At 65.4% G+C, this 52,566-nt stretch carries 57 protein-coding genes, 1 pseudogene and 1 other annotated feature; of the genes and pseudogenes, 47 read left to right on the top strand and 11 right to left on the bottom strand.

Going from position 1 to position 52,566, the window contains the following annotated elements:
* Nucleotides 1-152: 152 nt before the first annotated feature.
* From EZJ19_RS15255 to EZJ19_RS15195, 12 genes are all read left to right on the top strand, one after another.
* Nucleotides 153-647 (top strand): TlpA family protein disulfide reductase, encoded by a 495-nt coding sequence (locus tag EZJ19_RS15255; protein WP_131449104.1) that lies wholly within the window; start codon nucleotides 153-155, stop codon nucleotides 645-647.
* Nucleotides 644-841: a heavy metal translocating P-type ATPase metal-binding domain-containing protein gene (locus EZJ19_RS15250; protein WP_131449102.1), complete on the top strand. Its 198-nt coding sequence runs from the start codon at nucleotides 644-646 to the stop codon at nucleotides 839-841. The genes EZJ19_RS15255 and EZJ19_RS15250 overlap by 4 nt, the downstream gene beginning before the upstream one ends.
* A gap of 47 nt (nucleotides 842-888) precedes the next feature.
* Nucleotides 889-1,227, top strand: coding sequence for a hypothetical protein (locus EZJ19_RS15245; RefSeq protein WP_206199452.1), 339 nt, complete (start codon nucleotides 889-891; stop codon nucleotides 1,225-1,227).
* Between the two features lie 31 nt (nucleotides 1,228-1,258).
* The gene (locus EZJ19_RS15240; protein ID WP_131449100.1) at nucleotides 1,259-1,882 is read left to right on the top strand and encodes a cation transporter; all 624 of its coding nucleotides are present in this window, start codon (nucleotides 1,259-1,261) and stop codon (nucleotides 1,880-1,882) included.
* Nucleotides 1,879-4,329: a heavy metal translocating P-type ATPase gene (locus EZJ19_RS15235; protein ID WP_131449098.1), complete on the top strand. Its 2,451-nt coding sequence runs from the start codon at nucleotides 1,879-1,881 to the stop codon at nucleotides 4,327-4,329. Before EZJ19_RS15240 ends, EZJ19_RS15235 begins: the two co-directional genes overlap by 4 nt.
* Before the next feature lie 6 nt (nucleotides 4,330-4,335).
* Nucleotides 4,336-5,718 carry an urease accessory protein UreH domain-containing protein gene (locus EZJ19_RS16110; RefSeq protein WP_206199451.1) on the top strand — a complete coding sequence of 461 codons (1,383 nt, stop codon included), beginning with the start codon at nucleotides 4,336-4,338 and terminating at the stop codon, nucleotides 5,716-5,718.
* 145 nt (nucleotides 5,719-5,863) lie between these two features.
* Entirely contained in the window at nucleotides 5,864-6,274 is a 411-nt protein-coding gene (locus tag EZJ19_RS15220; protein ID WP_131449094.1) for a hypothetical protein, read from the top strand.
* 848 nt (nucleotides 6,275-7,122) lie between these two features.
* Nucleotides 7,123-7,587 carry a hypothetical protein gene (locus EZJ19_RS15215; protein WP_131449092.1) on the top strand — a complete coding sequence of 155 codons (465 nt, stop codon included), beginning with the start codon at nucleotides 7,123-7,125 and terminating at the stop codon, nucleotides 7,585-7,587.
* 75 nt (nucleotides 7,588-7,662) lie between these two features.
* The gene (locus EZJ19_RS15210) at nucleotides 7,663-8,031 is read left to right on the top strand and encodes a hypothetical protein (RefSeq protein ID WP_131449090.1); all 369 of its coding nucleotides are present in this window, start codon (nucleotides 7,663-7,665) and stop codon (nucleotides 8,029-8,031) included.
* 181 nt (nucleotides 8,032-8,212) lie between these two features.
* Nucleotides 8,213-8,635 (top strand): zinc-ribbon domain-containing protein, encoded by a 423-nt coding sequence (locus tag EZJ19_RS15205; protein WP_131449088.1) that lies wholly within the window; start codon nucleotides 8,213-8,215, stop codon nucleotides 8,633-8,635.
* 12 nt (nucleotides 8,636-8,647) lie between these two features.
* Nucleotides 8,648-9,508: a zinc ribbon domain-containing protein gene (locus EZJ19_RS15200; protein WP_131449086.1), complete on the top strand. Its 861-nt coding sequence runs from the start codon at nucleotides 8,648-8,650 to the stop codon at nucleotides 9,506-9,508.
* Between the two features lie 143 nt (nucleotides 9,509-9,651).
* A complete protein-coding gene (locus EZJ19_RS15195) occupies nucleotides 9,652-9,936 on the top strand; it encodes a hypothetical protein (RefSeq protein ID WP_131449084.1) in 285 nt (94 codons plus the stop codon).
* 75 nt (nucleotides 9,937-10,011) lie between these two features.
* Here the strand turns inward: EZJ19_RS15195 and EZJ19_RS15190 are convergent, their stop codons facing one another.
* Nucleotides 10,012-10,968, bottom strand: a complete 957-nt coding sequence (locus tag EZJ19_RS15190; protein ID WP_131446378.1) for an IS110 family RNA-guided transposase — start codon at nucleotides 10,966-10,968, stop codon at nucleotides 10,012-10,014.
* Between the two features lie 271 nt (nucleotides 10,969-11,239).
* On the opposite strand from EZJ19_RS15190, the gene EZJ19_RS15185 reads away from it, so the two are divergent.
* Nucleotides 11,240-11,545: a hypothetical protein gene (locus EZJ19_RS15185; RefSeq protein ID WP_131449082.1), complete on the top strand. Its 306-nt coding sequence runs from the start codon at nucleotides 11,240-11,242 to the stop codon at nucleotides 11,543-11,545.
* 254 nt (nucleotides 11,546-11,799) lie between these two features.
* Here the strand turns inward: EZJ19_RS15185 and EZJ19_RS15180 are convergent, their stop codons facing one another.
* Nucleotides 11,800-12,837, bottom strand: a complete 1,038-nt coding sequence (locus EZJ19_RS15180) for an IS5 family transposase (RefSeq protein WP_131449080.1) — start codon at nucleotides 12,835-12,837, stop codon at nucleotides 11,800-11,802.
* Between the two features lie 141 nt (nucleotides 12,838-12,978).
* Here EZJ19_RS15180 and EZJ19_RS15175 point away from each other — a divergent pair, with 141 nt between their 5' ends.
* The 5 genes from EZJ19_RS15175 (at nucleotide 12,979) to EZJ19_RS15150 (ending at nucleotide 16,978) form a co-directional block, all read left to right on the top strand.
* Nucleotides 12,979-13,293 carry a hypothetical protein gene (locus tag EZJ19_RS15175; protein ID WP_131449078.1) on the top strand — a complete coding sequence of 105 codons (315 nt, stop codon included), beginning with the start codon at nucleotides 12,979-12,981 and terminating at the stop codon, nucleotides 13,291-13,293.
* 642 nt (nucleotides 13,294-13,935) lie between these two features.
* Nucleotides 13,936-14,457, top strand: a complete 522-nt coding sequence (locus EZJ19_RS15165; protein ID WP_131449074.1) for a DUF6985 domain-containing protein — start codon at nucleotides 13,936-13,938, stop codon at nucleotides 14,455-14,457.
* A 132-nt stretch (nucleotides 14,458-14,589) separates the two neighbouring features.
* Entirely contained in the window at nucleotides 14,590-15,111 is a 522-nt protein-coding gene (locus EZJ19_RS15160; protein ID WP_206199450.1) for a nitrous oxide reductase accessory protein NosL, read from the top strand.
* A 251-nt stretch (nucleotides 15,112-15,362) separates the two neighbouring features.
* Nucleotides 15,363-16,331 (top strand): hypothetical protein, encoded by a 969-nt coding sequence (locus tag EZJ19_RS15155; protein WP_131449072.1) that lies wholly within the window; start codon nucleotides 15,363-15,365, stop codon nucleotides 16,329-16,331.
* Between the two features lie 236 nt (nucleotides 16,332-16,567).
* On the top strand, nucleotides 16,568-16,978 hold the full coding sequence (locus tag EZJ19_RS15150) for a hypothetical protein (RefSeq protein ID WP_206199449.1): 411 nt from the start codon (nucleotides 16,568-16,570) through the stop codon (nucleotides 16,976-16,978).
* Between the two features lie 44 nt (nucleotides 16,979-17,022).
* Here EZJ19_RS15150 and EZJ19_RS15145 read toward each other — a convergent pair whose 3' ends face one another.
* Both EZJ19_RS15145 and purU read right to left on the bottom strand, forming a co-directional pair.
* Nucleotides 17,023-18,198: a hypothetical protein gene (locus EZJ19_RS15145; protein ID WP_131449070.1), complete on the bottom strand. Its 1,176-nt coding sequence runs from the start codon at nucleotides 18,196-18,198 to the stop codon at nucleotides 17,023-17,025.
* A gap of 32 nt (nucleotides 18,199-18,230) precedes the next feature.
* Entirely contained in the window at nucleotides 18,231-19,085 is an 855-nt protein-coding gene (purU, locus tag EZJ19_RS15140; protein ID WP_131449068.1) for a formyltetrahydrofolate deformylase, read from the bottom strand.
* A gap of 278 nt (nucleotides 19,086-19,363) precedes the next feature.
* Here purU and EZJ19_RS15135 point away from each other — a divergent pair, with 278 nt between their 5' ends.
* From EZJ19_RS15135 to EZJ19_RS15120, 4 genes and pseudogenes are all read left to right on the top strand, one after another.
* On the top strand, nucleotides 19,364-22,234 hold the full coding sequence (locus EZJ19_RS15135; RefSeq protein WP_131449066.1) for a ribonucleoside-diphosphate reductase subunit alpha: 2,871 nt from the start codon (nucleotides 19,364-19,366) through the stop codon (nucleotides 22,232-22,234).
* 123 nt (nucleotides 22,235-22,357) lie between these two features.
* The gene (locus EZJ19_RS15130; RefSeq protein ID WP_131449064.1) at nucleotides 22,358-23,425 is read left to right on the top strand and encodes a tetratricopeptide repeat protein; all 1,068 of its coding nucleotides are present in this window, start codon (nucleotides 22,358-22,360) and stop codon (nucleotides 23,423-23,425) included.
* Nucleotides 23,426-23,621: 196 nt separating this feature from the next.
* Nucleotides 23,622-24,784: pseudogene (locus tag EZJ19_RS15125) on the top strand (ribonucleotide-diphosphate reductase subunit beta).
* Between the two features lie 534 nt (nucleotides 24,785-25,318).
* A protein-coding gene (locus EZJ19_RS15120) for an IS3 family transposase (RefSeq protein WP_131444734.1) occupies nucleotides 25,319-26,556 on the top strand; the annotation gives its coding sequence in 2 pieces (ribosomal slippage) (nucleotides 25,319-25,616 and nucleotides 25,616-26,556; 1,239 coding nt in all).
* Nucleotides 25,606-25,722, top strand: a sequence feature (AL1L pseudoknot). It overlaps the preceding gene by 117 nt.
* Before the next feature lie 170 nt (nucleotides 26,557-26,726).
* Here EZJ19_RS15120 and EZJ19_RS15115 read toward each other — a convergent pair.
* Nucleotides 26,727-27,743, bottom strand: a complete 1,017-nt coding sequence (locus EZJ19_RS15115; protein WP_131449062.1) for a hypothetical protein — start codon at nucleotides 27,741-27,743, stop codon at nucleotides 26,727-26,729.
* A gap of 360 nt (nucleotides 27,744-28,103) precedes the next feature.
* Here EZJ19_RS15115 and EZJ19_RS15110 point away from each other — a divergent pair, with 360 nt between their 5' ends.
* From EZJ19_RS15110 to EZJ19_RS15095, 4 genes are all read left to right on the top strand, one after another.
* Complete coding sequence (locus EZJ19_RS15110; protein ID WP_131449060.1) at nucleotides 28,104-28,745, top strand: hypothetical protein; 642 nt, start codon at nucleotides 28,104-28,106, stop codon at nucleotides 28,743-28,745.
* 92 nt (nucleotides 28,746-28,837) lie between these two features.
* On the top strand, nucleotides 28,838-29,914 hold the full coding sequence (locus EZJ19_RS15105; protein WP_131445861.1) for an IS5 family transposase: 1,077 nt from the start codon (nucleotides 28,838-28,840) through the stop codon (nucleotides 29,912-29,914).
* 288 nt (nucleotides 29,915-30,202) lie between these two features.
* Entirely contained in the window at nucleotides 30,203-30,625 is a 423-nt protein-coding gene (locus EZJ19_RS15100; RefSeq protein WP_131449058.1) for a hypothetical protein, read from the top strand.
* Between the two features lie 496 nt (nucleotides 30,626-31,121).
* Complete coding sequence (locus EZJ19_RS15095; RefSeq protein ID WP_131449056.1) at nucleotides 31,122-31,817, top strand: P-loop NTPase family protein; 696 nt, start codon at nucleotides 31,122-31,124, stop codon at nucleotides 31,815-31,817.
* A 227-nt stretch (nucleotides 31,818-32,044) separates the two neighbouring features.
* Here the strand turns inward: EZJ19_RS15095 and EZJ19_RS15090 are convergent, their stop codons facing one another.
* The 3 genes from EZJ19_RS15090 to EZJ19_RS15080 all read right to left on the bottom strand — a co-directional run bounded on the left by EZJ19_RS15090 (nucleotide 32,045) and on the right by EZJ19_RS15080 (nucleotide 34,064).
* Nucleotides 32,045-32,347 carry a hypothetical protein gene (locus EZJ19_RS15090; RefSeq protein WP_131449054.1) on the bottom strand — a complete coding sequence of 101 codons (303 nt, stop codon included), beginning with the start codon at nucleotides 32,345-32,347 and terminating at the stop codon, nucleotides 32,045-32,047.
* Nucleotides 32,348-32,366: 19 nt separating this feature from the next.
* Nucleotides 32,367-32,921: a hypothetical protein gene (locus EZJ19_RS15085; protein WP_131449052.1), complete on the bottom strand. Its 555-nt coding sequence runs from the start codon at nucleotides 32,919-32,921 to the stop codon at nucleotides 32,367-32,369.
* A gap of 66 nt (nucleotides 32,922-32,987) precedes the next feature.
* Nucleotides 32,988-34,064 carry a thioredoxin family protein gene (locus EZJ19_RS15080; protein WP_131449050.1) on the bottom strand — a complete coding sequence of 359 codons (1,077 nt, stop codon included), beginning with the start codon at nucleotides 34,062-34,064 and terminating at the stop codon, nucleotides 32,988-32,990.
* Between the two features lie 170 nt (nucleotides 34,065-34,234).
* Here EZJ19_RS15080 and EZJ19_RS15075 point away from each other — a divergent pair, with 170 nt between their 5' ends.
* Nucleotides 34,235-34,615, top strand: coding sequence for a hypothetical protein (locus EZJ19_RS15075; RefSeq protein WP_131449048.1), 381 nt, complete (start codon nucleotides 34,235-34,237; stop codon nucleotides 34,613-34,615).
* A gap of 113 nt (nucleotides 34,616-34,728) precedes the next feature.
* Nucleotides 34,729-36,048, top strand: coding sequence for a M18 family aminopeptidase (locus EZJ19_RS15070; protein WP_131449046.1), 1,320 nt, complete (start codon nucleotides 34,729-34,731; stop codon nucleotides 36,046-36,048).
* 48 nt (nucleotides 36,049-36,096) lie between these two features.
* On the opposite strand, the gene EZJ19_RS15065 is transcribed toward EZJ19_RS15070, so the two are convergent.
* Both EZJ19_RS15065 and EZJ19_RS15060 read right to left on the bottom strand, forming a co-directional pair.
* Nucleotides 36,097-36,966 carry a hypothetical protein gene (locus EZJ19_RS15065; RefSeq protein WP_206199448.1) on the bottom strand — a complete coding sequence of 290 codons (870 nt, stop codon included), beginning with the start codon at nucleotides 36,964-36,966 and terminating at the stop codon, nucleotides 36,097-36,099.
* Between the two features lie 16 nt (nucleotides 36,967-36,982).
* Complete coding sequence (locus EZJ19_RS15060; protein ID WP_131449044.1) at nucleotides 36,983-37,189, bottom strand: hypothetical protein; 207 nt, start codon at nucleotides 37,187-37,189, stop codon at nucleotides 36,983-36,985.
* 117 nt (nucleotides 37,190-37,306) lie between these two features.
* Between EZJ19_RS15060 and EZJ19_RS15055 the strand changes: the two genes are divergently transcribed.
* From EZJ19_RS15055 to EZJ19_RS15000, 12 genes are all read left to right on the top strand, one after another.
* Complete coding sequence (locus tag EZJ19_RS15055) at nucleotides 37,307-37,774, top strand: peroxiredoxin (protein ID WP_131449042.1); 468 nt, start codon at nucleotides 37,307-37,309, stop codon at nucleotides 37,772-37,774.
* 220 nt (nucleotides 37,775-37,994) lie between these two features.
* A complete protein-coding gene (locus tag EZJ19_RS16105) occupies nucleotides 37,995-38,714 on the top strand; it encodes a ComEA family DNA-binding protein (RefSeq protein WP_206199447.1) in 720 nt (239 codons plus the stop codon).
* 167 nt (nucleotides 38,715-38,881) lie between these two features.
* Nucleotides 38,882-39,793, top strand: coding sequence for a 5'-nucleotidase (locus EZJ19_RS15045; protein WP_131449040.1), 912 nt, complete (start codon nucleotides 38,882-38,884; stop codon nucleotides 39,791-39,793).
* Between the two features lie 103 nt (nucleotides 39,794-39,896).
* Nucleotides 39,897-40,151 (top strand): lipoprotein, encoded by a 255-nt coding sequence (locus EZJ19_RS15040; RefSeq protein ID WP_131449038.1) that lies wholly within the window; start codon nucleotides 39,897-39,899, stop codon nucleotides 40,149-40,151.
* A gap of 88 nt (nucleotides 40,152-40,239) precedes the next feature.
* Nucleotides 40,240-40,539, top strand: coding sequence for a N(2)-fixation sustaining protein CowN (gene cowN, locus EZJ19_RS15035; RefSeq protein ID WP_131449036.1), 300 nt, complete (start codon nucleotides 40,240-40,242; stop codon nucleotides 40,537-40,539).
* Nucleotides 40,530-41,552 (top strand): AI-2E family transporter, encoded by a 1,023-nt coding sequence (locus tag EZJ19_RS15030; protein WP_131449034.1) that lies wholly within the window; start codon nucleotides 40,530-40,532, stop codon nucleotides 41,550-41,552. The genes cowN and EZJ19_RS15030 overlap by 10 nt, the downstream gene beginning before the upstream one ends.
* A gap of 124 nt (nucleotides 41,553-41,676) precedes the next feature.
* Nucleotides 41,677-42,756: a DUF2235 domain-containing protein gene (locus EZJ19_RS15025; RefSeq protein ID WP_131449032.1), complete on the top strand. Its 1,080-nt coding sequence runs from the start codon at nucleotides 41,677-41,679 to the stop codon at nucleotides 42,754-42,756.
* Between the two features lie 15 nt (nucleotides 42,757-42,771).
* Nucleotides 42,772-43,731 (top strand): hypothetical protein, encoded by a 960-nt coding sequence (locus EZJ19_RS15020; RefSeq protein WP_131449030.1) that lies wholly within the window; start codon nucleotides 42,772-42,774, stop codon nucleotides 43,729-43,731.
* 173 nt (nucleotides 43,732-43,904) lie between these two features.
* Nucleotides 43,905-44,420, top strand: coding sequence for a DsrE family protein (locus tag EZJ19_RS15015; protein ID WP_131449028.1), 516 nt, complete (start codon nucleotides 43,905-43,907; stop codon nucleotides 44,418-44,420).
* Nucleotides 44,421-44,436: 16 nt separating this feature from the next.
* A complete protein-coding gene (locus EZJ19_RS15010; protein WP_131449026.1) occupies nucleotides 44,437-44,850 on the top strand; it encodes an archease in 414 nt (137 codons plus the stop codon).
* A gap of 48 nt (nucleotides 44,851-44,898) precedes the next feature.
* Nucleotides 44,899-46,545, top strand: coding sequence for a SulP family inorganic anion transporter (locus EZJ19_RS15005; RefSeq protein ID WP_131449024.1), 1,647 nt, complete (start codon nucleotides 44,899-44,901; stop codon nucleotides 46,543-46,545).
* 154 nt (nucleotides 46,546-46,699) lie between these two features.
* Nucleotides 46,700-47,326 carry a discoidin domain-containing protein gene (locus tag EZJ19_RS15000; protein ID WP_131449108.1) on the top strand — a complete coding sequence of 209 codons (627 nt, stop codon included), beginning with the start codon at nucleotides 46,700-46,702 and terminating at the stop codon, nucleotides 47,324-47,326.
* An 81-nt stretch (nucleotides 47,327-47,407) separates the two neighbouring features.
* On the opposite strand, the gene EZJ19_RS14995 is transcribed toward EZJ19_RS15000, so the two are convergent.
* Nucleotides 47,408-48,853, bottom strand: a complete 1,446-nt coding sequence (locus tag EZJ19_RS14995; protein ID WP_131449022.1) for an NAD-dependent succinate-semialdehyde dehydrogenase — start codon at nucleotides 48,851-48,853, stop codon at nucleotides 47,408-47,410.
* A 116-nt stretch (nucleotides 48,854-48,969) separates the two neighbouring features.
* Between EZJ19_RS14995 and EZJ19_RS14990 the strand changes: the two genes are divergently transcribed.
* The 7 genes from EZJ19_RS14990 to EZJ19_RS14960 all read left to right on the top strand — a co-directional run.
* Nucleotides 48,970-49,452 carry a phosphate-starvation-inducible PsiE family protein gene (locus EZJ19_RS14990; protein ID WP_131449020.1) on the top strand — a complete coding sequence of 161 codons (483 nt, stop codon included), beginning with the start codon at nucleotides 48,970-48,972 and terminating at the stop codon, nucleotides 49,450-49,452.
* Entirely contained in the window at nucleotides 49,449-50,054 is a 606-nt protein-coding gene (locus tag EZJ19_RS14985; RefSeq protein WP_131449018.1) for a class I SAM-dependent methyltransferase, read from the top strand. The genes EZJ19_RS14990 and EZJ19_RS14985 overlap by 4 nt, the downstream gene beginning before the upstream one ends.
* Nucleotides 50,055-50,347: 293 nt before the next feature.
* Complete coding sequence (locus EZJ19_RS14980) at nucleotides 50,348-50,566, top strand: hypothetical protein (protein WP_131449016.1); 219 nt, start codon at nucleotides 50,348-50,350, stop codon at nucleotides 50,564-50,566.
* 36 nt (nucleotides 50,567-50,602) lie between these two features.
* A complete protein-coding gene (locus EZJ19_RS14975; RefSeq protein ID WP_131449014.1) occupies nucleotides 50,603-51,466 on the top strand; it encodes an HDOD domain-containing protein in 864 nt (287 codons plus the stop codon).
* Complete coding sequence (gene cheD, locus EZJ19_RS14970) at nucleotides 51,463-52,119, top strand: chemoreceptor glutamine deamidase CheD (RefSeq protein WP_240754800.1); 657 nt, start codon at nucleotides 51,463-51,465, stop codon at nucleotides 52,117-52,119. The genes EZJ19_RS14975 and cheD overlap by 4 nt, the downstream gene beginning before the upstream one ends.
* Nucleotides 52,120-52,121: 2 nt before the next feature.
* The gene (locus tag EZJ19_RS14965; RefSeq protein ID WP_131449012.1) at nucleotides 52,122-52,310 is read left to right on the top strand and encodes a hypothetical protein; all 189 of its coding nucleotides are present in this window, start codon (nucleotides 52,122-52,124) and stop codon (nucleotides 52,308-52,310) included.
* Nucleotides 52,307-52,566, top strand: a 260-nt coding sequence (locus EZJ19_RS14960; RefSeq protein WP_131449010.1) for a DUF480 domain-containing protein, incomplete at its 3' end; no start/stop codon positions are given. The genes EZJ19_RS14965 and EZJ19_RS14960, both read left to right, overlap by 4 nt.

Raw genomic sequence — 52,566 nt, 5'->3', positions numbered from 1 at the left:
GCGGCCGTGCGCGCGCATCGCCAGCCTGGCCGCCATCGCCCCGGCGGTATCGCGTAAACTGGCCTGGTTCGCGGCCGCCGGCTTCGCCCTGTTCGGCGCGCTGGCCACCTACATGATCTGGCAGTCCAGACTGATCCTCCTAGAAGGCTGACATGTTCCGTACCCTGCTCGCCCTGTTCGCCGCCCTCCTGCTCGCCGCCTGCGGCGACGGCAACGCCCCCAAGCTCAACACCGGCATGCCGGCGCCGGCCTTCGCGACCGTGCGCCTCGACGGCAGCCCGGTGCGCTATCCGGACGACTTCAAGGGCAAGCCGGTGGTGATCCGCTTCTGGGCCGACTGGTGCCCGTACTGCGAAGGCGAGATGCAGGACATCGACAAGGTCTACCCGCCCCTGCACGCCAAGGGCCTGGAAGTGCTGGCGGTCAACGTCGGCCAGGACCACGCCACCGCGAGCGCCTTCATCACCCGGCTCGCCATCCACTACCCGGCCCTGCTCGACGAACAGGCCGAGATCACCCGGCGCTACGGCGTCATCGGCCTGCCGACCACCTATTTCGTCGGCGCCGACGGCGTCATCAAGGCCAAGGCGGTGGGCGAGGCGGACGCCGCCACCTTCAGCCGCCTGGCCGGTGCCCTATTGCAATGAGCGACGAGCGCGCCTGCGACCTGTGCGGACTGGACGTCGGCGCGCGTCCGTTTTGCCTGCAGGCCGGCGGCAAGACGCTAAAATTCTGTTGTGACGGCTGCCTGGGCATCTACCGCATGCTGCACGAATCCGAGCTGCGGGAGGCGCCCGGCGATTCCGCGCCGGCCGACGAACCACCGAACAAGACGGCCTGAGCGCCGCCCACGAGATCGAGTCCCACACCTTTGCCAAGGAGCAAAACATGAACGGAATGATGGACGAGGCCATGAAGAACATGCCCAACATGATGGGCCAGGGCCAGCCGATGGGCCCCGCCCAGGGCATGATGATGGCGGCCACCGGCTACGTCGCCGGGCGCGGCCTGCTGGGCGGCCTGTTCCGCCATCCGCTGGTCATGCTGGCGGCCGGCATCGCCGCCGGCTACTACATCCACAAGCACCAGGACGAACTCGTCCAGATGCTCTCCAAGGCCAGCGGCATGGGCAAGGACTTCCTGCTCCAGCAGAAGGAGAACCTGGCCGACCTGGTCGAGGAGGCCAAGGAGAAGGAAGCCCAGCCGGGCGGCGACGCCCAGGGCTGAGTATCCGGGACCCACCTAGGAGAGCGGCCAGATGACTGAGCTCCCGAGTCCGGACAGCCTCGCCCGCCAGGTCGTCGTGCGCTACCGGGGCGACGGCCACGTGCGCTTCGGTCTGCCCGCGGCGCTGTGCGAGGAACCCCACGCCACCGCCATCGAGGACGGCCTGCGCGGCCTGGACGGCGTCTATCGCGTCACCCTGTACCGGCGCCAGGCCAAGCTGTCGGTGTTCTACGACCGCCACGCCTGCGACCTGGGCGACGTCGCCCGCGCCCTGCACGGCCTGCTCGGCGGCCTGGCCGGCGCGGCGCCCGGCAAGCCCGGCGTGGCCGGCCGCCTGCGCGCCGCCGATCCGCGCCCCTGGCTCAAGCGCCAGTCCGAGCGCGCGAAGACCTGGCTGGCGGAATGGCGCTTCAAGGCCAGGCTGATGAAGGACGTCATCGCCTACCACCCGCAGATGCAGGGCATCTTCTCCGAGCGCGCCATCCTCGGCTTCATGAACGACCTGGTGACCTTCTACCTGATCAAGGTGCATTGGGACCTGATCACCCAGAAGTGGCTCAAGTCGCCGATCAAGTACCGGAACGCCTGGCTGAGCACCTTCTACCTGGTCTTCCTGCTGGTGCGCTCGCGCAAGCAGGCCGCCAAGAAGCAATGACCGACGCGCCGGCCCGCTTCGAGGTGGCGCATCGGCTGCGCCGGCGCCTGCGCATCGTCTCGCCCATCCTGGCCAAGGACCAGGAGGCCTGCTACCTGCTCGAAATCCTGCTCAGGAAGCGGCCCGAGATCAAGGCCGTGCGCTCGGTGGCGCCGATCGGCTCGGTCGCGGTGCACTACGACCCGGCGAAACTGCCGGAAGCCCGTCTGCTCGCCACCCTCGATCTCCTGCTCGGCCACCTGGCGGCCAAGACCAGGACGGCCCCGGGCGCCGCCGAACCCGCCGGCCAGGCGGACCTCCCGGCCGGGCAATGCGACGTCGCCGTCGAGGGCATGACCTGCGCCTCCTGCGCCCTGCTCATCGAGATGAAGCTGAACCGCGACCCGCGCGTCGGCAAGGCCACGGTCAACTTCGCCGCCGGCACCGCCAGCGTGACCGGCCGCCTGGGCCGCGACGAGGTCGCCGCCGTGGTCGCCGGGCTCGGCTACACGGCGCGCGCCATGGACACCCTGGCGCAGCGCCGCCTGGTCGTGGAGCGGGAACGGGAACAGCTGGCCCTGGCCAAGCGCCGGGTGCGCGACGCCGCCCTGCTGGCCGTGCCGGTGGCCGCCCTGGGCATGCTCATGCACCGCTCGCCGCTCCTGCGCGCGGTCGAGTTCGCCCTCACCACGGCGGTCCTGGCCGGGCCCGGCGCCGAGATTTTCAAGAAGGCCTGGCGGCTGGCCGGGCAGCGCGCCGCCAACATGGACAGCCTGATCGCCCTGGGCGCCGGCTCGGCCTACCTGTACAGCGTCCCCGGCCTGTTCCGGCTGCGCAACTACGTCTACTTCGAGGCCGCGGCCAGCATCCTGGCCTTCGTCCTGCTCGGCCGCTACTGGGAAGAAAAGGCCAAGGGCAAGGCCAGCGAGGCCATCCGCAAGCTGATCGAACTGCAGCCGGACACCGCCACCCTCATTCGTGACGGGCGCGAAGTCACCGTCGCCATCGACGACGTGCAGGTGGGCGACCTGCTGCGCGTGCGCCCGGGCGAGCGCATCCCGACCGACGGCGAGCTGGTGGACGGCCGCTCCGCCGTGGACGAGGCCCTGGTCACCGGCGAATCCCTGCCGGTGGCCAAGGCCCCCGGCGACCGGCTGATCGGCGGCTGCCTGAACGGCATGGGCAGCTTCACCCTGCGCGTCACGGCCACCGGCCCGGACACCGTGCTGGCCGGCATCGTCCACATGGTGGACCACGCCCAGGGTGCCAAGCTGCCGGTGCAGAAGCTGGCCGACCGCATCTCGGCCCGCTTCGTGCCCGCCGTGGCCGGCACCGCCGCCCTCACCTTCGCCGGCTGGCGCCTGGCCGGGCATCCGCTCGCCTGCGCCTTCACCAACGCGGTCGCCGTACTCCTGATCGCCTGCCCCTGCGCCCTCGGCCTCGCCACCCCGACCGCCATCATGGTGGGCACCGGTCAGGCCGCCCGGCGCGGCGTCTACATCCGCAACGGCGAGGCCCTGGAGACGGCGGCCAAGCTCACCACCGTGGTGTTCGACAAGACCGGCACCATCACCGAGGGCAAGCCCGCGGTCACCGATTTCGTCAACCAGTCCGACCTCGCCGACCCCGAGCTGCTGGCCCTGGTGGGCGCCGCCGAACGCGGCTCCGAGCACTTCCTGGCCCGCGCCATCGCCGCCTATGCGCGCGAGCGCGGCGCCGCCAACGCCGTTGGCACCGACGACTTCGAGGCCGTGGCCGGGCGCGGCGTGCGCGCCCGCTGCGCCGGCCAGGCCGTGCTGATCGGCAACCAGGAGTGGCTGAAGGAGAACGGCGTCGGCGCCGGCCATTTGGCCGAGACGGCCGAAACCTATGCCGGCCAGGGCAAGACGCCGGTGTTCGTCGCCCTGGCCGGCCGTGCGGTGGCCCTGCTGGCCGTCGCCGACCGTCCGCGCGCGGGGGCGCGCGAAGCCATCGCCCTGCTGCACGAACTCGGCATCACCACGGTGATGGCCACCGGCGACGTCGAGGCGGCCGCCCATCACATCGCCGACCTGGTCGGCATCGAACGCGTCGCCGCCCGCGCCACCCCGGCCGACAAGCTGGCCATCGTGCGCGACCTGCAGGCGCAGGGCGAACTGGTGGGTATGATCGGCGACGGCATCAACGACGCCCCGGCCCTGGCCGCCGCCGACGTCGGCTTCGCCATCGGCAGCGGTGCGGACATCGCCCTGGAGACCGCCGACGTCACCCTGGTGGGCGGCGACATCGCGCGCGTCGCCGCCGCCGTCGAGCTGTCGCGCCGGACCATGGCCGTCATCCGCCAGAACCTGTTCTGGGCCCTGGGCTACAACGTCGTCGCCATCCCGTTCGCCGCCGCCGGCCGCCTCACCCCCATGATCGCCTCGGCGGCCATGGCCATGAGCTCGGTGTCGGTGGTCACGAACTCGCTGCGCCTGCAGCGCGACTGAGGCGGGATGGAGGCGGCCGGGCCCAACTCGTACTACTGGCTGGCCTTCATGACCGGCATCCTGGGCAGCGGCCACTGCCTGGGCATGTGCGGCAGCCTGGTATCCAGCTTCTTCATGCGCCTGGGCGCGCACGGCTACCGGCCCTATATCGCCTATCACCTGGGCCGCATCATGGTCTACGCGACCATCGGCCTGATCGCCGCCAGCCTGGGCACGGTGCTGGCCCAGTCCGGCCTGTTCGGCAAGATCCAGGGCCTGTTGCAGATCGCCGCCGGCCTGCTGGTCATCCTGCTCGGCCTCGACCTGATCGGCCTGTCGCCCATCCGCAATACCTTCGCCTTCGCCCCGGTCGCCTGGATCGGCCGCCAGTTCGCCGGCGCCAGCAAGCGCGGCCCGGTGCTCGGGGCCGCCATCGGCGGTGCCCTGAACGGCCTCATGCCCTGTTCCATGACCATGGCCATGGCGGTCCAGGCCACCACGGCGGCCACGCCGCTGCACGGCGGCCTGCTCATGCTCGCCTTCGGGCCGGCACCCTGCCCTCCATGCTCAGCGCCAGCTACCTGTTCGGCCGCCTGGGCGCAAAAGCGCGCGGCTGGCTGCTGCGCGGCGCCGCCGTGTTCGTCATCGCCCTCGGGATTTCCACCCTCTGGCAGGGCATCCGTTTCTACGACGTCATGCGCAACCTGGCCAACTGGTAACGCCGAGCCCTGCCGGAAGGCCGGCGCCAGTGCGGCCACGAGTATCGCCTGGGCGCACCCGACATCGGCATTCAGCCCCCACAAGCCAATCTCCCCGGCTTCCTCCCGAAGCGCAGGCCGGCCGCTTGTCGCGACAACGGGCAAGTGCCAGAATGGCCGAAAACGTACAAGGGCACCTCGAAAATCCGGCCGTTCCCGTGCAGGCGGGAAGCCAGCCCGTCGATCCAACCCGGCCTTCCACCGGGACAAGGCGGCGAAACGAAGGCTTTCGAGGCAAGCGCAGAGACAGGGAAACCGCATGACCTCCGAACCGCCACCGGGCCGGCCGATACATCTGGCCCGCGTCAGCAAGAAGCTCGCTCCCGGCCAACCCGGCACCAAGCGCTACCTGCGCCAGTTCGCCGACGCCCTGGTCTGCGTCCGTTACCGGTTGCACCCGGAAACCGCCATGCGTTACACCACCGTCGAAATCATCGTCGACGAGAGACATCTGCCGGCCCTGCCGACACCGGGCGGGACCGCGGACGACACAACGGTGGCACTGACGGTCGCCTACGGGGAAACGGAGCTTCGACAGCGCGTCAAACAGGCCGGCGCCAAGTGGGACCAAGACCGGAAGGTGTGGCTCCTTCCCTACGCCACCGCCCGACAACTCGGCCTGCACGGCCGGATCAGGAAGATACGGAAATGACATATCCAGATATGGCAATGCCTATATTTACCCATGTCCATATTTGGCAACTTCATGCATAGATGTAGCCATAACCGCCCATATTTGGAAATGTTCCTAGATATGGAAGTGGTGTCTACTACACGTTGGGCGTCAGAGAACCATCGTGGCTGCTGATCTTTATCTTGCATCCTCATACGAAGCGCTTGATGCAAAGCGTCTCCCCATTGAACTTTCGCTTCAAAGCGATGGCTACTACTGGTTCTTATACCGATACTTTGAGAGTGCGAATATAGATCGTCGTCATGAGCTAATTGATCTATACGGTGGCGCCGAAATCAGCGGTTACCAGCTCGAACGACTTGAAGATGAACTTCATATGGCACTTCTTGATATTCAAGCACGCCCGGCGTCATGGCCCGTGTTGGTCGGCTGGTCGTCCACAACAATATGTCGGGAGACCGAGGATAAAAGAGTAATAGAAAAAGGCAAGCTGGTTGCCTTAATCGAAAACCTACTCGGGCTTATAAAGCGTGCTCGGGAAGAAAAGCTCAAACTTGTCTATGTCGGTGACTAATCTTTATCTGAACATTACGCCCAACCAGGCGTTCGAGTGGGACGCTCCAACAGCCGGCTTCGCCGCCTGTTTCCGCGCCCCTCAACTTCGACGTTAGAAGTCACCATGGCCAAGAAACGTTACTGGCGTGTCATAGGGTATGACAGCACAAATCAAATCTATGAAAGGCAGTTCCCTCTAGGCATCATGCCTCAGAATCAAATGGCGGCAGCCCTTCGCTCTCTGGTAGCTAGCGCTGGGCTTACGTTTGACGAGATATTGGATTGCCACACAAGAAAAACGCAAAGATACATCGCGAACTCTTGGAGGTTCGAACAGAATCCCAACCACATTTTTCAATGACTTGTGGCTTAAACCCACACTTTATTGCTTCAGTGGTGGAGAAATGACTTCTAACCCTGCGCTCAAGCGGGACCGTCCGCCTGCGGCGTCCGGCCCCTTAGCTCCACGTTAGAGCGGAGCGCGAGTAGAGAAACCGGGAGGCCGAATCAAAATGCAAACGACATTGCCCTGTTTCGCCGTTGCAAGCCCTCGTTCGGGCAGTCGGGCGTCGGTGGCCTTCGTGGCGGTGACTGAATCTTCAAAGGTGCCGCGCGGGCGAACAAAAGTGGCCCGAGTGAAAGCCGAGTGCGCCGCGCGGCGTGCGCCTTCGTTCCAGGTTGTTGAAGGCAAGTGTCGTGCCTTCGGCCACCGAGTTGAGGTTGAAGCTCCCAAGGTCGGTGGCCTTGGCGAGCGTGGTTGTGTTGGGGTGCAGGCGTCCGCACTCTGCCCGGGCGTCTCAGCCCTAACATTCCGCTCAAGCGGGACGCCTGCCGGCAAGCCGGCAGGCGCCCCTTAGCTGGCACGTTATGCGTAACCTCCTCTTGACCATTGCTGTCAGTGTTTTTAGCCCCATTGTGCTGGCCGAGGAATGCCCAACGTCCGATCTTGGTGTGTTTCTCGACCATGAAAATCCCCGAGCAATGGCATTCATTAAATCGCTTGAGGGTAAGGAGCCCGGGTTCAAAAGCGATGGATTTCGTCTTTGTGATGGGAGCATCCTGTTTGGGGGGTGGAGCTACCTTGGAAAAACCAAGAATCTCAAACAAGGCCAACACGTTTACATCTTCAGGCATGGAAAGGCTTATCGTGCAGTGGCTTGGGTTGAAAACAAAGGTATTCCATTGCCTATCCCAAGCTGCCCCAAACACATTGATTGCTCTGCCGAGGGACAGTACGCGCTGTCCTATGACGTTTATACATTCAAGGCAATCCAACCAGGTGATGGGCCAATCATTCTTTACTACCCATGGAAAAGCTGGCTACCCGCATAACCAGGCGTTCAACCCGGACGCCCAAAACGCCGCTTCGCGTCGTCTTGGTCGCCGGTTAACTCCACGTTAGAAATCATGCCAAACGCCGCTGTCATCACTATCGCTTTGGCCGTCGCTGGCGGTCTGTCAGTCATCGCCTTCAAAACACCAAAAATATTTCTGCGCCTTACGCTACCGCTTATCGGACTTCTGGCCGTAGGCCAACTATTAACCCTGGCGTGGGATGTCGTGTTTCGGTTGGCGCACTCAGCCTTTTCCGAGTTCATCTCAGTTGATAAGGCCGCAGCAGCAGAAGCGGTCCTTGCAAAACACCTTGTTCCATCCTGGTTCTCTTTCATGAGTTTTGCTGGTGTCATACTCATATTCTTTCTTTGGTGGTTATCCAACCAAGTAATAAATCACATGGACAATCACCCACCACACCAAAAATTGAATGATGAATAGCTTTGTAAGTGGCCTAGCCAAGCGTCTCGCGAGCATGATTTCTAACCCTGCATTCAACGCTGACGCCCTACAGCAGGCTTCGCCTGCTTTCGGTCGCCGGTTAATTCCACGTTGGGGGTCTCCAGATTCCCCTCTCTCTGTTTGCATTCACTTACAGGCACCATGAAAAGGAGGTAATACCATGATCTACTGCCGATCCTGCGGCAAACAACTGCACGAATCCGCCCGCTTCTGCCCCCAGTGCGGTTTCAACTTCCAACCTGTTGAAGCACCCAGCCCCTCAATCTGGATGGCCGTCACCGCCCTCGTGCTTTCCATCCTCACGTTATTGCTGCTTCTAGCCACATTCGGCGACATGGATACGCTCAACACCTTGAGCCAGCTCGAATCCGCCTTCGGTAGCCACTCGCTCAAGAAGAAGCTCGCCGAAGATGCAGCAAACAGCGCGGCGGGCGGCCTCGTCTTCGGCCTGCCGGCAGGGGTGCTCGGCATCGTCAGCCTCATGCAGAAACGCGGCGGGCGCGGCATGGGGATTGCCAGCCTTGTCATCGGCGGCATCAACCTCTTGCTCATCCTCGGTCTGTTTGGTCTCTCACTTGAATAAGGAGAATTACTTATGGAACTCGTCTTTTGCATGCAATGCGGCCAGAAAATCCCCACATCCGCTCAAAACTGTCCCCATTGCGGCGCGCAGCAAACTCTGGCTGCCGCTAGCACATCCGTCCCACCCCAAGCGGCAAGCCTGTCTGCTAGCGCCTTGCCAGAAGGTATCAAGGGTTGGTCATGGGGCGCTTTCTGGCTTTCCTGGGTATGGGCTATCTTCAACAAAACTTGGATCGGACTGCTGGCCCTGATTCCCCTGGTCAATCTCGTCATGATGGTGATCCTCGGCCTCAAGGGGCGCGAGTGGGCTTGGAGAAACAAGGCATGGCCCAGCGTTGAGCACTTCAACCGTGTGCAGAAAAAATGGAGCCTCGCTGGCTGGATCATCATGGTTGCGAGTCTTATTTTGGGCATCGCCATCGGTGTGATCGAAGACCGGATGAAGCAAGGCAGCAATAGTGAGCTTGATACCAGCTGGTCACTCGAAGAGAACGCAGGCCAACAAACACCAGCCGCCCAGCTGGAACCTGCGAATGCACCAGCAGTCGCCCCCTATCCCATGCCCAGCGTGAGTTTTGGTAAGGTCGACCTACTCGGTGCTATGAAGCGCGCAGGAATGGAGCAACACTGGATTACACACTTCACCAATTACCTGAGCGATCCGATTAGTTTCTGGGATGAGTGTGTAACCTCGGAAGCAGGTAGGGCACAGCACTTTGGCAACATGAATCAGATGGAGGCACAAGCATATGGCGAAAGCACTTGCAAATCGCTTACCCAACAGCACTACGCCTGCCTCAACGGCAATAACTTAGATGATGCCGTCCTGTGCTTGCAAACGCATATCAACAACGTGGCTGAGAACGGCGAATAACCCCCAACATGCCGCTCAAACGGGACGCCCGGACAGCTGGCTTCGATAGGTGGTCAGTCAATCCAACCGCCCTGCCTTCGGCCACCCGCGTCGAGTCCGGGCGCCCCTTAGCTTTACGTTGGGCATAACTAAAGGAAGGAAATATGGAACACGAAATTGAATGGAAGGATTCTTTTTATTTGCGCAAGCCCGTACTGGAACTGATGCTTCCTGCGAGGAGGTGGCAAGTAACGCCCGATGGGAAGCGTATATCAATTGATACTCCGCTAAATGGGTTGAGCACGCATGAACGGCACATTGTTGAATTTGCGCTCAACCCGTATATGACGGCCGAAAACATCTTTTCTGGGCTAAGCCAGCCAATAGCGCAAGCCCTAGCAAAGGCATTCAATCAGCTCTTTGGTCCTGGTGGCTTCTACGCGAAATAGGCCCAACAATCGCTTCGAGTGGGACGCTACAACAGCCAGCTTCGCTGCCTGTTTCCGCGCCCCTCAAGCTAAACGTTAGCAACTGTGTTGAAAGTCAATAGAAGGATTCCAGGGAGAGTGATGTTTCAGCATGGAATTCATGATCACGAGCAGTTTGCGCATGCACGCGGTGAGGGCGACCTTGGCGGGTTTGCCCTGGTCACGCAGATGCCGATAGAACGCCCGGATCACCGGATTGCAGCGCATTGCGCAGACAGCCGCCATGTAGAGGGCGCGCCGGACTTGGGCACGTCCACCCCAGATGACCCGCTCGCCCCGATGTTTTCCGCTGTCCCGGTTGAATGGGGCCACACCCGCCAGGGCGGCGATCTCCTTGCTGCCCAGCGTGCCCAACTCGGGCAGCAGGGCCAGCAGGGTGGCCCGCGTCACCGCACCGATGCCGGGAATGGCCTGGAGCAGATCGTCTTTCTCGCACCACGCCCCCGAGGTTCTCAAGGCATGGGTCAGGTCGATATCCAGGCGGGCAATCCGTTCGTCGAGCCAGGCAATGTGTTCCTTGAGGCTGGCGCGTTGGAAGGCCGAGGCGCGACCCAGGCGCAGTTTCTCCTGGACGCGGATATCGATGAGCTGGCGCCGACGCGCGAGCAGGTCGCCCAAGGCGCGGGTTTCCTCGTCGGGCAGGGGGCGCACTTGGGGCCGGATGGCGGCGGCGAAGGCGGCCAGCATCAGGGCATCGATGCGGTCGGTCTTGGCCAGCCGGCCGCAGGCCTTGGCGTAGTCCCGTGCCTGGCGCGGGTTGACCACCGCCACCGGCAACCCGGCTGCCGCCAGCGCACTGGCAAGATCGGTTTCCAGCCCACCGGTCGCTTCCATCACGATCAAGGTGGGCGACTCGGCGCGCAGCCGCTCGCACAGGCCGGCAATGGCGGCTTCGCTATGGTCAATCCGCTGGCTGTGGCCGCCGGGATGCCAGCCCAGGTCGAGCCAGTCTTGCGCGATGTCGATGCCGATAAACAATTCATGGTTGCTCATTCCGGTACCCTGCCTTGCAAAAATCCGGGCTTGCAATGGCCCGATCAACTGTCCGGGTTACAAGAACATGCGACACGACGCCCCGCGCTAACGTACGGGCTGGACCGCCCAAGGCTTCAACGGGCTGTCGTGTCGCCAACCACAGGGGCTCTACGCCCCCGCTCAACGGCCGATTCTTCTACGGAATCGGTAGGCTGAACATACAAGGCCTAGTGTGCCGCTGTTATTCCACACTGATGAACTGTTTTTACCAACATCCCATCGATAGAACATGATCTCAGTCTCTGCTCCAGTGAAATATGCACTTATCGTTTCCGTCATAATCTTAGTTGGCTGTGCTGATAAGCCTGAGCATGCCCGTGCCAAAGAGCTTTTGGGGCAGTTCTCGTGTCCTACGGCCAATGGCGTTTGGGCCAATTTCATGAAGGACAATCGGGACAAGGCGCATAAGTATATGGAGAACTATGAAAAAGGACTGCAGCTCATAAATCAACCGATTGATGAAGTCATTCAAATTCAATTGAACGAGTTCAAGGACGCCTGCGACTCGTCTAATAAGAATAAGCCATTCCCCTGAATTGCAATCCATGACTTCTCTTCAAAAACCCTGGAACCCAGTTCAAGCCCGTTTGGCTCTGGATAGTTCTCCACTGCTTACTTTCATAGTGGCACCTCGAATAACCCACGATTTTCAATGAACCCGGCGGATGAGCAATGCTTCTGACCGAATCCGGCTCAAATTCCTCAATAGATTGCTACTTTTCCGAGCAGCGCGGCCCCGTTTTCACCCCGAATGGCCGTGGGCAACGGCCATTCGGCCCATTTCGGGCGCTATGCGGGCACGATCTTCGCCCTCTGGAAGTACGCCAGCCGCTTCAGGTTGTAGCAAGCCGCCATCATCGTCATCGCAAAGTTCGCACGCGCCTGACCAATCGTGCGGATCAGCTTGCCGCCCATCTGCTCAATCGCCGCAAACGCGTGTTCGACCCGCGCTCGCGTCTTCGCAATGCGATGGTTGCGCCCCTGCTGGGTCTCGGACAGCGGCTTGTTCCGGTGACCTTTGCGTTGAATCCGGTTCCGGTAGCCGTTCGCTTTCAGCCAGGCTTCCCGTTCCTCGGAGGGGTAGCCCCGGTCGGCATAGACATCCCGGCTCGTGTTGGCCGGGTCCATGACGGCCTCAAAATGCTGGCTGTCGTGGGTGCTGGCGGTGTCGGTGACAATCTTGCGGATGAACTTGTGCTTCTTGTCGACGTTCACCGAGAGCTTGTAACCATGGTGGCTCTTGCCATGCTTCTTGGTCCAGGTCGCGTCCAAGTCCTTCTGGCGTCGCTTGGCCGGTTTCCAATCGGCGGGCATCGCATCTTCCTTGATCTGTGCCTTGTCGTCCTTGCTGAAGTGCTGCTTCGGCGCCGGGACCAAGGTGGCGTCGATGATCTGGCCGCCGCGGGCGATGAAACCCTTCTTGAGCAATTGCGCGGTGACGCCATCGAAAATGGCCTGGGCACCGGCTTCGCCAATCCGGTTCTCAAAGACCCATACCGTGGTCCGGTCCGGGATGTTGGTCGCTTGGGCCAAGCCACAGAAGCGCTTGTAGCTCATCCGATCCAGCAACTGGTATTCCATCTGCTCGTCGGACAGGTTGTACAGGCGCTTCAGGACCAGGATGCGCACCATGGTCTCGGTGGGAAACGGCGGACGACCGCCTTGTGGGCTGGCCGGGCGCGGCGCAATGCGGTCGACTGCCGCCGCCAGGGCGGCGAAGTCGATGCACGACTCGATCTCCGCCAGCGGGTCGCCCAGCTTGTCGAGCGTTTGCTTGTGATGCTGGTCGGCAAACAGGTCAGTCTTGATGGCGCTGCGTCGTTTCATCGGGCTCAGATTAGGAGGGGTCAGATGGATGGAATCTTACCGGTTGCTCGGACGCCGAGGTTTTTCGAGGTGCCCTTGAGACTGTTGCCGATGTATATTGCGAAACAAATACAACCCGGCAGTTTATAATACGCGCCGGGCATGCCAGGATATTTTCTCCAGAGTCACGCAATAAAAAAACACAGACTAATTGTAGTCGTTTTATCTATTCCGGCGCCTTATTTGTCATCCTGCAAAACGGAGCAAAATGACGAAGGTATGATTGTTAAAACAATTACAAAGACAGTGGGCGAAAGTCAGCCTAGCCATGAGATATGCACCTCATTTGTGCTATCCAAGGACGGTATTGTTACCTATTTCGCCGTTGCGGAAGAAGTAGATGAACATGAGTTCGACCAAGACGCAATGATTTTACTTTTTAAACACACCGAAGCCATTGAAATTCGTCCAAAATAGTTCCATTTTGAAATATCTGCGGGTGGGGTAGGGTGTCTATATAGAAATAGAGAAGTAAATAAGCAATACCTGTGCAAAAAGAACTGCTGTGAGGCCATGCCTGACCTATGTTCAACAATATAACGAACATTCCAAACCAGTCACCACACAAAGAATGAAAGATGTCAGAACGATCTGTCAAAGACATTGAACACAAAGTGGGGCATATCCAGGAAATTGAATTCAGTGACGGCCGCAAGCGAAATGTAGACTTCGCTTCATTCAGTTTTTATTGCGGCCACCACGATTATGAAAAATATCAAGAAATAGGAAAGTTACTCGAATTTGAAATCATCGAAGGAAACCTGAATTTGGGTGACCACACCATGATATTTCCGGTGGAAGACCTATATCAGAACAGGCTGATAAAGTAGATAACTGCACATAACATTCCACTCAATTCGGACACCATCCTCCCCTGCTCGTCCGGAATACCGAAGCGTCGCCGCAGAGTTGGCCCAGGCTCAGATGAAAGTCCAATCGAACTCTCTGGAGACAAATCGAGCACCCATGTTCAAGTTCTGAGAAACAGACAAGAGGTGAATTTCCAGACCTGTTTTTTCCGCCTCTCACCCTCAACATTGAGTTTGCTGGAGTCATGCCATGAACATCCCCGGCCTCGGCGAAGTAACCAAAGTCCCGCGTTTTGGCTGGTACGAGAGCCAAGCCATTGCGCTTCCGTTGCTGGACGGCAAAGTTTGTCGCGTAATCATCCAGGACTACGACGAGGACCCGGCGAAGGACGACTTTCACACCGCGATCGCCAACCTGCTGTCCAGCCCGCGGTCGGTGTTGGCCGAGGCCGAGCCGTACGTCTTTGCCTACTACCAAGACGTCAACTCGAATTGGGACCCGTCCGACGAGGAGCACGTGGCCATGCACTCGCCGAGCGAGGTCTGGGATCACGTCCAGCTGGGTACCGAGCCGATCGTTTCGAGGCGGTCCTACGGCGATCGGGGCATCTATGTCTCCCTGGAGTGCAACTGCGACTGGGAGCCGGAGCATGGCTTGCAGATCGTCTTCAGGAACGGCAACAAGGTCTGCAAGGTGGGGCCGTACGACGGCCACCTGACGAACGCGGATGCCTACGCGGACCCGGCGCTCGAGGACGTGGTCTACCGGTAGCCCGGGATTCGCTCCGGCCGGGACACTGCAACCACCGTCCGCCGGCCGGCGCGCCCTGGCCAACCGGCACCCGGAGCGGCGAAAATAGCCGTCATCCGCGGCGCCGCCGCCGCGCTGGAATAGGAGATTGCGTTGCCCCATCCAACCCGCTACCCGAGACTTTCACTCGCCCGCCTGGCCGCCTGGCTGGTCCTCGCCATGTGGACCGCCTGCGCCGCGGCCCAGGAACCGCTGACACCGCTCATGCCCGGGGCGCGCGACCAGTGCCCGGTGTGCGGCATGCTGGTGTCGAAATACCCGAACTGGGTCGCCGCGGTGCGCTACCGCGACGGCCACGCCCATTTCTTCGACGGCGCCAAGGACATGTTCAAGTACCTGCAGGCGCTGCCCAAGTACGCGCCCGGCCACCGCGCGACGGACATCCGGGACATCCAGGTGACCGAGTTCTACGGCCTCGCCCGGATCGACGCCCGCAAGGCCTTCTACGTGATCGGCTCCGACGTGCTCGGGCCGATGGGGCACGAGTTCGTGCCCCTGGAAAGCCGCGCCGACGCCGAGGAGTTCATGCACGACCACAGGGGCAAACGGATATTGAGCTTCGATCAGGTCGTCCCGGCGATCGTGGCCGAAGTGGACGGGGGCCGCGTCAAGTAGAGGCCACGTCGGAACCCGGCCGGCAGAGCCCGCACTGTTGCCGAGGGGCGGGGCGGGCTCGGCAGGAATGCCGGCGACAAGGCGGTCATGCCCGGGGCGCGGGCATCCAGCCATAGGCCACCGGGCCCATCGGGCTGAACCTTCGATGGCATCAACCCGCCGGAGACGATGTCGAAGCGCGCCTTGACGGGCCGAGGCGGCTTCGCGAATGGCTTACCTAAAACGGACTCGTCGAACGGGAGGGTTTCCAAGTGGCAAACGTTGCGATCAACGCGCTGGCGGACTGGGGCAGCCCGATCAGCCGGCCTTTGCTGGCTGTCGCGGCCTGGCTGTTGACGGGTGCGGTGGGCTGCGACCGGCCGGCTCCTAAGGCCCAGGTCCCCGCCGCGTCGACGGTGGCGGACTCCCGGCCCGTCACGCTGTTGGTCGGACAGTCCTGGCTGGGGCTATGGCAAGCCGGGCAATTGCGGTGCCGTGCCGACGCCGTCGGCTGGCAGTTCAACGCAGTCCGGCTGTCGTCCGATGGAATGGCCGTCGAGGTGGCGGCCTATGCGACCGCGGACAAGGCCGGCGAGGACGCCACCCCAAGCGTGTTGCGCTATGAGTTGCGCACGCTCGCCCCGCTGGGTCGGCAGCCCGATCCCACCGCCGGTCGATGGCAACCCTTGCCGCCACCGGTCGGCACCGACACCGCCTTCGTGCCGCCACAGCCCGGTGCTGCGGACCTGGAAACAGGTGCACGCCTCGTCGCCGTTCAAGGCACCGGCTCGCTCGTCGCGACCCCAGCCGATGGCGGCGGCACCGTCCTGCAGGTACGCGGTGCCGACGGCAAGCCGATCGGGCCGGGCCATCTCCTGGCCGGGGCCGAATGGCGGGCCGCGCTGTCGCCCGACGGTTCCACGGCCGTCGTCTTCAGACCTGGCCGAGAAGCGGGTCAGGCCTGGCACGGCCTGGTCTGGCTTGCGGCCACGGGCCGGACGATCCCCGCACCGGGCCTCGGGATCGACGACGGCTCGGTCCGCGAGAACGGGGCTCCGCGGGCGATGGCTTGCCTGTTGCCTCAGGGCGAAGGGGCCATCTTCACCTACATCGGGGCGCCGGCAGACCGGTACTCCGAATTCCAGTCCCTCGCGCCCGGCCCGAGCCCGGCGACGAAGCTGGATACGCCCTGGGTGATGGGCTGCCTCAGCCCGGGCGGCGCAACACCGGCCGGCCGCTGATTGCCGGCAATCGAGTCTGGACCGACACCATCGATGGTTGCGAGCATCATTCAAACAGAACTCGTCAATCGGGGTCGGACCGAGGGCGCCTGGGCGGAAAAATCGGCCGGCGACCCTGTATGAGATGGCACCGGTATTCTGGACAGGTATATGGGCGAAATGCCCGCGTCGGATAGGAGCCCCCCATGAGAAGCAGAGTGCCAAGACCCGAGCTGAGGTCTCAACGCCCTGGTTGCGTGACGCGACTAGCCCTGTTGTTGTCGGCGTTGGCGATTGCTGGGCAGGTGAACGGAGCGGGTACGATCGGCGCGCCGAGACCGGCCGTCTTGCGCGATGTGGAAGGCTACGCGATAGCCAGTTGCCTCGCCCGCCAGGACCGGCCCTACCTCATGGATCAGGGCGACGCGTGGGCGTCCGTCATCGTGCAGCGCATGAAGGGGGATGTGAATGTCCTTGCCGGGCTCGCCGAACAGGTGCAGGCCGAAAGCGCGAGGGGCCGGATGGCCGTGATTCGCGACGAGGCCAACCCGGGCAAGGACAAGATGCTCCCCGTCCTCTACTGCAGCGAGATCATCGATAGGCCCACCGTACGGGCCGCGATCGAGAAGGCGGTTGCGGCGCTCGCCCCGTCCTATGGGCGGGAATAGGCCGGGCAATCACCGAGCGGCGGGACGCCCCGAGCCGTGCGAGTTCAGGCGGACGCCCCGGCGGCGACGTCCACCAGCGCGAAGCCGCCGCCCGGGGTGCGCACGTTGGTGGTCTGGCCCTGGTACAGGCGGGCCGCCATGAGCTGCACCTCGCCGCGATATACGTAGTTGCGCAGGTCGCACTTCAGGGCGACGTCCTGGCCGGCCACGCTGACCACCTGCTCGGCCGGCGGCACGTGGGCCTGGGCGACGTAGTCGGCGGCCTGGATCTCGCCCCACACCCGCTTGGTCAGCTTGTCGCCGCGGTACACGCCCTTGCTGCCGTAGCCGTTGGCCGGCTTGAAGAACCACTTCCGGCGCGTCTCCCAGAGGGCCTCGGCATTGGCCGGCGTGAGTGCCACGGTGGCCGGGATGGCGGTGGCGAGCAGTTCGGCGAGGGCCGGATCGACGCCCCAGCCGAGCAGGGTGGCACGGTCGCCCAGCAGGATCAGGTTGCGCTTGTCGGCGTAGAGGGCGTGGGCGCGCGGGTGCGGGGTCAGGACCACGGCGTCCTCCAGGTAGGCGCGGCGCAGGGCGGCGTGGCCGGAGGTGTCGAGGCCGAAGTCGGTGAGCCGGTTGTAGACCAGGTCGATGCGCCGATCGCCATGGCGGAGGGCGCCGTCGCGCCAGGCCAGCTCGGCCGGGTCGGCGATCACGGCGGCGATGCCGTGGCGCTCGAACAGGCGCTGGAAGAGCACGAACTCGGGGTACAGGAACTGCGCGGCGGGCCGCTCGTCGACGATGGCGACCGCGGCCAGCGGCCGGTCGCCGCGCTGGCTGCGCCATTCCGCCAGGAACATGGCGAGGAAGCGCGCCTCGGCGGCGGCCCGCATGCCGGCGTCCAGGTCCGGACGGGCCAGGTGCAGGAGCGCGCCGCCGGCATTGGTGTTGATCTCGATCAGGCGCGGACCGGCCGGGGTGAGGTGGAAGTCGAAGCCCAGGAAGACCCCGCTGGCGGCGCTCTCGTGCCCGGCGCTGGCCGGCGCGTGGACGAGGACGGCGGCACGGTAGGCCGGCAGGGCGACCACCGCCTCGACCGCGCGCACCACGGCGGCCATGGTCGCGGCCTCCCGGGCGGAAACCGGCACCCGGGCCCGGGCGTGGACGTTGGCCGGCAAGGCCGGGAAGTCCGTTTCCGGGGCGGGAACGGACAGGCTGGACAGGGGACCTGCCGACATCATGGCTGGGTTTCGCGGTGCCCCGGGGGCAGGGTTCAGTCGAACACCACCGTCTTGTTGCCGTACACCAGGATGCGGTTGTCGATGTGCCACTTCACGGCGCGCGAGAGCACCACCTTCTCCAGGTCGGCGCCCTTCTGGACCAGGTCCTCGAGATCGTCGCGGTGGCTGATGCGGACCACGTCCTGCTCGATGATGGGGCCGTCGTCCAACACTTCCGTCACGTAGTGGCTGGTGGCGCCGATCAGCTTGACGCCGCGCTCGAAGGCGCGCTGGTAGGGCTTGGCACCGTGGAAGGCGGGCAGGAAGGAGTGGTGGATGTTGATCACCCGGTTCTGCCAGGCGTTGATGAAGTCGGCCGAGAGGACCTGCATGTAGCGCGCCAGGACAATGAAGTCGACGTGGTGGGCGGCCATCAGGGCCTGCTGCTGGGCCTCGGCCTCGGCCTTGTTCTCCTTGGTCACGTCGATGTGCACGAAGGGGATCTTGTAGGCCTCGGCCAGCCAGTGGGTGTCGGGGTGGTTGCTGAGGATGAGCGGGATGTCGCAGTACAGCTCGCCGGCGTGGTGGCGGTAGAGCAGGTCGGCCAGGCAGTGGTCGAACTTGGACACGAAGATGGCCAGGCGCGGCTTCACCGAGGACAGGGCCAGGCGCCAGGTCATGTCGTGCTTCGCCGCCACCGGGGAGAAGGCCTCCTCGAAGCGGTGCAGGCCGAGGTCGAAGCCCTCCAGGTCCCATTCCACGCGCATCAGGAACAGGCCGGCCTCGCGGTCCTGGTGCTGGTCGGCGTGCAGGATGTTGGCGTTGTGGGCGAGCAGGAAGTCGGCGATGGCGGCGACCAGCCCCTTGCGGTCGGGGCAGGACACCAGCAGACAGGCGGTATTGCGCATTCTTCGATCGGTCTAATGAGGCATGAAGGGTCGCATTCTACGCCATCGGCACCGGCTTCCGGAGTCGTCCCCCTGCAATTTCAAGGCCTTCCGGGGCCCCGAAAAAACAGTTGACTGCACCCGATCGGACACTAGAATTAGCGCCACAATTCCCGTCCGACACTAGATTTAGTGTTCTCTAATAAACGGCGGGGGTGCCACAAAACCAGCCAGGACAACCAATAAAGCGCCGCCGTGACCCTGTTCCGCGGCGCACTGCGCGCAAAGGAGACCAAGGGATGCAGCTTTCCACCGAACACATGTCCGCCCAGCCCACCCTCCCCACCATGCCCGACGAAGGCGCTGCCGCGGCCTACGTCGGCTACCAGATCATCCGCCGCAACGGCGCCGTGGTCGGCTTCGAGCCGAACAAGATCGCGGTCGCCATGACCAAGGCCTTCATCGCCGTGAGCGGCGGCCAGGCCGCCGCCTCGGCGCGCATCCGCGAGTTGGTGGAGAACCTGACCCAGGCCGTGGTCCAGGCCCTGCTGCGCCGGCAGCCGAACGGCGGCACCTTCCACATCGAGGACATCCAGGACCAGGTCGAGCTGGCCCTGATGCGCTCGGGCGAACACGAGGTCGCCCGCGCCTACGTGCTCTACCGCGAGCGGCGCGCCGAGGAGCGCGCCCGCCTGCGCCAGGAGCAGGCCGAGGCACACACCCTGCACTGCGTCGAGAACGGCGAGCGCAAGCCCATCGACCTGGCCCGCCTGTCCGCCCTGGTCGGCGCCGCCTGCGAGGGCCTGCCGGAGGCCAACCCGCAGGCCATCCTGCAGGCCACCCTGCGCGACCTCTACGACGGCGTGCCCAGCGAGGAGGTACGCAAGTCCCTGGTCCTGTCCGCCCGTTCGCAGATCGAGAACGACCCCGACTACTCCCTGGTCACCGCCCGCCTGCTCCTGCACAGCATCCGCCGCGAAGTCCTGGGCGAGGAAGTCAACCAGGCCGAGATGGCCACCCGCTACGCCGACTACTTCCCCGAATACATCCGCAAGGGCATCGCCGCCGAGCTGCTCGACGAGCGCCTCGGCCAGTACGACCTGGAGCGCCTGGGCAAGGCGCTGGACGCCGGGCGCGACAACCAGTTCCAGTACCTCGGCCTGCAGACCCTGTACGACCGCTACTTCCTGCACATCCAGGACCGCCGCATCGAGCTGCCCCAGGTCTTCTTCATGCGCGTCGCCATGGGCCTGGCCCTCAACGAGATCGACCGCGAGGCACGCGCCATCGAGTTCTACAACGTGCTGTCCAGCTTCGACTTCATGTCCAGCACGCCCACCCTGTTCAATTCCGGCACCCGCCACAGCCAGCTGTCGAGCTGCTACCTGACCACCATCCCGGACGACCTGGATGGCATCTACCAGGGCATCAAGGAAAACGCCCTGCTGCAGAAGTACGCCGGCGGCGTCGGCAACGACTGGAGCAACGTGCGCTCCCTGGGCGCCTACATCAAGGGCACCAACGGCAAGTCGCAGGGCGTCGTGCCCTTCCTCAAGGTGGCCAACGACACCGCCGTGGCGGTCAACCAGGGCGGCAAGCGCAAGGGCGCCGTGTGCGCCTTCCTGGAAACCTGGCACATGGACATCGAGGAATTCCTCGAACTGCGCAAGAACACCGGCGACGACCGCCGCCGCACCCACGACATGAACACCTCCAACTGGGTGCCCGACCTATTCATGAAGCGGGTCATGGAAAACCAGGAGTGGACCCTGTTCTCGCCGTCCGACTGCCCGGACCTGCACGACCTGGTCGGCAAGGACTTCGAGGCGGCCTACACCCGCTACGAAGAGAAGGCCGCGCGCGGCGAGATCAAGGTGTTCAAGAAGGTCCAGGCCTTGGCCCTGTGGCGCAAGATGCTCTCGATGCTGTTCGAGACCGGCCACCCCTGGATCACCTTCAAGGACGCGTGCAACGTCCGCTACACCAACCGCCACGTCGGCGTCGTGCACAGCTCCAACCTGTGCACCGAGATCACCCTGCACACCAACGACAACGAGATCGCCGTGTGCAACCTGGGCTCGGTGAACCTGGTCAACCACCTGGGCGCCAACGGGCTGGACTTCGACAAGCTGCACCGTACGATAAAGGTGGCGATGCGCATGCTCGACAACGTCATCGACATCAACTTCTACAACGTCGGCAAGGCGCGCAACTCCAACCTGAAGCACCGTCCGGTCGGCATGGGCATCATGGGCTTCCAGGACGCCCTGCATAAGCTGCGCATCCCCTACGCCAGCGCCGAGGCGGTGGAATTCGCCGACCGCGCCATGGAGGCGGTGGCCTACAACGCCTACTGGGCGTCCACCGACCTGGCCGAGGAACGCGGCCGCTACAGCACGTTCAACGGCTCCCTGTGGTCGCAGGGCATCCTGCCCCAGGACTCCCTGAATAAGCTGGCCGAGGAGCGCGGCGGCTACCTGGAGGCCGACTATAGCGCCACCCTGGACTGGGACCTGCTGCGTAGCCGCATCCAGAGCGTCGGCATGCGCAACTCCAACTGCCTGGCCATCGCCCCCACCGCCACCATCGCCAACATCGTCGGCGTCTCCGCCAGCATCGAGCCGACCTACCAGAACCTGTTCGTGAAATCGAACCTGTCGGGCGAGTTCACGGTGGTCAACCAGTACCTGGTGCGCGACCTCAAGGCCATGAACCTGTGGGACGAGGTCATGGTCGGCGACATCAAGTACTTCGACGGCAGCCTGGCCCGCATCGACCGCATCCCGGCCGAGCTGCGCAGCCTGTACGCCACCGCCTTCGAGATCGACCCGGTGTGGCTGATCGAGGCCGGCGCCCGGCGCCAGAAGTGGATCGACCAGGCCCAAAGCCTGAACCTCTACTTCCACGGCGCCAGCGGCAAGAAGCTCGACGAGACCTACAAGCTGGCCTGGATCCGCGGCCTCAAGACCACCTACTACCTGCGCGCCCTGGGCGCCACCCACGCCGAGAAGTCCACCGGCAAGGGCGGCGAACTGAACGCAGTCAGTGCCGGCGGCGGCGCCGGCCAGCACGCCGCCGCGGCCAACCTGCCCGAGCCCGAGATCGTCGGCAAGGCCTGCACCCTGCGTCCCGGCGACCCCGGCTTCGAGGAATGCGAGGCTTGCCAGTAAAGGCCCGCGCCATGTCCGCCCACGGCCTGCCGTCGTGCCCGGAAACCCGGCCGGCAACCGGGCCGCGGGCGGCTAACATGGATAGTATCGAGGCAACGGCGGCGCACGCCCGGGAGTAGAGAGATGGTCGACCTGTTCAACTTTTCCGTGGACAACCTGTTCCCGACCTACGCCAGCCAGAACTCGCAGCGGGAGCAGTACGCCCTCAGCTACCTGGAAAAGGGCCTGACCGAATACAGCGACGGCAACTACAGCCAGGCCATCCAGACCCTCAAGCAGGCGGTGGCCATGGCGCCGACGGCCGATTCCGCCATCAGCGCCTACGACTACATCGCCACCTCCTACATGGAACTGGGCGACTACCAGTCGGCGGTCGCGATCTACAAGGACTCCATCACCGCCTCGCCGACCCGCGACGCCACCCACGTCTCGCTCGGCAACCTGTACACCACCATGGACCGCCTGGACGACGCCCGGGCGGAATACGAGAAGGCGGTCAACATCAACCCGAGTTCCGCCAACCGCTATTCGCTCGGCCAGGGCTACATGGCGGTCGGCCTCACCGACCAGGCCCTGCGCCAGTTCGAGCTGGTCCAGCAGAGCAGCCCGACCGAGCCCTACGGCAAGTACGGCATGGGCCTCGCCTACGCCAAGCTGGGCCGCTACGACGACGCCACCCGCGCCTTCGCGGACGCCATCAGCATCCAGAGCGACTACTGGGACGCCTATGCCGAACTCGGCTACACCCTGTTCGACAGCGGCGACGCCAGCGGCGCCAAGGACGTCCTCAGCACGCTGGAAAGCAACGACTCCAGCCTGGCCGACAGCCTGTCCGAATACATCTACGAGAAGTCGCAGCCCAAGATGGTGGCGGCCTACACCAGCGACATCTTCCCGCAGTTCCTCACCTCACTGAGCCCGGGCACCAAGGTCAGCACCCTGAGTTCCTACCTGAGCCAGGCGGACAGCGAGAAGGTCCTGTCCGTGACCATCATGTTCAGCAAGACCATGGACGCCGCCTCGGTCGAGAACGAGCTCAACTGGACCATCACGCGCGCCACCGGCACGGCCCCCGGCGCCGCCTACAACAACGGCATCGCGGTGCCCGACACCGAGGCGACCATCGCCCAGACCCCCTGGCGGTCTACTACAACCGCACCGACCATTCCGCGACCATCCTGTTCAAGCTGAGCCAGAACGCCGACGGCACGGCCACCATCGACCCCTCCCACATCAACTTCACCTTCAAGGGCCAGGACGACTACGGTCTGACCATGGACCCGAGCGCCGACAGCTATTCGGGCTTCTCAGGGGTTGCCTGAGCGATGCCCGCCCGACGAACCACCCGCCGACACCACGGCCATAAAACCAGACCGAAGGAGACCCTATGCTGAACTTCGAAGACGACATCCCCGCCGCCCCGCGTCCGCAGCCCGCCCTCCAGGGCTTCGACCCCGCCTTCACATCCTTCGGCGTCGGCGCGGCTGCGAACCCGAGTCCCACCCCGGTCGCCGCGCCGGCGGACCAGAAATTCCGCCGCGTGCGCGCCGAGGACAAGCGCATCATCAACGCCAGCACCGACGTCAACCAGCTGGTGCCGTTCAAATACAAATGGGCCTGGGAAAAGTACCTGGCCGCCTGCGCCAACCACTGGATGCCGCAGGAAGTGAACATGAGCCGCGACATCGCCCAATGGAAGGACGCCAACGCCCTCACCGAGGACGAGCGCCTGATCGTCAAGCGCAACCTGGGCTTCTTCGTCACCGCCGACAGCCTGGCCGCCAACAACATCGTGCTCGGCACCTACCGCCAGATCACCGCCCCGAATGCCGCCAGTACATGCTGCGCCAGGCCTTCGAGGAGGCCATCCACACCCACGCCTACCAATACATCGTCGAGAGCCTGGGCCTGGACGAGGGCGAAATCTTCAACGCCTACCACGAGATTCCGTCCATCCGCGCCAAGGACGAATTCCTGCTGCCCTTCATCGACGTCCTGGCCGACCCCGACTTCCGGACCGGCACGCCGCAGAACGACCAGACCTTCCTGAAGTCGCTGATCGCCTTCGCCTGCCTGATGGAAGGCCTGTTCTTCTACGTCGGCTTCGTGCAGATCCTGGCCATGGGCCGGCAGAACAAGATGACCGGCGCCGCCGAGCAATACCAGTACATCCTGCGCGACGAGTCCATGCACTGCAATTTCGGCATCGACATGATCAACCAGATCAAGCTGGAAAACCCCGGCCTGTGGACCAACGACTTCAAGGCCGAGCTGAAGGCCATCTTCATGAAGGCGGTGGAGCTGGAATACGCCTACGCCGAGGACACCATGCCGCGCGGCGTGCTGGGCCTGAACGCCCCGCAATTCAAGGAATACTTAAGGTTTATTGCCAACCGTCGGGCCACCCAAATCGGCCTGGATGAGCTCTTCCAGGGCGCCAACAACCCGTTCCCATGGATGGCGGAAATGATTGATTTGAAAAAGGAAAAGAACTTTTTCGAAACCCGCGTCACCGAGTACCAAACGGGGGGCGCGCTGTCCTGGGATTGACGATTTTGGGAGGATGAAGCGCGGATATTACATGCAAAAAAAGCGCTTCATCCGGCTCAAAAATGCTCATTTTTCCGTCATTTCACCAATATTTCACCAACTCGGCGAGATTCTGGGACTCAGTGGGACCCGATGGGAGCATTGGAGGGTTCAAGAGCTGCGTATTCTGGCAGTGCCCCAACATTGACTATTTCCGACGATGGAACTGGCAATCCTTGTAGATACTTAAAGGGCACCGGTCTGCTGACGACCATTGGGTAGCGAACATGAACCGCTGATGGCTCCAACTTGGTAAACCTTGCCAGCCTGTTTAGATTGCCCTGTATCCATGCCTCTCGGCGAATATGTTTGTATAAGCGGTCGCCAACATTGCCACGAAACCGCTCACAGGTCAGTGCAATCTCTGCGATGGTTCTTGAGGCCTTTAGGCGTTTGCACTCAATGGCCAATACGGCCCCATCTGGCTTCCATGCCAAAACGTCTATGAACCGCCCCGGGTTTTGAGGAGGCTTCATCTCTTGAGAGAATGAAGCCATGAAGAGCAAGAAACCCACTCCGCAGTATTCCCCTGAAGTCCGTGAGCGGGCCGTCCGCCTGGTGCAGGAACACCGTGGCGAGTATCCCTCGCTGTGGGCGGCCATCGAATCGATTGCCCCGAAGATCGGCTGCGTTCCGCAGACGTTGCACGAATGGGTCAAGAAGCACGAGATCGATACCGGCCTGCGCGATGGCGTCACAACCGATGAGCGCGAACGCCTCAAGGCCCTGGAGCGCGAGAACAAGGAGCTGCGCAAGGCCAACGAGATTCTCAAGCTGGCGAGCGCGTTTTTCGCCCAGGCGGAGCTCGACCGCCGACTCAAGTCCTGATCGACTTCATCGACCGGCACCGAGAGGTCTACGGGGTCGAGCCGATCTGCAAGGTCTTGCGGATTGCCCCGTCCGGGTATCGGCGCCATACGGCGCAGCAACGCGACCCCCGCCTGCTTTCGGCTCGGGCCCAGCGCGATGCTGAATTGATCCCCGAAATCCAGCGCGTCTGGCACGCCAACATGCAGGTCTATGGGGCCGACAAGGTCTGGCGCCAACTGAACCGCGAAGGCATCCAGGTCGCCCGCTGCACGGTCGAGCGCCTGATGAGGCGGCTGGGACTGGCAGGCGTGCGGCGCGGCAAGGTCATGCGCACCACAATTCCCGACCATGCGGCCCCGTGCCCGCTTGACCGGGTCAACCGGCAGTTCAAGGCGGACCGTCCGAATCAGCTGTGGGTATCGGACTTCACCTACGTCTCGACCTGGCAAGGCTGGTTGTATGTGGCCTTCGTCATCGATGTGTTCGCCCGACGCATCGTGGGTTGGCGGGTCAGTCATTCGATGCGCACGGACTTCGTCCTAGATGCCTTGGAGCAGGCGCTGTACGCCCGGCAACCGGAACGAGCCGATGCCTTGGTGCACCACTCCGACCGGGGCTCGCAGTACGTCTCCATTCGCTACACCGAGCGGCTCGCCGAGGCCGGGATCGAACCCTCAGTGGGTAGCCGTGGCGACAGCTACGACAACGCCCTGGCCGAGACCATCAACGGCCTGTACAAGGCGGAACTGATCCACCGTCGGGCACCCTGGAAGAGTCGGGAAGCGGTTGAACTCGCCACCCTCGAATGGGTAGCCTGGTTCAACAACCACCGGTTACTTGAATCGATCGGCTATATCCCGCCGGCCGAGGCTGAGGCAAACTACTACCGTCGGCTCGCCGACACCACCGTGGAAGCCTCTTAACTTAAACCAATCAGCCTCCACAGAACCCGGGGCGGTTCAGGTCACCGAAGCATTCCTGCCCAACAAACTCCAAGTGGTCGATGTCAGCAAAGGCCGAAGAGCGGGCAGCACGATCGATCTAGTCTGAATGAATGTTCTGAGGACAGGTAGGTTGGTGTGCTCGTTCCTTGTCAACGCAGGCACCTACCGGACCGTGTCACTCGGTCAAAGCTGTACACGTGTTCCGCGGGACACTCCTGGCAACGACCGACGAGTCGATCGGGGAACTCCCGCTTACCGTCTACAACCTCGACATGGCCGCCGCAGATGCTACAGGTGCTGGCATAGCGGACGAGTCGAAGCACTTTCGGACCGCCGCGTGACGTGCCCTGCTCCCGATGCACCTCCAACTGAACACTTCGTTCCGAGAATGCGACAAGTAGGTTTGGTGCTGTGGTAATGCCCCAGTCGAGCGCACGTACGAATGGCCTTAGCGCTGACCAACCTAGCCACAGAGCCATCCCAGCAGCCGCGATGAGCATAAACAGCGTTCTTAACGGCGTTGTGCTAGGCGAGTAGCTAATGATCAGCCAGATAAGAATCACAACCCCAGCCGTTGCAACTGCCACCAAACCGGCATAGGCCAGGAAAAGCCACAATCGCCATCCGGCCAAAGCGTAACCCCCTACCAATAACCATCTAGCCCACCAGGCTGGTTTGGGGGTCAGTTCCTGGATGTACTGAATCCTTTGGGTATCGCCAGGGGCCGGAGGAATCTGCACAAAGGGCTGCGGACCTAACGGTCGTAGTTCCAGGAAATAGTGCGATGTATTCCCCGCACCTCCGGGGCTCTTTTCCTTCGCAGGCCAGGGGTAACAGCTCAATCCGTGCTGTTCGGCAAACTGACGAAGGCCAGTTTCCCGTTCCGGTAGCTTCTCTTCAACAAGCTTGCCCCAGGATTGGCTAATCCAGCTGCTGGGGTTCTTCCCTCGATCATCCCTGCCCTCAACCTGTACCAGGATATTGAGCGCGGTGAGTCGCGGTTCCTGGCCCCTCCCCAACCGCTCAACCGTCAGGTCAGCAAGTGCGGTCAAGATTTCAAATGGCTTTCCCAGTTCGCCATGATGTTTCAAATACGCTTGCAAGCACTGAGCGGCCTGCAACAGCTCGCCACCATTGCCGTCATCCGATGAATTTCCCAACCCCATGATTCTTCTCGTGTTCTGATCAGACACAAACTGTATTTTGACAGAATCCGACTGTTAACCAGTCCCAGTCAAGCCTACGTTGGAACCCGTGTTTAACCCAATGGAGGGCGCGCCATGTCAAAAGGTAATGGGAAATTGCTTGTTTTTGCGTGTGGTCCGGACGGGAAGATAGTCCACGTCGATGAAGTACCCAATGGCATAGGCTGTGAATGCTGGTGCCCATACTGCCGGACCCCCCTGATCGCGAAGAACCATGGCAGAAGGCGGACGCATCATTTTGCCCACAGCGGGCGCTTGGAAACGTCTAGTTGTTCGGAGACAGCCCTGCACGCTGCGGCAAAGCAGTTGGTAGCCGATTCGATGTTGATCAAACTGCCAGCGCCGACCTTGTTTGATGCCATGCCTGACACATCCACCCTATCGGTGTTCAGTGAGGTGTGCGTGGAGCATCTAGTAGAGACCATCGACGGTGCACACCATATCGTTGCGGACTGCTTCGCCCAAGCGCCCGACTACACCCTCGTGGTCGAAATCGCCGTATTTCACCGTGTCCCACAAGAAAAGGCGGCCTACTTACGGGGCCTGAATCTTCCTTCCGTGGAAATCGATCTTCAGGATTGTGCCGGGAAGCACACCACCTGGGAGACACTCGCGCAGTTGGTCTTGTGTGATCCTCTTCGGCGCTCGTGGATCGTTGAGGCGGCTACTTTGCCTGCTCCACAACAGATGGACGAAATGACGCCTGAGCCTACGGTCCAATTGGATACGCCAAGCCTTAGGGGTGAGTGGACATATTTCATCGGCGACAAGACCGTTTGGGTCCGAGAATTGCCATACCGAAACATCAAGGTGTTCCACCGCCCGAGTTTGCAGACCCGGCAGATCGTCGAGCCTTTGTGCCGCGGTCGTGGATACTGGGATAAGAAATTCAACTGCTGGATCGTATTCGACCAGTTCAAACACAGCTTATTGCACGATTTGGAGGAGGCACAGGGCCTCTAGCAGGATGGTGAGAAACCCCAAGCCCTTGTCTGAGCTTGGGTTTTTGTCACACTACGGCCTGATCTCGGCATTCTAATTTCCACTCCCGATCCATGCGTGGCCAAGAATCCCTCCAAGCGTCGATGTTCAGCTATGTCAGTCTGGACGCGCGCGTGCCGTCCGACCACCCGCTGCGCCGCCTGCGCGCCCTGGTCGATGCCGTCCTCGGCAATATGAGCGGCGTGTTCGATGGTTGCTATTCGCACACCGGCCGCCCCTCCATCCCCCCTGAGCACTTGCTGCGCGCATTGCTGTTGCAGGTGCTGTTCACGATCCGCAGCGAACGGCTGCTGATGGAGCAACTCGATTACAACCTGCTGTTCCGCTGGTTCGTGGGCCTCGGCATCGACGATGCAGTCTGGGACCGCACCGTGTTCAGCATCAACCGCGACCGCCTGCTGTCGACCGAGATGGCCCGGGAGTTCTTCGAGCGGGTGCTCCGCCTGGCCGAGTGGCAGGGGCTCGTCTCCGACGAGCACTTCAGCGTCGACGGCAGCCTGATCGAGGCCTGGGCCGGCCACAAGAGCTTCGTGCGCAAGGACGGCGACGGCCCGGACCGCCCGTCCGGACGCAATCCCGAAGTCGACTTCAAGGGCGAGGCGCGCAGCAACAAGACCCATGCCAGCACCACCGACCCCGAATCCCGGTTGTACAAGAAAGGCGAGTTCACCGAGGCGAAGTTGCGCTACATGACGCACGCACTGTCCGAGAACCGCAACGGCCTGATCGTTGACGTCGAGACCACCCAGGCCAACGGTCGGGCCGAATGGGAGGCGGCGAAGAAGATGATCCGGCGCAGCGTGAAGCAAGGCGCTACGGTGGGGGCCGATAAGGGCTATGACACCGAGGAATTCGTGAGCGGTATCGAGCGCCTGGGCATCCGCGCTCACGTGGCGCGCAAGACAGTGGGCAGCGCCGTCGACGGTCGCACCGCACGTGGCAAGGGGTACGCCCTGAGCCTCCGGCGGCGCAAGATGATCGAGGAGGCCTTCGGCTGGATCAAGACCGTGGGCGGGTTGCGCAAGACACGCCACAAAGGCCTGGCGAAGCTCTCTGGCCAAGCGCTTCTGGCCTTCGCCGCCTACAACCTGACCCGGATGCTCAACCTGATGTGGCCGAAGGCAGCGTAAGGATAAGTCCGCCTGCCGTACACCCAGCGGCGGGGGAACAGGGCAAAAACGCCTGGCAATACGGGCGGCGGCGCGCTTCCGGCGCCGAAAAAAACGAGCGGAAGACAAAAATCGGGGAGGATTCACGGGTTTCTCACCATCCTGCTAGAGGGGCACCCCGAGTTCAGTAGACGCCTTCAAGCGGGTCTAAACACTGGTTGGTGGCCTCTACCGAAGCGAGAACAAAGGATTTCCTTGCGGCAATTACGCGAGGTCGTACGTAACGGGTGGATCACACCACCCGCATTCGTGTCCCGTCACCAGGTGTTTAGCCGGGACGCAGTCCTCAGCCTCAAACAGCAACTCGGCCGCAACTATGTTTTGCTCAGCGAGGCGGCGCGGAAGCTAGGACAGACGGAGGCGCAGTTCCGAAAGACATGGATCACGACGGGGATCGTTCAGTGCCATTCCTACCCTGGTCAAAAGCTCATTCACTGCCAGGATCTCGACCGCATTCGCGCCATCTGGAGCGAAGCCGGCTCGGCGTCATCGATTGGCGATGACCTCAAACGTCGTCGCTGGCTGTGTCCGAACCTGACGAAGATGGGGCAACTGTCTGAAGTGACGCAGTTGGGTACTGGACCCCAGAAGGTCCGCCTGTATCCGCGAAGCGCACCGGTGCTGCAGCACTACGCTCCAACTGGTTCTGCTCGCCCCGTCCTCACACCGTAGAAGTCGGATGCGAAAACCACTGGAACCCGGTGGTCCACCGTAAGACTCTCTAAGATTCGCCATCCACCCGGGCATGCTCCCCGGGTTTTTTGTTCCCAGGCGTCCAGCTAGACCGTCGACTTCCACAGACGGCTTCCCCAATCCGCAACCGCTGGACGTCGAAAATCATGCATGCGAATCTGGAGATAGCCAAAATGTGCAATTATCCAAATCTGGAAATAGCTTGTTCCACCGCAATATCGGCAAATCTGAGCTTAGGTGTCCGCAGCAGGGGCAAATCTGGATTCAGGCCATAAAATCATCTGGTTTATGTTGCCAAAACTGGATGCAAGCTATTGATTTTTCGATGCAAAAGATCTGGCAAAGTTGTTGCGCCTTCGACAATTCGCAGGGCTGACATCTGGCCCAGATTTTTCTGGGGGCCGACCTTCTTCGTGCCCCTTCAGACGCATGATCGAGATCATGCTAATCGTATGATCTTTCAGGAACAATCGACATGAGCAATGTACATTTCATTGGTGGTGAAAAAGGCGGCGTCGGCAAATCGCTGGTTTCCCGAGTCCTGGCCCAGTACCTGATCGACCACCAGCTCCCGTTGCTGGGGTTCGACACGGACCGCTCGCACGGTTCCATGCTGCGTTTCTATGCGGACTACACATCACCCACCGTCATCGACCGGTACGAAAGCCTGGACGACATTATCGAAAGCGCCTTCGAACAGCCCGATCGAAACATCGTGGTCGACCTCGCCGCGCAGACGCATCAGTTCCTTGCCCGCTGGATGGAAGACTCTGACCTGCTCGACTTGAGCGGCGAAACGGGCATCGGCTTGAAGTATTGGCACGTCATGGATTCCGGCCAGGACTCGGTCGACCTGCTGCGCCGGTTGCTGGACCAATTCGGCGGCCGACTCGACCTGGTCATCGTCCTCAATCATGTCCGCGGCGAGACTTTCGATCTTTTCGAGGCATCCGGCCTGCGTTCGGATGCGGCGGCCTACGATGCCAAGATGATCGATTTTCCCCGTCTTGCGGATACGACCATGCAGAAGATCGACGGTCAGAGCCTGAGCTTCTGGGCCGCGATCAACAATGCCGGCAGGGGCCCGGCGAGCCTCGGTTTGCTTGAACGCCAACGCATCAAGGTTTGGCTGAAGAAGGCGTATGGCAACCTCGATTTCGTCCTGGTCTGAATAGGATCAGCCGGCGTAGGGCGGCTTCGCGAAGCAACCGTAAATGGCAACCTTCGTGTGCGTAGTGACAACATCTGGCCCAGATTCTTTTGGTTTGGGCCAGACCGGCTTGTAGCCAAGCGCAGATTTGCCAACCCAACGGCAAGGCGTCGGAAACCTTCTCTACACCCTGCCCAACCAGACTCCGGAGCCCCTGCCGCAGGCTGCGGCGGCATCATTCCAGGTGGTCAGTCGAGCCACTCACCGAAGTATTCGCGATGTGCCTCGCAGCGGCATCTCTCGTCGCCGGGATTCGGGCAGCGGTGGATCAGTTCGATCCTCCGGTCCCCCTCGGTCTTCGAAATTGGTTCGCAGTCTTTTTCCAACTCCGGGCCGGCGAACACGTCACGGTACATCCGCAAGGAATACACGCCACAGGCCTCGCACCAGTAATAACAGTCCGTGCACTCGTCGCCGAAGATGCGGCCTGAGATGCAGGCTACCTGCTCCGCGTCGGTGAATTCCCTGCCGCATTGGCTACAACGCATCATGATCCCGCCAGTCATGGTCTTATGAAGACCAACCCGCCTCGTTGAGCCTGAGGATGAAGAAGACCAGGCTCGTGATGAATAGGCCCGCCGACAGCACGATCCCCACGACGTGGATGATGATCGGCGCCAGCGCCGGCCGCTGGAAGACGACCGCATGCTTGTCGTCCCCCTCCCGTGGCTCGCCGAGTCCCGTGATGTCGAGCGTGTACCGCCCTGGTCTCGGGATGTCGAAACTGAGCAGTTCCATCCTCACGGTGGTCATTCCACTCGACCTCAACCGCATCAGCGAGGGCCGCCCGGCGACCACAACACCTGCCGCGTCGCGCAGCTCGAAATTCGCATTGCCAAAGCGCGTCGTGAATCGCGGTCCCTCCATACTCAGTGTGACGCGACCGGGCTCGGCAAACTGGATATCCTGTCTCGATGCCAAGGGCACGCTGAAAAGGTAGGACCGCTTGACCACCGCGATCAGATCCGTGATCGTTAGCCACAACACCACTGCTGCGACCAGCAGCACCGGGATGCCGATCCAATTCCAATACCGGTAAACAGTCGTGAAAACGGATTGGCTCATCTCGTCACTCCCCTCAATCGCTTGGTCAGCGTAACAAGAGACCGCCCAGGTAACGGCCAACCACTTTCACTTGTCCACGCCCGCCGCCCGCTGCAACCCCACTTCCTCACCCGCATGATCCCGGTTCCACAACTGGAACAGCGGATATTTCAAATACGCCTTGTCGGCCACGTAGCGCAGCACGTTGGCCAGCCGGAAGAACTGCACCACCGACTCGATGCGCATGACCTCCTTGCCGTGTTCGTCGAACAGAATCAGCGTCGGCGCGTAGAACAATTCGAGATCGTGCGCCCACTTGCGTGCCGTCAGGCGCCGGCCGTCCGGGGTCAGCACCGGCGTCGCGTCGTCCCAGACGTTGAGTTGCACCACCTCGAAGGCTTGCAGGCGCTCGCGCACGAGGGGGTTTTGCAGCGGCTCGGTGTGGAGGACGTCGCAGGCGTGGCAACGCGGCTGCTCGAAGATCACCAGCAGCGGCTTGTTGGCCGCGAAACGGCTCCGGTCGAGCGCGTACGGCGGCGGGGTGAAGATCGGGTCGGGGTTCAACGCTTCGTCGGCGAACAGCGGGGGCGGATCGGCCTGTTCCAGGTACTCGGCGAAGCTCTTGGTCTTGTAGTGGCCGTCGGCGACATATTCGAGCGCCGCGCGCATCTTGTAGGGCGGGTAGTAGCCGACCAGCTTCAGGGCCAGCTTGCGGCCTTCGACGTAGAACAGCAGCGTCGGCGTGAGCTGCGCCTTCTGGGCGATCGCGAATTCGTTGATCGGCATGGTCGCGCCGTCCATGCCGGTGATCGGCTCGGTGCTGTGCGTGTTCAGCCCCACCACGTCGAAGTGGGCACGCAGGTAATGCACCAGATCGCCCTTGGACAGGTTGTCCTTCATGGCGGCCTGGCAATACGGGCAATGGCTCTGGCCGAAATAGACGATCAGGCCCTGCTTGCCGGCCGCCAGCGTATCGGCGAGATCCTCGGGCAGGTTGTTGAAACTCTGCTTGAACCAGTCCGGATGGTTGTCCTGGTAGTCGGTCGGCAGGTCGACGAACGAATAGGAATCCTCGACCGGCGTCTCCGCGGCGGCGGCGTATGGACACAGCAGCGCGGCGATCGCGATTGCGGCGGTGCGTAAGTGTAGGCCCAGTGACTGCATTGCGGTGGCGTAAGCAGTGAAGTGGCCTACAAGAATACGTGCATCGCCGAATCTTGCGCTACCGGCCGGCACTGGACCGGGCGGTAGCCTGCCCCCGCCCGGTCCATGGCTTTGAAACACGGGGCGGCCGGCATCAAAATGCCGGGGTCTTCACCGCCCGCCGCCACGCCATGAGCCTCCTCTATTCCCTGGTCGGTTCCCCCTTGGCCTGCCGCTTCCCGGACCTCTACGCGGAACTCGGGATCGAGATGGAACGCTTCGACACGGCCCGCAACCTGCACCGCGCGTTGAAGCAACGGGTCCCCGATTTCTTCGTGGGCGAGTTCGTCTACGGCTGGGGCAACAACTATGCCGGCGCGAACGTCTCCAACCTGGACGTCACCCTGCGCACCCTCCAGGCGGTGGCGCCGCGGGCGCGCCTGATCATCGTCATGCAGCCCAGCGAGGCGGCGCATGTCGACAAGCTGCTGGAACTGTTCCCGGTGCATGCCGTGCTGACCTACCCGATCGGCGAAGCGGACATGCGCGCGGCGCTGCGGGCGGCCGGATGACCCCGCCGCACGGCGGTTCGTACGCCGGGCAAGTGGCCCCGGCCGCCGTATCGCGGCTTTCCGGCCGCCGCCGGCCTCGGTAAGCTGTAATCCCCGCCCGATGCGATTGCCCCATGCCGCTGCCCTCCGCCCCGTCCGATCGCGACCCCGCGAACCCCGTTAGCGACCTGCTCGACTACCTCGACGCCAGCCCGACGCCCTGGCACGCGGTGGCGACCTCGGAAACCCGCCTGCGCGCGGCCGGCTTCCAGCGCCTGGAGGAAACGGCGCGCTGGCAACTGGCGCCCGGCGGTCGCTACTACGTCAGCCGCGGCGAGTCCTCCCTGATCGCCTTCGTGGTCGGCACCGGCGCCCTGGCCGAAGCGGGCTTCCGCATCGTCGGCGCCCACACCGATTCGCCCGGCCTACGCCTGAAGCCGCGCCCGGGCCTGGTCGGCGACGGCCTCTGGCGCCTGGCGGTGGAGGTCTATGGCGGACCGATCCTGGCCACCTTCGCCGACCGCGACCTGAGCCTGGCCGGCCGGGTGATGGTGCGCAGCGCCGACGGCGCCACGGCGCGCCTGGTGCGCTTCGAGCAAGCGCTGCTGCGCCTGCCCAACCTCGCCATCCACATGAACCGCGAGGTCAACGAACAGGGCCTGAAGTTCAACCGCCAGAACGAGTTGCCGCTGCTGCTCGGCCTGGCCGCCGAGGGGCAGGACGCCGAGGCGCGCCTGCGCGAGTTGCTGGCCGATGCCGCGCAGGCCGATGCCCGCGACATCCTCGGCTGGGACCTGGCCGCCTACGACGTGCAGAAGGCCGCGCTCTGGGGCGCGGCCGGCGAATTCATCGCCTCCGGCCGGATCGACAACCTGGCCTCCTGCCACGCCGCGCTGCAAGCCCTGTGTGCCACCGATGCGCCCGTCCCGACCTGCGTCGCGGCGCTGTTCGACCACGAGGAGGTGGGCAGCGGCAGCCCGACCGGCGCCGGCGGCAGCTTCGCCGCCGATGTCCTCAACCGCCTGTGCCTGAGCGCCGGGCTGGACGGCGAGGACCGCCACCGCGCCATGGCGGCCAGCTTCTTCGTCAGTGCCGACGCGGCGCACGCCTACCAGCCCAACTTCCCGAACGCCTACGAGCCGGGCCACAAGGTGATGGTGAACGGCGGCCCGGTGATCAAGACCCACGTCGGCCAGCGCTACACCACCCACGCCGGTACGGCCGCCCGTTTCATGGGCCTGTGCGAGCAGGCCTCTGTGCCCTGCCAGCAATATGCACACCGCTCCGACCTCGCCTGCGGCTCGACCATCGGCCCGATCCTGGCGGCCGGGCTCGGCATCCCCGGCGTCGACGTCGGCTCGGCCATGTGGGCCATGCACAGCGTGCGCGAAAGCGCCGGCGCCCACGACCAGGCCTACATGATCGGCGCCCTCCAGGCACTGTTCGGCGGCTGAGCCCGCCCCCGCCCGCCGGCCCGGCCAGGCGCGAACGCCGCGACCGGCCTAGCGTCCCCAGCGCCATTGGTCCATCTGGCGTTGCATCGACCGTTCCTCCTCCTCGATGGACTCCGCCGTGGAATCGGGCGGGCACCCTTCGGGCGGCGGCGGACGATGCTCGGGTACCGCCGGCTGGGGAGACGAGGAGGCGTTCCAGGCGAACGGGTTCTTGAACGGCGCCCGTTCGGGCAAGCAGTCCAGCACATAGCTGGGCGGCCAGCCGGTCTCATAGGGCAGGAAGGCGATGGTCTGCTCGAACACCAGCGGCTTGCCGGTCGGCGTGGGCGGCAGCGCCGGCAGGGAGCGGATCGCCTGCCAGGCCAGCTTCGACGCCGCCTCGGAGGTGGACCAGAGTTCCTCGACCCGGGCGAGCCTGCCGTCCGGCGCGATCTCGATGCGGAACCGGACCAGCCCCTGGTCGGGACCCTCGACCGCCGTCCCCATCATGCTGCGCACCTGCCGCCCCCAGGCATGCCGGTAGCGCTTGCTGTTCTTCAGCTTGTAGGTCGAGGCCAGTTGCCACTCCTCGGCGCTCGGTGCCGCTGGCGCGGCCATCGCAGCGGGCTTCCGGGCCGGGCTCGGCGGCACCGGGACGGCCTCGGCCAGGTCGGCCGGCGGCGTGGCCGGGGCTGGGGACGCCGGCACGTGCGCCGGCCGGGGCGGACGCTCGACGCCCTTTTCGCGGACCGGCTTCTTCCCGGGCGGCGGCGGCGGCACCAGCTCGACCCGCATCTCCGGCACCGTGGCCGGCGCCACCTGGACCAGCCAGGGCACCAGCACGCCGGCGTGCACGGCCAGCGACAGGACGAGCGCGACGAGGAAGGCCCGGCGCAGCGACGCCGGGCGGCCGTCCGGCTGGATGGGTTCCGGAATCACGACGCCCCGGGTCCGCCTAGCCGGCCGCCGGCAGGCGCACCAGCGACGCGCGCCAGCCCGGGTTCGGCGCGCCCTGGCCGGCCTTGGCGAGCCGCCCGACCTCGTTCTCGTACCAGCCGGTGTCGTGCTGGTTGGGCTCGGCCTCGTAGCACCACCAGGCGCCGTCGGCATCCTGGGCGAGCCAAGCGGCCCAGTCGGGCAGGTTGTCGGGGGGCGTGTTCATGCGGGGTGGGCTCCGGGCGGGGACAAAGACGCGGACATAACTTAGCTATTTCGTCGGGTATTATCCAGCCTGTCCGCGTCTCTCCGCCATTCCATCCGCCACGACCGAGGAACCGCCATGCTCCAGCCGAACACCCAGGCCCCCGACTTCACCTCGCCGAACCAGGACGGCACGCCGGTCAGCCTCGCCGATTTCCGCGCCTCCCGGAACGTGCTGCTGTACTTCTACCCCAAGGACGACACGCCGGGCTGCACCATCGAGGCCAACCAGTTCACCGCCCTGGCGGGCGACTTCGCCGCGGCCGACACCGTGGTCATCGGCGTCAGCCGGGATTCCTGCGCCAGCCACCAGGCCTTCATCGCCAAGTTCGGCCTCGCCGTCGACCTCCTCGCCGACACCGACGGCACGCTCAGCCGGCGCTATGGCGTCTGGCAGGAGAAGGAGAAGAACGGCGAGAAGAAGATGGGCATCGTGCGTTCCACCTTCCTCATCGACAAGCAGGGCCGGCTGGTCGAGGCGCTCTACGGCGTCAGCGCCGAGGGCCATGCCGCGGCCATGCTGGAACGCGTGCGCCGACTGGCCTGAGCGACGGGCGGACGCATTGCCGGGGCCGGCGGCGCCGGCATGCGCACTTGTATGAAACGATGACCGGGGTTAATCCGTTGGGTAACAAATCCGCTCTCGCCACACGCGGACGGGTCTGCCGCGGCCGCAGGGCGTTCCCAAGAGGGGCGTCCGGGCCGGACCCGGAAGGCCGCCGGGCACCCCCTCCCGACCGGCATTCAAGCGACTCAGGAGATCGACAATGATGTATGCCACGCAACCCGACCTTTCCGAAACCCACGCGCTGGCCCTGACCGGAACCAACGGCTATGCGATCCAGGGCGACCGCGTCGTCATCACCGCCTCGGAGATCGCCAACAACCGCGCGGCCGGCGACATCAGCGGCACCGTCGCCATCGAGCTGTGGGCCCTGCCCCAACCCTACCGGGGCGGCGACTTCAGCGGCGTGGCGGTGGCGGGCACCCGGATAGGCGAGTTGTTCGGGCAGCACTTCCTCGCCGACTGCCGTTACGACCTGCTCTTCGACGAACCCGGACCGGGCACCTGGTACCTCACCCTGATGCTGCGCGAATGGACCGGCGCCGGCTACGTCACGCGCGACCACGTCAACTTCTCACAGCCCGACGTGGTCAGCCGCAAACCGGTCGTCCAGGGCAAGGTGGACAACGTGATCAACGTCAGCTTCAGCGCCAAGGACAAGGCCGCACCGGAACCCCGCGCCGAGGCACCGGCGATCCAGCCCGAGCCGGCCAAGCCGGCCGCGAAGGCGAAGCCGGACAACCGGGCGGTCTCCCTCAACCAGGCCAGCCTGGGCGACATCGCCGCGCTCAAGGGCGTGTCCGTGAAGCTGGCCGAGACCATCGTCGCGTCGCGGCCGTTCGCCTCGTTCGAAGAACTGCTGAACATCAAGGGCATGGGACCCAAGCTGCTCGACAAGCTGCGCAAGTTCGTCCGCCTGTGACGCGGTAAACGGCCGTGCCGTCCGCCCCGCCCGCGCGGGGCGGACGGCACGGCTAGCCAGGCACGGACCGGCTTCGGTATATTGGACCCGATGCCGCCGCGGCCGGGATGCCCGGTCGTCCGGCAGCGGTGTCCCTGCAACCCGTCCCGACAACCCCACATCCAGCCATGCCCGTCAGCCTGGACGGCAAACTCGTCGTCGCCCTCTCGTCCCGTGCCCTGTTCGACCTCGAGGAGGAGAACGCCTTCTTCGACGCCCACGGTGACGACGCCTACGCCAGGTTCCAGCTCGACCGCCTGGAGATCCCCGCCCGACCGGGCGTGGCCTATCCCCTGGTCAAGAAGCTGCTGGCCTTCAACGGCGCGGATGCGCATCGGGTCGAGGTGGTGATCCTGTCGCGCAACGACCCCGTCTCCGGCCTGCGCGTGTTCCGGTCCGCCGAGGCCTCCGGGCTGGAGCTGGAACGCGGCGTGTTCACGCGCGGCCGGCCGCCCTTCCGCTTCCTCGAGCCGCTCGGCGCCCACCTGTTCCTGTCGGCCAACAGCGAGGACGTGCGCGACGCCCTGGCGGCCGGGTTTCCGGCCGCGCGGGTGTATTCGCAGTCGCTCGTCGATGCCGAACGCCACGCCGACGAGGTGCGCATCGCCTTCGACGGCGACGCGGTGCTGTTCTCGGACGACTCCGAACGCCTGTTCCAGTCCGACGGCCTGGCGGCCTTCCAGGCGCACGAGAAGCACCACGCCCTCAACCCGCTGCCGCCCGGGCCGTTCAAGCCGCTCCTCGCGGCCCTGCACAGCCTGCAGCAGGCGGCCGGCTCGGCCGTGCCCATGCGCATCCGCACCGCCCTGGTCACGGCGCGCAGCGCGCCGGCCCACGAGCGCGCCATCCGCACCCTGATGGCCTGGAACGTCTCGGTCGACGAGGCCATGTTCCTGGGCGGCCTGGACAAGGGCCCGTTCCTGCGCGAGTTCGAGCCCGACTTCTTCTTCGACGACCAGACGCGACACTGCGATTCCGCCGCCGCCGCGGGCCCGACCGGCCACGTGATCAGCGGCATCGCCAACAGCGAACCGCGTTGACGCCGGCGGCGGGGGGTTACCCGGCGGCCGAATTGGGTTACTGTTGGCCATCCGGCGCCGGCCCGACCGGCGGCCCCCGAGTCCTTTTCTGTCCCTGACCGCCATGAAAAAACGCCTACTCATCGCCGCCGGCCTGCTGCTCGCCCTCGCCGGCTGCAACAAGCTGACCGTGGAGAACTACGACAAGATCGCCGTCGGCATGCCCTACGACGACGTCGTCGGACTGATCGGCAAACCGAAGCAATGCGACGACCTGATGGGCCTGCGCAGCTGCACCTGGGGCGACGACAAGCGCTCCGTGCAGGTGAATTTCGCCGGCGACAAGGTCCTCCTGTTCGCCTCCAAGGGCCTCCACTAGGCGGGCGCGCCGCGGCGCGGTTTTTTGTCGTCGGCACGGGCAATTCAGGATAAAGTTCTCCCGAATTCAATTTCGCAGGAGTACTTCCATGCCCGAGTGTTGCGAGGATCAGCCCCGCCCGGACCGCTACGTCAGCTTCGAGAACATCGATTGCGACGGCAACGCGCGCCGGGTGATGGAGTGCATCCAGCGCCACGTCGCCATCCCGGAGCGCAACAACGTGTTCTGGGACTATTTCATGAAGAAGCGCGCCGGCGGTTCCGGCCCGCGCCCGGATGACCTGTTCCTGATCCACTCCAACATCAACCAGGTGCGCGAGCTGTTCGAGACCTGGGACGACGAGGAGGCCATGCGGCTCCTGGTGCAACTGGAAGAGGAATGCTGCTGAACCGGGACGGCCCGGCCATCGCCGTTCCGGTCGAGCGCGCCGCCTGGCTGCTCGCCGGCGGTGCCCTCTTCCTGGTCCTCTACCTGCATCTGCTGCCGGCCCTGCTGGCCGGCCTGCTGGTCTTCGAGCTGGTGCACCTGACCGCGCCCATGCTGGCCAGCCGCTGGTCGCACCGGCGCGCCCGCGCCATCGTCGCGGTCCTGTTCGCCAGCCTGGCGGTCGGCGGCGTGGCCATGGCCATGGCCATGGCGGTCGCCTTCTTCGGCGATTCCGGCCACCTGGCCAACCTGGCCACCAAGATGGCCGAGATCCTGGAGAATTCGCGCGAGTCGCTGCCGGACTGGCTGTTGCCCTACATACCGGGCAGCGTCGACGAGCTGAAGACCGCCGTGGTCGCCTGGCTGCGCGAACACGCGGGCGAGCTGCAGATGGTCGGCAAGGAGGCCGGCATCACCCTCGCCCACATGCTCATCGGCCTCATCATCGGCGCCATGGTGGCGGTGCAGGCGACGGTGCAGGAGGACACCGCGCGTCCGCTCGCGGCCGCCCTGGCGCGCCGCGCCGGCCGCCTGGCCGACGCCTTCCGCGACATCGTCTTCGCCCAGGTCCGCATCTCCCTGGTCAACACCGTGTTCACCGCCCTCTACCTGGCCGCCGCCCTGCCGCTGTTCGGCGTCGACCTGCCCCTGGTCAAGACCATGATCGCACTGACTTTCGTGGCCGGCCTGCTGCCGGTGATCGGCAACCTGATCTCCAATTCCGTCATCGTCGTGGTCAGCCTAGCCCACTCGCCGCACGCGGCCCTGGCCTCGCTCGGCTTCCTGGTCGTCATCCACAAGCTGGAATATTTCCTCAACGCCCGCATCGTCGGCGGCCAGATCGCCGCCCGCGCCTGGGAACTGCTCCTCGCCATGCTGGTGATGGAGGCGGCCTTCGGCCTCCAGGGCGTCGTGGCGGCGCCGATCTTCTACGCCTACCTGAAGACCGAGCTGCGCAGCGCCGCGCTGATCTAGCCGGCGCAAAAACCCCCATTCAATCAAGTAGATATACCCAGCCCGCGGAAGCGCGCACGGGCCGGCGCGACTATCCTTCGGGGAAAGGGGACCGACACTCGGGATAACGCGAAGGAGGCAGACCATGAGGCGGCTGGCGATGTGCTTCGACGGCACCTGGAACGACGTCAAGGACCAGACCAACGTTTCCCGCATCCACGCGGCCATCGAGGCGATACCGGAGCAGCCGGGCGCCCGGCCGGCACAGCTCAAGTACTACGACGAGGGCGTCGGCACCCACTTCGGCAGCAAGATCAGCGGCGGCATGCTCGGCAACGGCCTCACCGAGAACATCCGCGAGGGCTACGCCTGGCTGATCCGCAACTGGCGCGACGAGGACCGCCTGTACCTGTTCGGCTTCAGCCGGGGCGCCTTCACGGCGCGCAGCCTGGCCGGGATGATCGGCAAGTGCGGCATCGTCGAGGAGGACGACCCCAGCCTGCCGACGCGCGAGCGCAAGGCCCGCTCGCTGGCCGCCGCCGCCCGCGTCACCGAGTTGTACAAGCGGGCCAACCTGGCGGGAGGCGACCCGATGACCGAGCTGGCCGGCCGGACGCGCGTGATCCGCATCCATTTCATCGGCGTCTGGGATACCGTGGGCGCCCTCGGGGTGCCCCTGCTCAACCTCAGCTACGCGGAGAAATTCCACGACACCAAGCTGGGCGACAAGGTCGACAACGCCTATCACGCCCTGGCCATCGACGAGCACCGCGCGGACTACCAGGCCACCTTGTGGACGGAGATCCCCGACCGGGCCCGCCAGAAGGTCGAGCAACGCTGGTTCCCGGGCGCCCACGCCAACGTCGGCGGCGGCTACCAGGACGACCTCCTGCCGGAACCGCCCCTGGCCTGGATTGCCGGCAAGGCCAGGGACTGCGGCCTCGAGATATCGGACGAACTGATCCACCTGGACGGCACCGAATACCGCTCGCCGGTGGTCGATTCCTTCGCCCAGTTCGGCTTCGGGCTGTACCGGGCCATCAAGGGCTTCCAGCCCTACCTGCGGCCGATCGGCGAAACCGTCGCGGAGACCGTGGACGACACCGCGCTGAAGAAATGGGCCGCCGAGTTCGACTACCGCCCGGTCAACCTCGCCCATGCCACCACCGCCGTGGCCCTGCCCGGCGTGGGCATCTCGCGCGGCTCCCTGACCGGCCATCCGTAACCCCCGGAGACCGCCATGAACACCTTGCTCGACGTCGTCATCGGCCTCACCCTGGTCTTCTTCCTGGCCGCCATGCTGTGCTCCGGCGTGCAGGAAATCCTGGCCCGCACCTTCTCGGCGCGCGGCCGCCTGATGCGCGACGGTCTGGTCGGCCTGATCCCGGACCGCTGGCTGTACCTGCGCCTGCTCAACCACCCCATGGTGGCCGGCCTGTACCGCGGCCGGCCCGGCAAGGGCGATCCGCCCTCCTACCTGCCGGCGCGCAACTTCGCCCTGGCCCTGGCCGACACCCTGATCCTGCGCCACCGCCTGCGCAGCGGCCAGGCCGCGGAGCTGACCCTCGACGACCTCATCGCGGCCGTCCGCGACGCCAAGGCCAAGGACCTCGGCGTCGGCCACGCCCTGCTCCCGGTGGTCGAGGCGGCGACGGACCTGGAGGCCGCCCTGGCCGGCATCGAGACCTGGTTCGACAGCGCCATGGAACGGGTCACCGGCTGGTACAAGTCGTACTCGCAGAAGCGCCTGTTCGTCATCGGCCTGGTGGTCGCGGCAGCATTCAACATCGACACCATCCAGATCGCCGCCTCGCTGTCGCGCTCCGCCGAGGTGCGCGCCCAGGCGGTCGCCCTGGCCGGGCAGCTCGCCGGCCAGGATGCCGAGGCGGCCCAGGCGAGCGTCGACGCCCGCGCCCAGCTGCGCCAGCTGGCCGCCGCCGGCCTGCCGATCGGCTACACCTGCCTGAGCCCGAAACCGGTCGACGGCAACGCCAAGGCCAAGGTCGTGCACTATCGCGACTGCCTGCAGGACACCCTCGCCGGCGAAGGCAGCCGCCTGACCCAGAAGCTGCTCGGCTGGCTGCTCACCGCCCTGGCCACCACGCTCGGGGCGCCGTTCTGGTTCGACGCCATGAAGAAGCTGGTCAACGTGCGCAACAGCGGGCCCAGCCCGGTCCGCAAGGCGGCGGCATCGGGCTGAACGGCCAAGGCGCGCGAGCGGCGCAGCGCAACTCGGTGTACCCTGACGGCCGGCGCGCGTTCGCGCGCGAACCGATGGCGGTGGACGCCCTCCAACCGCCAGGATGCCGCGTCATCGCCACGCGGCCGCCGGACGCACCGTCCGGCAGGACAAACCGAGAGAAGGAGTCATCGATGCGTACTCTTCTGCAGGCGCTGTTCGCCGCCTTTTTCGCCCTGGCGACGGCCGGCGCCGTCGCCGCCGACCCCGGCCCGGCGCGGCCCATGGTCAAGGTCGAGGCGGGCGGCCACTACCGCGTCGTCTACGACATCCACAGCGACGACATGGCGGCCGGCATTTCCAAGGGCCTGTACTATGCGCGCGGCCTCTACGAGGCCTTCCGCAAGCAGGGCGTGGCGCCCGGCCAGATCGACGCCCGCCTGGTCCTGCATGGCGACGCCGCGGTCATGCTGCTCGACGACGACACCTACCAGACCGCCACCGGCGACCCCTTCGCCGTCAACCCGAACGCCAAGATCGTCCAGGACCTGCTCGACCTCGGCGTCGGCGTCGAGATCTGCCACAGCGCCATGAAGGCGAAGGGCTGGAAGCCGGCCGACGTGCTGCCCGGCGTGACCATCGTGCACGACGGCTACACCCGCCTGGTCAAGCTGCAGAACGACGGCTACGCCTACATCGGCGGCTTCTAGCCCGGACCCGCACACCATGTTCGGCCATTACCACTACTTCGACCACGGCGCCGACGTCGGCATCGAGGCGGTCGGCAAGACCCAGGAGGCGGCCTTCGAGTACGCCGCCAGCGCCATGTTCGCGATCATGACCCACCCGTCCCTGGTCCTGCCCCTGCGCCGGGTGCACGTCGAGTTCGACGAGCCGGACCGCGAGCTGGCCCTGGTCGAATGGCTCAACCGCCTGCTCGGCCAGGCCCACCTCGCCAACCTGGTGCTGGGCAGCTTCCAACTCAGGCGCGAGGGCGACCACTACGTCGGCGAGGGCTGGGGCATGCCCTGGAAGAAGGGCGCCGAAGGCGGCGCGGAGGTCAAGGAAGCCACGCGCGCCGAACTCAAGGTCGAGCAACAGGGCAAGAAGTGGCACGCCCGCTGCGTGGTCAACATCTGAGCCGGCAGCGCACCGGCGCAGCCCGGCCGCGCTGCCCTGTTCTGGACCATGGCTGACCCGGCAACGCGTTCCGGCCCGTTACTGCCGGACCTGGTCGCCGGGCTGTCCGTCGCCGGCCTCCTGGTGCCCGAGGCCGTCGCCTATTCGGGCATCGCCGGGCTGCCGCCCGAGTACGGCGTGATCGCCCTCCTGGCCGGGCTGACCTGCTACGGCCTGGTCGGCCGCAGCCGCTTCGCCATCGTCTCGGCCACCTCCTCCTCGGCCGCCGTCCTGGCCGCCGCGACCGCCTCCCTGGCGGGCGGCGACCCCGGCCTGCGCCTGGCCCTGGCCGCCGGCCTGATCCTGCTCACCGGCCTGTTCTTCCTGGCCGCCGGCTTCGCCCGCATGGGCGCCATGTCGGACTTCATCGCCAAGCCGGTCCTGCGCGGCTTCGCCTTCGGCCTCGCCGTGGTCATCATCGTCGGCCAGTTGCCCAAGGTGCTCGGCGTGCCGGTGGCGCATACCGACATCCTGCGCCTGGCCGTGGACCTCCTGGACCAGTTGCCGCACTGGAACCCGGCCGGCCTGGCGGTGGGGACCACCGCCCTGGTCCTGCTTTTCCTGCTCAAGCCCTACCGGCGCGTCCCGTCCACCCTGCTGACCATCGTCCTCGGGGTCGCCGCCCAACTTGCCTGGGGCCTGGACCGGCACGGCGTCGCCCTGGTGGGCAGCATCGACCTGAGCCTCCCGGTACCCAGCGTGCCCGACCTGACCCGGGCCGAGTGGCTGCGCCTGGGCGAACTCGCCTTCGCCCTCCTGTTCGTCCTCTACGCCGAGTCCTACGGCAGCGTGCGGACCTTCGCCCTGAAGCACGGCGACGCCATGGCGGCCGACCGCGAGCTGCTCGGCCTCGGGCTGGCCAACCTGGCCTCCGGCCTGTTCGGCGGCATGCCGGTCGGGGCCGGCTATTCCGCGACCTCGGCCAACGAGGCGGCCGGGGCGCGCAGCAAGCGGGCCGCCTGGGTCGCCGCCCTGGTGGTCCTGGCCCTGATCCTCACCCTGCTGCCCTACGTCGAGCTCACGCCGCAGCCGGTGCTCGCCGCCATCGTCATCCACGCGGTCAGCCACAGCCTCGACCTGCCCGCCATCCGGGTCTACTTCCGCTGGCGGCGCGACCGCGTCGTCGCCCTGTCGGCGGTCGCCGCCGTGCTCGTGCTCGGCGTCATGGACGGCCTCCTGGTGGCGGTGGGCGTCAGCCTGCTGATGACCCTGCGTGGGTTGTCCGAACCCAAGGTCTCCGTGCTCGGCCGCCTGGGCCAGGGCCACGATTTCGTCAACGTCGCCGCCCATCCCGAGGCGCGGCCGGTCCCCGGCCTGCTCATCATGCGCCCGGAGGCGCCGCTGTTCTTCGCCAACGTCGACCGCATGCTGGCCCTGGTCCGGCACCAGATCGCGGCCGGACACGGCGCTGCGGGCACCCTCATCCTGAGCCTGGAGGAATCGCCGGACCTCGACGGCACCTGCGTCGAGAGCCTTGCGGAACTGGTCGCCTTCGCGCACCGGCACGGCATCGCCCTGCTCTTCGCGCGCCTGCACGACCCGGTCCGCGAGGTGCTGGCCCGGGCGGCCATCCCCCTGCTGCCACCCGCCGCGCTGACCAACTGGAGCGTCGACGACGCCGTGAGCCGGGCGCTGGACGGCGTGCCCGGCCGCTGACTCGCCGCCACCCGGGCGACGTCCACCCGTTCGGGCCATTTCGCTACCGGGGCAATCTCCCTAACCTCTGCTCAGCCGGTCGGTCGTGCCCATGGCGGCGCGCGGCGGACGGTCCGGGGATCCATAACCAAATACCATTTCCAGGGGGTATCGCATGTTCAAATTCAAGCAACTGTTGGCCGCCGCGCCTCTGGCGCTGCTCGGCCTGGCCTCTGCCCATGCGGCCACGGCCATCGTTCCCGCTTCGGTCACGGCTTCCGGGACCGTTTCCGGCGACCCCGCGACGCTGCTCACTGACGGCGACTACTCGCTGACGACCGCCTGGAACGACGACGCCAACGTATCCTGGTCCTCACAGGAAGGCCGTGACGGTGCCGTCGTCACCTACGACTTCGGCGGTCTCTACAGCGTGGCCGACGTCACCCTGAGCCACGACAACAACGACATCTACATCATCCAGGTCTCCGCCGACGGCACCGAGTGGTACACGCTGGCGACCGTCTTCAACGGCCTCGACGACGGCGGCCTGGCCGGGAGCGGCGGCCTGCTGGAGAAATCCTCCATTGCGGGCGACGCCAGCTATGCCTGGTCCATGGACTTCGCACCCACCGATGCCGCCTATGCGCGCGTCTTCGCCCGTAGCGGCGACGGCATGTACGCCCTCGGCGAAGTCCAGTTCTACGGTTCCGCTCTGCCGGTCCCGGAGCCGGAGACCTATGCCATGCTGACCGCCGGCCTCGCCCTGGTCGGTGTCGCCGGGCGCCGGCGCAAGACCGCCTGACCCTCTGGGCCAGGACTGATTGCCACCTCTTCGGCCCCGCCTCGGCGGGGCTTTTTTTCGCCCCGGCGGCCGGCCGCGGCGTCATTCCGCCAGGCAGACGTACTTCGTCTCCAGGTAGGCCTCGATGCCCTCGGCGCCGCCTTCGCGGCCCAGGCCGGATTCCTTGACGCCGCCGAACGGCGCCACCTCGGTGGACACCACGCCGGCGTTGACGCCGACCATGCCGTATTCGAGGGCCTCGGCGACGCGCCATTGGCGGGCCGCGTCACGGGCGTAGAAATAGGCGGCTAGGCCGTACTCGGTGGCGTTGGCGAGGCGGATCGCCTCGGCCTCGTCGGCGAAGCGCAGCACCGGCGCGACCGGACCGAAGGTCTCCTCGCTGCACACGCGCATGCCCGGCTCGACATCGGCGAGCACGGTCGGGGCATAGAACTGCCCACCCAGGCGGCGGCCGCCGCACACCACGCGGGCGCCGGCGGCCACGGCGTCGGCGACGCGGGCCTCGACCTTGGCGACCGCCTCGGCGCTGACCAATGGCCCCTGGACGACCCCGGCCTCGAGGCCGTTGCCCACCTTCATGGCCGACACCGCCTCGGCCAGCCTGGCGACGAAGGCATCGTAGACGGCGTCCTGGGCCATCAAACGGTTGGCGCACACGCAGGTCTGGCCGGCGTTGCGGTATTTCGAGGCCAGCGCCCCGGCCACCGCGGCGTCGAGGTCGGCATCGTCGAAGACGATGAAGGGGGCGTTGCCGCCCAGTTCCATGGACACGTTCTTGAGCGTGCCGGCACAGGCCGCCATCAGGCGCTTGCCGGTCGCCGTGGAGCCGGTGAAGGACAGCTTGCGCACGCCCGGGTTGCCGGTCAGTTCGGCGCCGATGGCCTCGGCCGGGCCGGTGACCACGTTGATGACGCCGGCCGGGAAACCAGCCTGCTCGGCGAGGGCCGCCAGGGCCAGAGCGGTGAACGGCGTCTTCGAGGCCGGCTTGGCGACCACCGTGCAGCCGGCCGCCAGGGCGGCGCCGGCCTTGCGGGTGAGCATGGCGGCCGGGAAGTTCCAGGGCGTGATGAGGGCGGCGACGCCGATCGGCTGCCTCAGCGTGAGGACGCGCCGGCCCGGCCAGGGCGACGGCACGACGCGGCCGTAGACCCGCTTGGCCTCGTCCGCGAACCAGTCCAGGAAGCCGGCCGCGTAGACGATCTCGCCGTGCGCCTCGGCGAGCGGCTTGCCCTGCTCCAGGGTGATCAGGCGGGCGAGGTCGCCGGCGTGCGCCAGCATCAGGTCGTGCCAGCGCCGCAGCAGCGCGGCCCGTTCACTGGCCAGGAGGCCGCGCCAGGCCGGCCAGGCCGCCTCGGCGGCGGCCACCGCGCGGGCCGTCTCGGCCCGGCCCATGGCGGGGACCCGGCCCAGCACGGTCCCGGTGGCCGGGTCGGCGACTGCCAGGCCGGCGCCGTCGTCGGCGTCGAGCCAGACACCGCCGACGTAGGCCTGGGTGCGGAACAGTTCGGGGTGCTGCAGACCGTGCATGGTGTCCTCCGTGGTTCGCCGACAGCGGCCAACATAGCACGCCGCCCGCCACCCCGCCCATGGCCGCCGGCGCGCACCCGGACGGAGTACACTAGGCGCCCCGACGAGGCCGCGCCATGACCCGCTACGAGACCCTGCTGATCAGCACCCTGAAGCGCTTCGACCGCCTGCTCCACCTGCTCCTGGCCACCGCCCTCGTGGTCGGCTGCGTCATGGTGGTCTGGGAATTCCTGGCCAACATCGCCCATACGGTCGAGGCGGGCCACCTGGCCGGCGGCTTCCTGAGCTCCCTCGGCACCCTGTTCCTGGTCTGGACCCTGTCCAGCCTGGTCGCGGCCGAGATACGCTACCTGCAAAGCGGTTCGGTGCGCGTCCAGGTGTTCATCGAGGTGGCCATGATCACCCTGCTCCGGCAACTCATCGTCGAGCCGCTCCAGGTCGTCACCGGCGCCGAGCCGGGCGTGGCCGACACCGCCGCGCTCTGGCACTACGGCCTGCTCCTGCTCGCCCTCCTGGCCGCCGGCATCGTGCACCGGCTGGTCGGCGACGCCGCCTTCAGCACGGCGCCGGGACACGGCCACGAGGCGGAACTGGGATGATCGACCTGGCCGCCGTCTACGACCGCTTCGCCGACACCTACGAGGCCAACCGCGGCCGTTTCGACATGGCCCCGGTGCTGGCCGATTTCGAGGCCCGCCTGCCCGCCGGCGGCGGCTTGCTCGACCTCGGCTGCGGGGCGGGCGAACCCTTCGCCGCGCATTTCGCCGCGCGCGGCTGGCAGGTCACCGGGGTGGACTTCTCGCCCCGCATGCTCGACCTCGCGGCCCGCTACGTCCCCGCCATGACGCGCATCCGGGCCGACATGAGCACGGTCGACTTCGCACCCGCCAGTTTCGACGCCGTCGTCGCCGTGTACAGCCTGTTCCACGTGCCGCGTGCCAGGCACGCGGCCCTGTTCCGGCGCATCCGCGGCTGGCTCAGGCCCGGCGGCCACTTCCTGTTCACCTACGCGACCCGCCACTACACCGGCGCCGAGCGCTTCGAGGGCGGCAAGGAGTTCCTCGGCGAGACCCTCTTCTACAGCCATCTGGGGCCCGAGGAACTGACCGCCGCCCTGGCCGACGCCGGCCTGGCGGTGGCCGATCTGGCCTACCGGGAGATCGGCGGCGAGACCTTTCTCTGGGTCACCGCCAGGGCCTGAGCCGGCCCTCTTCTCTTTTCCCGGCGCCTCACCAGAATCCGCGCCGCGTCCGGCAGCGCGGACGTCTGCGGCCGTCCCGATCGACCTCCAAGCGGAGCCCTGGGACGCCGAGGGCCAGCCGGACGAGAAATGCAGCCGGGCGCGCGCTGCCCAGGCCCTGCCCCCGCTCGACCCCGGCCGGGGCCGGCCGCTGGCGCCGCCCGAGCGGCCCTGGCCGATCGCGGCCTGAACGCGGCGGCGGGCTATACTCGGGCCATGGCCCCGGCGACCGGGGCCGCCGCCCGGAGCCCGCCATGAACGACATCGCCAGACGCATCCTCATTCCCGCCCTGTGCGCCGGCCTGGCCGGCTGCGGGGTCGAAACGGCCGGCACCGCCGCCGTCGCCGCCAAGGCCGGCCAGGAAGAGGTGGAACAAGGCAAACGCCTGGAGCAGGACCTGACCGACAAGCTGAACGCCGCCAGCGAGCAGGAACGGCAGCGGCTCGACCAGGCCGCGGAGGCCACCAAGTAGGCTACTGGGCGGTACCTTCTTGCCTAGAATGAGTAAATGAACTCAGCCGCCGCCACGCCCGACGACCTGATCCGCGACATCAGTGGCCTGGTCACCCTGCCCGACGTCTACCTGCGCGTCAACCGCCTGGTCGAGGACCCGAACAGCTCCAACGCCGACATCGCCCGCGCGGTCGGCCAGGACGCCGCCTTCACGGCCAAGCTGCTCAAGCTGGCCAACAGCGCCCTCTACAACTTTCCCGCCTCGGTGGATACGGTGGCCAAGGCGGTCACCATCATCGGCACCGCGCAAGTGCGCAACCTGGCCCTCTCGCTCTCGGTGGCGAACAGCTTCGCCGGCCTGCCCAACGACCTGGTCTCGATGCGCAACTTCTGGAAGCACAGCCTGCTCTGCGCCCTGGCGGCCCGGGAGCTGTGCAAGCTGGCCCGGCGCTGCGATCCGGACGCCCTGTTCACGGCCGGCCTGCTGCACGACATCGGCGAGCTGATCATCTTCAACCGCCTGCCCGAACAGGCGCGCGACGCCCTGCTCATGGTGCTCGACAGCCAGGAGGAGATCGGCGTACCGGAGGCCGAGGACCGCCTGCTCGGCTTCGACCACGCCCGGGTCGGCGCCGCCCTGGCCCGGCAGTGGAACCTGCCCGCCACGCTGCAGGCCTGCATCGCCTGGCACCACGCCCCGGCCCGGGCCGAGGCGCACGGCCGCGAGGTGGCGCTCATCCACATCGCCAACAGCCTGGCCCAGCTGGCCGAGGTCGACAGCATCGAACCGGCCGATGCCCCGGCCATCGACCCGGCCGCCTGGACCGCCGCCGGCCTCGACCCCGAGGTCGTCGAGGCGGTGGTGCGCAAGGCCCAGGAGGAGTTCGGCGAGATCGAGAAGATATTCCTGGGGCAATGATGGCACTCGTCAGCGGCCGTACCGACCTGCCCCCCATGCCGCCGCCCCTGCCCGGCTTCGAGCACGTCCGGCGCTCCTGGAACAACCAGTTCCAGTCCTACGCCGCGCGTATCCTGCCGGGCGAGTTCTACGTCACCCGCCAGAAGGAAGGCGTCGCCACCACCCTGGGTTCCTGCATCTCCGCCTGCATCCGCGACCGGGTCACCGGCATCGGCGGCATGAACCACTTCATGCTGCCCGCCACCGAGGTCAGCGACCTCGCCTCGATGAAGGCCGTCAACCTGTCCGACGCCACCCGGTTCGGCAACTACGCCATGGAGCACCTGATCAACGAGATCATGCGCAATGGCGGCCGGCGCCAGAACCTGGAGGTGAAGCTGTTCGGAGGCGGCCGCATCATCTCCGGCATGACCGACGTCGGCCTCGCCAACATCACCTTCGTGCGCGACTACCTGGACATCGAGAGCCTGCCCGTGGTGGCCGAGGACGTCGGCGACATCTTCCCGCGCATGGTCATGTTCTTCCCGGCCACCGGGGTCGCCAAGGTCAAGCGCCTGCGCTCGCTGCACAACAACGTCATCCTCGACGAGGAACGCCGCTACATCGACAGCATCAAGAAACAGCCCGTCTCGGGCGAAGTGGAGCTTTTCTGAACATGACCGCCGCCTTCACCTACTGCATGACCTCCAACTGCCCGCTCGCCGCCGACTGCCGGCGCTTCGAGGACGACGCCGCCCGGCACAGCCTGCAGCGCACCTACGCCGACTTCAGCGAGGAACTGGTGCGCCGGGACGGCCAAGTGAGCTGCCCGTTCTTCCTCGCCAAGACCGACGAGGCGCCATGAGCCTCGCCCTGCTCAGCCCGCTCGAGGCGCGCATCCTGGGCGTCCTGGCCGAGAAGGCCAAGACCACCCCGGACGCCTACCCGCTCACCCTGAACGGCCTGGCCGCCGGCTGCAACCAGAAGACCTCGCGCGACCCGGTCATGACCCTGGCCGAGGCGGACATCCAGGCGGCCCTGGAAGGCCTGCGCCAGCGCAGCCTGGTCATGGAGAGCTACGGCGCCTCCGGGCGCGTCCTGCGCTACGCCCACAACCTGGC

The organism is Parasulfuritortus cantonensis (assembly GCF_004337445.1).
Taxonomy (GTDB): Bacteria; Pseudomonadota; Gammaproteobacteria; order Burkholderiales; family Thiobacillaceae; genus Parasulfuritortus; species Parasulfuritortus cantonensis.
The sequence above is the reverse complement of the archived record's forward strand: the minus strand, read 5'-3'. Positions and strand labels throughout refer to the sequence as shown.

Coding starts and splice junctions, on each gene's coding strand:
- EZJ19_RS14980 (WP_131449016.1), top strand. CDS start 50,348: ATGAACGACATCGCCAGACGCATCCTCATTCCCGCCCTGTGCGCCGGC.
- EZJ19_RS15255 (WP_131449104.1), top strand. CDS start 153: ATGTTCCGTACCCTGCTCGCCCTGTTCGCCGCCCTCCTGCTCGCCGCC.
- EZJ19_RS14975 (WP_131449014.1), top strand. CDS start 50,603: ATGAACTCAGCCGCCGCCACGCCCGACGACCTGATCCGCGACATCAGT.
- EZJ19_RS15250 (WP_131449102.1), top strand. CDS start 644: ATGAGCGACGAGCGCGCCTGCGACCTGTGCGGACTGGACGTCGGCGCG.
- EZJ19_RS15195 (WP_131449084.1), top strand. CDS start 9,652: ATGGAACACGAAATTGAATGGAAGGATTCTTTTTATTTGCGCAAGCCC.
- EZJ19_RS15075 (WP_131449048.1), top strand. CDS start 34,235: ATGAGCCTCCTCTATTCCCTGGTCGGTTCCCCCTTGGCCTGCCGCTTC.
- EZJ19_RS16105 (WP_206199447.1), top strand. CDS start 37,995: ATGATGTATGCCACGCAACCCGACCTTTCCGAAACCCACGCGCTGGCC.
- EZJ19_RS15070 (WP_131449046.1), top strand. CDS start 34,729: ATGCCGCTGCCCTCCGCCCCGTCCGATCGCGACCCCGCGAACCCCGTT.
- cheD (WP_240754800.1), top strand. CDS start 51,463: ATGATGGCACTCGTCAGCGGCCGTACCGACCTGCCCCCCATGCCGCCG.
- EZJ19_RS15105 (WP_131445861.1), top strand. CDS start 28,838: ATGCGTGGCCAAGAATCCCTCCAAGCGTCGATGTTCAGCTATGTCAGT.
- EZJ19_RS15235 (WP_131449098.1), top strand. CDS start 1,879: ATGACCGACGCGCCGGCCCGCTTCGAGGTGGCGCATCGGCTGCGCCGG.
- EZJ19_RS15215 (WP_131449092.1), top strand. CDS start 7,123: ATGCGTAACCTCCTCTTGACCATTGCTGTCAGTGTTTTTAGCCCCATT.
- EZJ19_RS15025 (WP_131449032.1), top strand. CDS start 41,677: ATGAGGCGGCTGGCGATGTGCTTCGACGGCACCTGGAACGACGTCAAG.
- EZJ19_RS15210 (WP_131449090.1), top strand. CDS start 7,663: ATGCCAAACGCCGCTGTCATCACTATCGCTTTGGCCGTCGCTGGCGGT.
- EZJ19_RS14990 (WP_131449020.1), top strand. CDS start 48,970: ATGACCCGCTACGAGACCCTGCTGATCAGCACCCTGAAGCGCTTCGAC.
- EZJ19_RS15000 (WP_131449108.1), top strand. CDS start 46,700: ATGTTCAAATTCAAGCAACTGTTGGCCGCCGCGCCTCTGGCGCTGCTC.
- EZJ19_RS15085 (WP_131449052.1), bottom strand. CDS start 32,921: ATGAGCCAATCCGTTTTCACGACTGTTTACCGGTATTGGAATTGGATC.
- EZJ19_RS15145 (WP_131449070.1), bottom strand. CDS start 18,198: ATGATGTCGGCAGGTCCCCTGTCCAGCCTGTCCGTTCCCGCCCCGGAA.
- EZJ19_RS15005 (WP_131449024.1), top strand. CDS start 44,899: ATGGCTGACCCGGCAACGCGTTCCGGCCCGTTACTGCCGGACCTGGTC.
- EZJ19_RS14985 (WP_131449018.1), top strand. CDS start 49,449: ATGATCGACCTGGCCGCCGTCTACGACCGCTTCGCCGACACCTACGAG.
- cowN (WP_131449036.1), top strand. CDS start 40,240: ATGCCCGAGTGTTGCGAGGATCAGCCCCGCCCGGACCGCTACGTCAGC.
- EZJ19_RS15060 (WP_131449044.1), bottom strand. CDS start 37,189: ATGAACACGCCCCCCGACAACCTGCCCGACTGGGCCGCTTGGCTCGCC.
- EZJ19_RS15095 (WP_131449056.1), top strand. CDS start 31,122: ATGAGCAATGTACATTTCATTGGTGGTGAAAAAGGCGGCGTCGGCAAA.
- EZJ19_RS15130 (WP_131449064.1), top strand. CDS start 22,358: ATGGTCGACCTGTTCAACTTTTCCGTGGACAACCTGTTCCCGACCTAC.
- purU (WP_131449068.1), bottom strand. CDS start 19,085: ATGCGCAATACCGCCTGTCTGCTGGTGTCCTGCCCCGACCGCAAGGGG.
- EZJ19_RS15080 (WP_131449050.1), bottom strand. CDS start 34,064: ATGCAGTCACTGGGCCTACACTTACGCACCGCCGCAATCGCGATCGCC.
- EZJ19_RS15175 (WP_131449078.1), top strand. CDS start 12,979: ATGCCAGGATATTTTCTCCAGAGTCACGCAATAAAAAAACACAGACTA.
- EZJ19_RS15110 (WP_131449060.1), top strand. CDS start 28,104: ATGTTGATCAAACTGCCAGCGCCGACCTTGTTTGATGCCATGCCTGAC.
- EZJ19_RS15190 (WP_131446378.1), bottom strand. CDS start 10,968: ATGAGCAACCATGAATTGTTTATCGGCATCGACATCGCGCAAGACTGG.
- EZJ19_RS15055 (WP_131449042.1), top strand. CDS start 37,307: ATGCTCCAGCCGAACACCCAGGCCCCCGACTTCACCTCGCCGAACCAG.
- EZJ19_RS14995 (WP_131449022.1), bottom strand. CDS start 48,853: ATGCACGGTCTGCAGCACCCCGAACTGTTCCGCACCCAGGCCTACGTC.
- EZJ19_RS15200 (WP_131449086.1), top strand. CDS start 8,648: ATGGAACTCGTCTTTTGCATGCAATGCGGCCAGAAAATCCCCACATCC.
- EZJ19_RS15135 (WP_131449066.1), top strand. CDS start 19,364: ATGCAGCTTTCCACCGAACACATGTCCGCCCAGCCCACCCTCCCCACC.
- EZJ19_RS16110 (WP_206199451.1), top strand. CDS start 4,336: ATGGAGGCGGCCGGGCCCAACTCGTACTACTGGCTGGCCTTCATGACC.
- EZJ19_RS15205 (WP_131449088.1), top strand. CDS start 8,213: ATGATCTACTGCCGATCCTGCGGCAAACAACTGCACGAATCCGCCCGC.
- EZJ19_RS15240 (WP_131449100.1), top strand. CDS start 1,259: ATGACTGAGCTCCCGAGTCCGGACAGCCTCGCCCGCCAGGTCGTCGTG.
- EZJ19_RS15180 (WP_131449080.1), bottom strand. CDS start 12,837: ATGAAACGACGCAGCGCCATCAAGACTGACCTGTTTGCCGACCAGCAT.
- EZJ19_RS15185 (WP_131449082.1), top strand. CDS start 11,240: ATGATCTCAGTCTCTGCTCCAGTGAAATATGCACTTATCGTTTCCGTC.
- EZJ19_RS15020 (WP_131449030.1), top strand. CDS start 42,772: ATGAACACCTTGCTCGACGTCGTCATCGGCCTCACCCTGGTCTTCTTC.
- EZJ19_RS15090 (WP_131449054.1), bottom strand. CDS start 32,347: ATGATGCGTTGTAGCCAATGCGGCAGGGAATTCACCGACGCGGAGCAG.
- EZJ19_RS15115 (WP_131449062.1), bottom strand. CDS start 27,743: ATGGGGTTGGGAAATTCATCGGATGACGGCAATGGTGGCGAGCTGTTG.
- EZJ19_RS15040 (WP_131449038.1), top strand. CDS start 39,897: ATGAAAAAACGCCTACTCATCGCCGCCGGCCTGCTGCTCGCCCTCGCC.
- EZJ19_RS15030 (WP_131449034.1), top strand. CDS start 40,530: ATGCTGCTGAACCGGGACGGCCCGGCCATCGCCGTTCCGGTCGAGCGC.
- EZJ19_RS15045 (WP_131449040.1), top strand. CDS start 38,882: ATGCCCGTCAGCCTGGACGGCAAACTCGTCGTCGCCCTCTCGTCCCGT.
- EZJ19_RS15015 (WP_131449028.1), top strand. CDS start 43,905: ATGCGTACTCTTCTGCAGGCGCTGTTCGCCGCCTTTTTCGCCCTGGCG.
- EZJ19_RS15165 (WP_131449074.1), top strand. CDS start 13,936: ATGAACATCCCCGGCCTCGGCGAAGTAACCAAAGTCCCGCGTTTTGGC.
- EZJ19_RS15010 (WP_131449026.1), top strand. CDS start 44,437: ATGTTCGGCCATTACCACTACTTCGACCACGGCGCCGACGTCGGCATC.
- EZJ19_RS15245 (WP_206199452.1), top strand. CDS start 889: ATGAACGGAATGATGGACGAGGCCATGAAGAACATGCCCAACATGATG.
- EZJ19_RS14965 (WP_131449012.1), top strand. CDS start 52,122: ATGACCGCCGCCTTCACCTACTGCATGACCTCCAACTGCCCGCTCGCC.